Origin of the sequence: Halarcobacter mediterraneus, assembly GCF_004116625.1 — a bacterium.
In the GTDB taxonomy this organism is placed as follows: domain Bacteria; phylum Campylobacterota; class Campylobacteria; order Campylobacterales; family Arcobacteraceae; genus Halarcobacter; species Halarcobacter mediterraneus.
Map to the genome: position 1 here is coordinate 692,058 of NZ_NXIE01000001.1, position 57,671 is coordinate 749,728.

At 27.3% G+C, this 57,671-nt stretch carries 52 protein-coding genes, 1 tRNA gene and 2 pseudogenes (2 of these 55 cut by a window edge); 18 read left to right on the top strand and 37 right to left on the bottom strand.

The genetic code is table 11. From position 1 onward, the window contains the following. From CP965_RS03525 to CP965_RS03535, 3 genes are all read left to right on the top strand, one after another. Positions 1-1,440, top strand: the end of a protein-coding gene (locus CP965_RS03525) for a DUF748 domain-containing protein (protein WP_129060673.1). It extends 1,455 nt beyond the left edge of the window; only the last 1,440 of its 2,895 coding nucleotides appear in the window; the start codon falls outside the window, past its left edge; the stop codon is at positions 1,438-1,440. An 86-nt stretch (positions 1,441-1,526) separates the two neighbouring features. After that, on the top strand, positions 1,527-2,069 hold the full coding sequence (locus CP965_RS03530) for a hypothetical protein (protein WP_129060674.1): 543 nt from the start codon (positions 1,527-1,529) through the stop codon (positions 2,067-2,069). An 11-nt stretch (positions 2,070-2,080) separates the two neighbouring features. Continuing rightward, positions 2,081-2,467: a DUF6858 family protein gene (locus CP965_RS03535; protein ID WP_129060675.1), complete on the top strand. Its 387-nt coding sequence runs from the start codon at positions 2,081-2,083 to the stop codon at positions 2,465-2,467. 26 nt (positions 2,468-2,493) lie between these two features. On the opposite strand, the gene CP965_RS03540 is transcribed toward CP965_RS03535, so the two are convergent. Further along, entirely contained in the window at positions 2,494-4,698 is a 2,205-nt protein-coding gene (locus CP965_RS03540; RefSeq protein WP_129060676.1) for an endonuclease MutS2, read from the bottom strand. Between the two features lie 150 nt (positions 4,699-4,848). Here CP965_RS03540 and CP965_RS03545 point away from each other — a divergent pair, with 150 nt between their 5' ends. The 3 genes from CP965_RS03545 to CP965_RS03555 all read left to right on the top strand — a co-directional run bounded on the left by CP965_RS03545 (position 4,849) and on the right by CP965_RS03555 (position 7,590). Then, positions 4,849-5,232: a PAS domain-containing protein gene (locus tag CP965_RS03545; protein ID WP_129060677.1), complete on the top strand. Its 384-nt coding sequence runs from the start codon at positions 4,849-4,851 to the stop codon at positions 5,230-5,232. A 9-nt stretch (positions 5,233-5,241) separates the two neighbouring features. Continuing rightward, the gene (locus tag CP965_RS03550; RefSeq protein WP_129060678.1) at positions 5,242-6,540 is read left to right on the top strand and encodes a methyl-accepting chemotaxis protein; all 1,299 of its coding nucleotides are present in this window, start codon (positions 5,242-5,244) and stop codon (positions 6,538-6,540) included. Between the two features lie 75 nt (positions 6,541-6,615). Then, the gene (locus CP965_RS03555) at positions 6,616-7,590 is read left to right on the top strand and encodes an aldolase catalytic domain-containing protein (protein ID WP_129060679.1); all 975 of its coding nucleotides are present in this window, start codon (positions 6,616-6,618) and stop codon (positions 7,588-7,590) included. A gap of 33 nt (positions 7,591-7,623) precedes the next feature. Here the strand turns inward: CP965_RS03555 and CP965_RS14090 are convergent, their stop codons facing one another. Further along, the gene (locus CP965_RS14090) at positions 7,624-7,764 is read right to left on the bottom strand and encodes a hypothetical protein (RefSeq protein WP_164970987.1); all 141 of its coding nucleotides are present in this window, start codon (positions 7,762-7,764) and stop codon (positions 7,624-7,626) included. A gap of 230 nt (positions 7,765-7,994) precedes the next feature. Here CP965_RS14090 and CP965_RS03560 point away from each other — a divergent pair, with 230 nt between their 5' ends. Both CP965_RS03560 and CP965_RS03565 read left to right on the top strand, forming a co-directional pair. Beyond that, positions 7,995-8,489, top strand: coding sequence for a type II toxin-antitoxin system antitoxin SocA domain-containing protein (locus CP965_RS03560; RefSeq protein WP_129060680.1), 495 nt, complete (start codon positions 7,995-7,997; stop codon positions 8,487-8,489). Positions 8,490-8,734: 245 nt separating this feature from the next. Continuing rightward, entirely contained in the window at positions 8,735-11,194 is a 2,460-nt protein-coding gene (locus tag CP965_RS03565) for a methyl-accepting chemotaxis protein (protein ID WP_228712663.1), read from the top strand. A 28-nt stretch (positions 11,195-11,222) separates the two neighbouring features. Here the strand turns inward: CP965_RS03565 and CP965_RS03570 are convergent, their stop codons facing one another. The 14 genes from CP965_RS03570 to CP965_RS03635 form a co-directional block, all read right to left on the bottom strand. Next, positions 11,223-12,557 (bottom strand): SLC13 family permease, encoded by a 1,335-nt coding sequence (locus CP965_RS03570; protein WP_129060681.1) that lies wholly within the window; start codon positions 12,555-12,557, stop codon positions 11,223-11,225. Between the two features lie 4 nt (positions 12,558-12,561). Beyond that, a complete protein-coding gene (mog, locus tag CP965_RS03575) occupies positions 12,562-13,104 on the bottom strand; it encodes a molybdopterin adenylyltransferase (RefSeq protein ID WP_129060682.1) in 543 nt (180 codons plus the stop codon). Further along, complete coding sequence (bioV, locus tag CP965_RS03580) at positions 13,101-13,616, bottom strand: pimelyl-ACP methyl ester esterase BioV (protein ID WP_129060683.1); 516 nt, start codon at positions 13,614-13,616, stop codon at positions 13,101-13,103. Before bioV ends, mog begins: the two co-directional genes overlap by 4 nt. Continuing rightward, positions 13,606-15,114, bottom strand: coding sequence for an AAA family ATPase (locus CP965_RS03585; protein ID WP_228712672.1), 1,509 nt, complete (start codon positions 15,112-15,114; stop codon positions 13,606-13,608). Before CP965_RS03585 ends, bioV begins: the two co-directional genes overlap by 11 nt. After that, on the bottom strand, positions 15,077-16,342 hold the full coding sequence (gene mtaB / locus CP965_RS03590; RefSeq protein ID WP_129060818.1) for a tRNA (N(6)-L-threonylcarbamoyladenosine(37)-C(2))-methylthiotransferase MtaB: 1,266 nt from the start codon (positions 16,340-16,342) through the stop codon (positions 15,077-15,079). Before mtaB ends, CP965_RS03585 begins: the two co-directional genes overlap by 38 nt. 4 nt (positions 16,343-16,346) lie before the next feature. Continuing rightward, complete coding sequence (locus tag CP965_RS03595) at positions 16,347-18,035, bottom strand: mechanosensitive ion channel family protein (protein ID WP_129060684.1); 1,689 nt, start codon at positions 18,033-18,035, stop codon at positions 16,347-16,349. Next, positions 18,032-19,072 carry a 3-dehydroquinate synthase gene (gene aroB / locus CP965_RS03600; protein ID WP_129060685.1) on the bottom strand — a complete coding sequence of 347 codons (1,041 nt, stop codon included), beginning with the start codon at positions 19,070-19,072 and terminating at the stop codon, positions 18,032-18,034. The genes CP965_RS03595 and aroB overlap by 4 nt, the downstream gene beginning before the upstream one ends. A gap of 102 nt (positions 19,073-19,174) precedes the next feature. After that, positions 19,175-19,810 (bottom strand): DsbA family protein, encoded by a 636-nt coding sequence (locus tag CP965_RS03605; RefSeq protein WP_129060686.1) that lies wholly within the window; start codon positions 19,808-19,810, stop codon positions 19,175-19,177. Between the two features lie 72 nt (positions 19,811-19,882). Beyond that, positions 19,883-20,593: an SIMPL domain-containing protein gene (locus tag CP965_RS03610; protein ID WP_129060687.1), complete on the bottom strand. Its 711-nt coding sequence runs from the start codon at positions 20,591-20,593 to the stop codon at positions 19,883-19,885. A gap of 13 nt (positions 20,594-20,606) precedes the next feature. Continuing rightward, on the bottom strand, positions 20,607-22,046 hold the full coding sequence (gene dgt, locus CP965_RS03615; protein WP_129060688.1) for a dGTPase: 1,440 nt from the start codon (positions 22,044-22,046) through the stop codon (positions 20,607-20,609). Between the two features lie 61 nt (positions 22,047-22,107). Then, the gene (locus tag CP965_RS03620; RefSeq protein WP_129060689.1) at positions 22,108-22,878 is read right to left on the bottom strand and encodes a class I SAM-dependent methyltransferase; all 771 of its coding nucleotides are present in this window, start codon (positions 22,876-22,878) and stop codon (positions 22,108-22,110) included. Positions 22,879-22,906: 28 nt separating this feature from the next. Then, on the bottom strand, positions 22,907-23,434 hold the full coding sequence (locus CP965_RS03625) for a 3'-5' exonuclease (protein WP_129060690.1): 528 nt from the start codon (positions 23,432-23,434) through the stop codon (positions 22,907-22,909). Beyond that, complete coding sequence (locus tag CP965_RS03630) at positions 23,431-23,793, bottom strand: hypothetical protein (RefSeq protein ID WP_129060691.1); 363 nt, start codon at positions 23,791-23,793, stop codon at positions 23,431-23,433. The genes CP965_RS03625 and CP965_RS03630 overlap by 4 nt, the downstream gene beginning before the upstream one ends. Before the next feature lie 77 nt (positions 23,794-23,870). After that, entirely contained in the window at positions 23,871-24,869 is a 999-nt protein-coding gene (locus CP965_RS03635; RefSeq protein WP_129060692.1) for an LLM class flavin-dependent oxidoreductase, read from the bottom strand. A gap of 132 nt (positions 24,870-25,001) precedes the next feature. On the opposite strand from CP965_RS03635, the gene CP965_RS03640 reads away from it, so the two are divergent. Further along, positions 25,002-25,319 (top strand): putative quinol monooxygenase, encoded by a 318-nt coding sequence (locus CP965_RS03640; RefSeq protein ID WP_129060693.1) that lies wholly within the window; start codon positions 25,002-25,004, stop codon positions 25,317-25,319. Positions 25,320-25,404: 85 nt separating this feature from the next. Here the strand turns inward: CP965_RS03640 and CP965_RS03645 are convergent. The 9 genes and pseudogenes from CP965_RS03645 to CP965_RS03685 all read right to left on the bottom strand — a co-directional run bounded on the left by CP965_RS03645 (position 25,405) and on the right by CP965_RS03685 (position 38,117). Further along, positions 25,405-26,319, bottom strand: a pseudogene (locus tag CP965_RS03645) (ORF6N domain-containing protein). 169 nt (positions 26,320-26,488) lie between these two features. Then, positions 26,489-27,967 carry a DUF2779 domain-containing protein gene (locus CP965_RS03650; RefSeq protein WP_129060694.1) on the bottom strand — a complete coding sequence of 493 codons (1,479 nt, stop codon included), beginning with the start codon at positions 27,965-27,967 and terminating at the stop codon, positions 26,489-26,491. Positions 27,968-28,061: 94 nt separating this feature from the next. Beyond that, the gene (locus tag CP965_RS03655) at positions 28,062-28,460 is read right to left on the bottom strand and encodes a type II toxin-antitoxin system PemK/MazF family toxin (RefSeq protein ID WP_129060695.1); all 399 of its coding nucleotides are present in this window, start codon (positions 28,458-28,460) and stop codon (positions 28,062-28,064) included. A gap of 219 nt (positions 28,461-28,679) precedes the next feature. Further along, positions 28,680-31,013, bottom strand: a complete 2,334-nt coding sequence (locus CP965_RS03660) for a DEAD/DEAH box helicase (RefSeq protein ID WP_129060696.1) — start codon at positions 31,011-31,013, stop codon at positions 28,680-28,682. Beyond that, the gene (locus CP965_RS03665) at positions 31,006-31,710 is read right to left on the bottom strand and encodes a hypothetical protein (protein WP_206732238.1); all 705 of its coding nucleotides are present in this window, start codon (positions 31,708-31,710) and stop codon (positions 31,006-31,008) included. Before CP965_RS03665 ends, CP965_RS03660 begins: the two co-directional genes overlap by 8 nt. Positions 31,711-31,714: 4 nt before the next feature. Continuing rightward, complete coding sequence (locus CP965_RS03670; protein ID WP_129060697.1) at positions 31,715-34,870, bottom strand: AAA family ATPase; 3,156 nt, start codon at positions 34,868-34,870, stop codon at positions 31,715-31,717. Beyond that, positions 34,870-36,069, bottom strand: a complete 1,200-nt coding sequence (locus CP965_RS03675) for an exonuclease SbcCD subunit D C-terminal domain-containing protein (protein ID WP_228712664.1) — start codon at positions 36,067-36,069, stop codon at positions 34,870-34,872. Before CP965_RS03675 ends, CP965_RS03670 begins: the two co-directional genes overlap by 1 nt. 78 nt (positions 36,070-36,147) lie before the next feature. Next, a complete protein-coding gene (locus tag CP965_RS03680; RefSeq protein ID WP_129060698.1) occupies positions 36,148-36,828 on the bottom strand; it encodes a hypothetical protein in 681 nt (226 codons plus the stop codon). A 275-nt stretch (positions 36,829-37,103) separates the two neighbouring features. Next, positions 37,104-38,117, bottom strand: coding sequence for a hypothetical protein (locus CP965_RS03685; protein ID WP_129060699.1), 1,014 nt, complete (start codon positions 38,115-38,117; stop codon positions 37,104-37,106). A gap of 533 nt (positions 38,118-38,650) precedes the next feature. Between CP965_RS03685 and CP965_RS03690 the strand changes: the two genes are divergently transcribed. The 8 genes and pseudogenes from CP965_RS03690 to CP965_RS03730 all read left to right on the top strand — a co-directional run bounded on the left by CP965_RS03690 (position 38,651) and on the right by CP965_RS03730 (position 45,926). Then, the gene (locus tag CP965_RS03690; protein ID WP_129060700.1) at positions 38,651-38,842 is read left to right on the top strand and encodes a hypothetical protein; all 192 of its coding nucleotides are present in this window, start codon (positions 38,651-38,653) and stop codon (positions 38,840-38,842) included. Between the two features lie 299 nt (positions 38,843-39,141). Next, positions 39,142-40,185: an IS21 family transposase gene (gene istA, locus CP965_RS03695; protein ID WP_129060701.1), complete on the top strand. Its 1,044-nt coding sequence runs from the start codon at positions 39,142-39,144 to the stop codon at positions 40,183-40,185. 8 nt (positions 40,186-40,193) lie between these two features. Further along, positions 40,194-40,934, top strand: coding sequence for an IS21-like element helper ATPase IstB (istB, locus tag CP965_RS03700; RefSeq protein ID WP_129060702.1), 741 nt, complete (start codon positions 40,194-40,196; stop codon positions 40,932-40,934). 28 nt (positions 40,935-40,962) lie between these two features. After that, the gene (locus CP965_RS03705; protein WP_164970988.1) at positions 40,963-41,226 is read left to right on the top strand and encodes a phage integrase SAM-like domain-containing protein; all 264 of its coding nucleotides are present in this window, start codon (positions 40,963-40,965) and stop codon (positions 41,224-41,226) included. Between the two features lie 154 nt (positions 41,227-41,380). Then, positions 41,381-41,644 (top strand): annotated as a pseudogene (locus CP965_RS14475) (tyrosine-type recombinase/integrase); the annotation flags it as partial. Positions 41,645-41,720: 76 nt separating this feature from the next. Next, on the top strand, positions 41,721-42,242 hold the full coding sequence (locus tag CP965_RS03720) for a hypothetical protein (RefSeq protein WP_129060706.1): 522 nt from the start codon (positions 41,721-41,723) through the stop codon (positions 42,240-42,242). Positions 42,243-42,333: 91 nt separating this feature from the next. After that, on the top strand, positions 42,334-43,605 hold the full coding sequence (locus tag CP965_RS03725; RefSeq protein WP_129060707.1) for a putative phage abortive infection protein: 1,272 nt from the start codon (positions 42,334-42,336) through the stop codon (positions 43,603-43,605). Then, positions 43,605-45,926: a DUF262 domain-containing protein gene (locus CP965_RS03730; RefSeq protein WP_129060708.1), complete on the top strand. Its 2,322-nt coding sequence runs from the start codon at positions 43,605-43,607 to the stop codon at positions 45,924-45,926. The genes CP965_RS03725 and CP965_RS03730 overlap by 1 nt, the downstream gene beginning before the upstream one ends. Positions 45,927-46,416: 490 nt before the next feature. Here the strand turns inward: CP965_RS03730 and CP965_RS03735 are convergent, their stop codons facing one another. The 10 genes from CP965_RS03735 to CP965_RS03780 form a co-directional block, all read right to left on the bottom strand. Further along, positions 46,417-46,872 (bottom strand): hypothetical protein, encoded by a 456-nt coding sequence (locus CP965_RS03735; RefSeq protein WP_129060709.1) that lies wholly within the window; start codon positions 46,870-46,872, stop codon positions 46,417-46,419. After that, positions 46,869-47,375, bottom strand: coding sequence for a hypothetical protein (locus tag CP965_RS03740; RefSeq protein ID WP_129060710.1), 507 nt, complete (start codon positions 47,373-47,375; stop codon positions 46,869-46,871). Before CP965_RS03740 ends, CP965_RS03735 begins: the two co-directional genes overlap by 4 nt. Further along, on the bottom strand, positions 47,368-47,721 hold the full coding sequence (locus CP965_RS03745; RefSeq protein ID WP_129060711.1) for a hypothetical protein: 354 nt from the start codon (positions 47,719-47,721) through the stop codon (positions 47,368-47,370). Before CP965_RS03745 ends, CP965_RS03740 begins: the two co-directional genes overlap by 8 nt. 87 nt (positions 47,722-47,808) lie before the next feature. Then, a complete protein-coding gene (locus CP965_RS03750) occupies positions 47,809-48,141 on the bottom strand; it encodes a hypothetical protein (protein ID WP_129060712.1) in 333 nt (110 codons plus the stop codon). Positions 48,142-48,154: 13 nt separating this feature from the next. After that, complete coding sequence (locus CP965_RS03755) at positions 48,155-48,412, bottom strand: helix-turn-helix transcriptional regulator (RefSeq protein WP_206732239.1); 258 nt, start codon at positions 48,410-48,412, stop codon at positions 48,155-48,157. Between the two features lie 368 nt (positions 48,413-48,780). Further along, a tRNA-Glu gene (locus CP965_RS03760) sits at positions 48,781-48,856 on the bottom strand. Between the two features lie 62 nt (positions 48,857-48,918). Continuing rightward, the gene (locus CP965_RS03765; RefSeq protein WP_129060713.1) at positions 48,919-49,362 is read right to left on the bottom strand and encodes a Sua5 YciO YrdC YwlC family protein; all 444 of its coding nucleotides are present in this window, start codon (positions 49,360-49,362) and stop codon (positions 48,919-48,921) included. Then, on the bottom strand, positions 49,362-52,601 hold the full coding sequence (gene carB / locus CP965_RS03770) for a carbamoyl-phosphate synthase large subunit (RefSeq protein WP_129060714.1): 3,240 nt from the start codon (positions 52,599-52,601) through the stop codon (positions 49,362-49,364). The genes CP965_RS03765 and carB overlap by 1 nt, the downstream gene beginning before the upstream one ends. Before the next feature lie 100 nt (positions 52,602-52,701). Then, positions 52,702-53,382: a HesA/MoeB/ThiF family protein gene (locus CP965_RS03775; RefSeq protein WP_206732240.1), complete on the bottom strand. Its 681-nt coding sequence runs from the start codon at positions 53,380-53,382 to the stop codon at positions 52,702-52,704. A 120-nt stretch (positions 53,383-53,502) separates the two neighbouring features. Beyond that, complete coding sequence (locus CP965_RS03780) at positions 53,503-56,397, bottom strand: type I restriction endonuclease subunit R (protein WP_129060715.1); 2,895 nt, start codon at positions 56,395-56,397, stop codon at positions 53,503-53,505. A gap of 97 nt (positions 56,398-56,494) precedes the next feature. On the opposite strand from CP965_RS03780, the gene CP965_RS14095 reads away from it, so the two are divergent. Then, positions 56,495-56,650, top strand: a complete 156-nt coding sequence (locus tag CP965_RS14095; RefSeq protein ID WP_164969344.1) for a hypothetical protein — start codon at positions 56,495-56,497, stop codon at positions 56,648-56,650. Here CP965_RS14095 and CP965_RS03785 read toward each other — a convergent pair. Beyond that, the gene (locus CP965_RS03785) at positions 56,637-57,431 is read right to left on the bottom strand and encodes a Fic/DOC family protein (protein ID WP_129060716.1); all 795 of its coding nucleotides are present in this window, start codon (positions 57,429-57,431) and stop codon (positions 56,637-56,639) included. The genes CP965_RS14095 and CP965_RS03785 overlap by 14 nt on opposite strands. A gap of 11 nt (positions 57,432-57,442) precedes the next feature. Further along, positions 57,443-57,671, bottom strand: partial view of an AAA domain-containing protein gene (locus CP965_RS03790; RefSeq protein ID WP_164970989.1) — the end only. It continues 3,062 nt past the right edge of the window; only the last 229 of its 3,291 coding nucleotides appear in the window; its start codon lies beyond the right edge, outside the window; its stop codon occupies positions 57,443-57,445.

Sequence of the window (57,671 nt, forward strand, 5' to 3'; positions counted from 1 at the left end):
GTTTCTTCTATAAACTTAATTCAACCAGAAATAAACTATAAAGATGATATTTCAAAAGTAGCTGTTTTATCAAAAAATATAAATTTACTTGTAAATAAAGTTTCATATATAAATAATCATATGAAGATAAAGTCTTCTTCTTTAAATGAACCTTTTATTGGTGTTACACTAAAAAAACAAGAAAAAACGAAAGACACAAAAATAGAAGAAAAAATAGTAAAAAGTAAAAAAACAAATACAAATAATTTTGCTTTTGATATAGGTCCATTTAATATCAAAAATGCAACAATGAGTTTTGAAGATAAAAACTTACCTATTCCTTTTAAAACAGATATCACAAATCTTAGTGGAAACTTTTCAAAACTTGATTCTTCTTCATCAAAACCTACAAGACTAAAACTTGAAGGAGAAGTTGATAAATATGGTTATACAAAAATAACTGGTATTGTAAATGTAACTGATATAAAACTTCTAACAGATACAAATTTACTTTTTAAAAATATTGCCATTAAAAATTTTACTCCTTATTCTGGGAAGTTTGTAGGTAGAGAAATTGAAAGTGGAAAATTAAATCTTGATTTAAAATACAATATTACAAAATCTGATTTAAAAGCAAGTAACTCAATTATCATTAGTGATATAAAATTAGGAAAAACTGTAAAAAGTGATGAGGCTACAAACTTACCACTAGAATTAGCAATAGCATTATTAGAAGATACTAATGGAGTTATTGATTTAGAAATACCCGTTACAGGAAATGTAGATGACCCTAAATTTTCTATTGGAGCAATTGTTTGGAAAGCTTTTACAAATTTAATTACAAAAGCTATTTCTTCACCCTTTCAATTATTAGGCTCTATTTTTGGTTTTGACCCTGAAAAAATTAAGACTTTGGATTTTGAGTATGGAAGTGCACAAATACTTGCATCAGAAAAAGAGTCTTTAGATAATATTGCAAAAATTTTAGAAAAAAGAAAAAAATTAGCAATAAGTATTAAAATAGCTTATCATGAAAAATATGATTTTGAAGCCCTTCAAAATAAAAAATTTCAAATAGTATTAAGAGAAAAAATAAAAAATATTTCAGGAAAAGACAAGTATAAAAAAGCACTAGAAGAGATTTTTGAAGAAAAAATAGAGACTCAGGATTTAGATGAAGTAGTAGAAAGATTTACTAAAGAAACAAAAGACAAAGAAAAGATTTTTGATACAAAATCTTATGTAAGATTTTTAAGAGAAGAATTAGCTTCTTTAGAAAAAGTATCAAAAGAAGAACTAAAAAACTTGGCAAAACAAAGAGGTATAGAAGTAGTAAATTACTTAACAAAAGAAAAATCTATTGATAAAAATGCCATTATAGTAGAAGAAGGAATCAATATTATAAATGATAAAAATACAAAATGGACTATTTTTAATCTGAATGTTTCAAAAAGAAAATAATTATAACTTATAATTATAATAGTTTAATTTAATTTACTTATAATACTTTTCATAGTAATATTCTAAAAAAAGTTAAGGATATTGCTATGAATAAATTCTTAATAGTACTAGTCACAACTATTGCTTTATTTTTTGCCTATGGTATTTATGAACAAATGAATCAAAAAAGTTTAAAAAGTAAAAGAGTAGCTTGTCAAGAAAAAACTACAACCTTTGAAAGAATTTTCAAAAAAGACAAAATTCAAGAAGCAAAAAAATTATTGAAAACTCAAAATATAGAAATTGTATCAAGAATAGACTACTCAAAGTATATGAAATCTCAATTAATCAATTTATATAATAAAGAAAAAGCTCTTTTAGACTTAAACTCTGTTTTAGATAAATATATGAGTGAAAAACAGAACTTAGACAAAAAGCTAGTTATTGATTTATATATTTATGAAAATGACAAAGAAGATAAGGGTAAAAAAAGTGATAAAGCTAAACTGTATGCAGGTTATTTAGTTTTTGAATTTAAACTAGAAAAAGAATTGCTATATAAAATACAAATTGATTATATGAAAATAAATGCACAAGATATAAAAGAAAGAATGGATTGTGCAATTAAATCATTTATTTCAATAAACTAAAAAGGATAAAAATGAAACAAAAAATATTTAAAGACAAATATCATATTTATGAAATTATTTATAGAAAAGAAGAACTAATTTTTAATAATGTTGATGAAATTATTGAAGCACTAAAAGAAAAAATAGATAAGCATCCTGTTATTTCTTATATTGCTACTTTTGATCAATACGCACATACAAGTTCTTTAGAAGGTTCTGAAATAAACCCAAGAATAAAAGCTGCAAAAAATATAGTCTTTTGTTTTGGGAAAGAATTACCTACACCTGAGGTTTTAGCTGTAAGACCTAGAAGTATTGGAGTTTGTGAAATGGAAGATAATTTTGTAATAAATTTCCTTGAAGCTCCAAATGATACAGCAAATGAGACAATGGAAACTTTTGTAAAATCTTTAAAATAAACTATTTATACTTTTGTATAAATAGTTTATAGCTTTATAACTTTTGCGCCAAAACCACCTGAACTTGGATGAGCATCTTCATATGATTTTATCTTAGGATGCTTATCAAGATACTTTTTAGTAGCTGCTGCTAATTTTCCTGTACCAATTCCATGATATACTAAAACTTCATCAAAACCTGCTATTAAAGCATCTGAAATAAACTTATCAAGGTTCTCTAAAGCTTCTTCAACTCTTTGTCCATGTAAGTCAAGTTTCACATGTCCAGAATCTGGTTTTGCAACAGAAACAGTTGCTTTTGGCTTAGCTTTAATTTTAGGAGGATTACCACTTCTTGAAAGTTCAAGTAATGGAACTTGAAGTCTCATTCCCATTTCATTTTCAATATAGGCTTTTTTACCTTTAATTGAAACAATTACACCCTTAGAGTTTCTATATTTAACTCTATCTCCTTCTTTTAAATTCTCTTCAATTTCTTTTACTTTTTCTGTTTTTATTTGAGAAGCTTTTTGATGAGCTGTATTTAAATGTCTATGCCCTTCCTTTGAAATTTTAGCTTTTATAGCTTTTTTAGCTTCATTTCTTGCATCTTTGTATTCTCTATGAAGTTTTGATTTTTCCATAAAAATATGAGTATCTAAACTCTCTTTTGTCTCTTTTAGATTTCTATTTAATCTTTCATGCTCATTTATTTCTTCGTCAAGTTTTGCAATTTTTTGTTTTAATTCTATTTCCAAAGCAGAACTTCTTTCAATAAGTTCATTTAACCTATCTTTATCTTCCCCATAAACTTGCTTTGCTCTTTTAATTACATTGCCAGGGATTCCATATCTACTTGCAGTTTCAAAGGCATATGATTTTCCAATTGTCCCTTGCAAAAATTCATAAGTTGGCTTTTGGCTTTCTTCATCATAAAGAGCTGCTATTAACTCCACATCTTCATTTGAAGCCATAAGTGCTGCAAGTCTTTTATGGTGAGTTGTAATAATAATCTTCATATCTTTTTGAATTAAATCTTCTATTATTACTTTAAACAAACTTGCTGCTTCATCAGAATCTGTTCCAAGCTCAATTTCATCAACACCAACTATAGCACCTTTACTAGAAAATAACTTAGAAAACTCTACCATTCTTCCTGCAAAAGTTGAGATATCATTTTTCACACTTTGTGGATCATCAAGTACTGCTTGAATTGATTTAAAATTTGCTATTTGAGTCTCTTTATTAGCCTTATAAGGAAGTAAATACTTTGATAAAAATACTGCACTTAAAATTGATTTTAGCATCATTGTTTTACCACCTGCATTTACCCCAGTAATCATAATAACAGACTTTGAAAAATCTATTGTTATTGGTTTTGGTTCATGTAGTGCTGGATGTTTAAAATCCACAAGTTTATTTATACCTTTTTTATTTGGTAAAATAAAATTTTTATCCCCAATTTTAGCAAAATATAATCTTGCTTGATAATGGTCAAACCTATCAAACTCTTTATTTATAAACTTTAAAAATAATAAGTTTTTTTCAAAAATAGAAGTAACCTGTTTACATAATTTTAACAAAATCTCTTCTTGCTTATTTTGTAAATCATTTTGTTTTTGTTTTAAACTGCTAACACTATGAGGTAAAACATAAAAGAACCCAGAATTTGATCTATCTAAAACTTGTGCTTTTAAGACATGATTAAATCCACCCCTTACAAGTAAACATTCTTCACCATTTATATAATGAACTTGAGAATCGACCATATAAGTTCTAACTTTACTTGAATTTATAGTTTTATAAAGGTTTTGTTTTATCTCTTGTTTATTTTGTTTTATTGCTTCAACAACTCTATCATAGTCTTCATCTACTCCATGTTTTAACTTTGCTTTTTCATCAAAATAATCACAAATATTGATTATTTCTTGAGGCACAATAATTTTTTCAATCCATTCTTGAAGTTTTCCCTCAAAAGAAAATCTTTTGAGGTATAAAAAATAATTAATAACTTTTACAAATTCATAAATTTCATAAGATTTTAAAATACCTTGTTTTTGAATATGAATTATTTGAGTATCTAAATTTTCAACTACTTGAGGTTGTTTAATATCATATTTTGAAAGTTCATTTATCAATCTAAAATGAAGATTAATATCCCCTTCTAATATAATAGACTTTTGCCTTGCAAAAAGTTTTGAAAAAGAATCTATATATTCTACTAAATCTAATTTTTTTATTATTTCATTCATGGGCGAATTATATCTTAAAAGGTTTAATTATTTTATAAATAGCTACAAATTGTAATATTTGAGATAATAATTATTAGAAAAATTAATAATGATATATAAATTTAATTACAGTAAAACTATTATATAATCGCGAAATTAGTAGGGAATATTATGGGACGTGAAACAATTTTAAATAAAGATACAATGATAGTATCGGAGACAAACGCAAAAGGAATCATAGTTTATGCCAATGAAGATTTTTGCACAATTGCAGGATATACAAAAGATGAGCTAATAGGACAAGGTCATAATTTTGTAAGACATGAAGATATGCCAAAGGCAGCTTTCAAAGATATGTGGGATACTATGCAAGCAGGCAAAGTATGGAATGGTATAGTCAAGAATAAAACAAAAGATGGTGGCTTTTATTGGGTAAATGCAACGGCGTTTCCTTCAAAAACAATAAATGGAGAAACAAGGTATCTTTCAGTTAGGGTTAAACCTACAAAAGAAGAAATCTTCCAAGCTGAAGCTTTATATAAAACATTAAAATAGAGGTTATCCATGTTTTTTAAATCAAATAATAATAATGAAATAATTGAAGCTTTAGATAAAATAGAAGCTTTTATAAAAGGCGATATAAATAAAATTAATTTAGAAAATCATAATTCTAATAATGAAATTATGAAAAAAGTAGTTAATTTATCAAATCTAATAGAACAAAAACAACAAGAAGATATTACTATTTATGGTGAAATAATGATTTGTGCTGAAAAGCTTTCAGATGGTTTCACTGATGATAGAATAACTAAAACAACTTCCAATGAAAAGTTAAACTATATTGCTAAGACCTTTAATAAAATGTCAGAGAAACTTGAAACTTCACTTACAAAAATTGATAAAGTATTAGATGAGTATTCTCATCAAAACTTTTTAAGTAGTATTGATGAAAATATTTTTCGTGGAGGAGAATTAAAAAATCTTGCTAAAGGTGTAAACTATTTAAAAGATGAAATTACAAAGAATCTTGCTTCAACCTATAGAACAAGTTTAGTAATGCAAAAAGAATCAAAAGTATTATTAGATAATTCTACAAAACTATCTGAAGCAACTTCTTCTCAAGCAGCCTCTCTTGAAGAAGCCTCTACAGCTATTGAAGAAATTACAAATAGAATTTCAACAACTTCTCAAACAGCAAAAGATATGGCAGAGTATGGGGAGAATGTAAAAAAAGAGATTAACGAAGGTATGAGTTTAAGTTCAAGAACAGTAAGTGCAATGAATGAAATAAATAATTCAACAAATGCTGTACATGAAGCAATTGAAATGATTGACCAAATAGCTTTTCAAACAAATATATTATCACTAAATGCAGCTGTAGAAGCAGCAACAGCAGGTGAAGCTGGAAAAGGTTTTGCTGTTGTTGCAGGTGAAGTTAGAAATCTTGCAAATAGAAGTGCAGAAGCAGCAAAACAAATAAAAGATTTAGTAGAAAATGCAACATCAAAAGCAAATGAAGGAAAAGATATTGCTGATAAAATGATTGAAGGTTATCAAATTTTAAATGAAAATATAAATGAAACTACAAAACTAATAGGAAATGTAGTAAATGCTTCAATCGAACAAGAAAGAGGAATTTCTCAAATTAATTCAACTGTTTCACAAATTGATATTTTAACCCAAGAAAATGCAAATATTGCAGAAAATGTAAAATCTATATCATTTAGTTTAAATAAAATTGCCGATAAAAACGTTGAAGAAACTATGAATATGCAATTTGAAGGAAAAGAAAATCTTAAAGTTAGAGATAGAAATAGAAATGAAAACTTTCAAGGTAAAGATAGAAGAAATTATAATAGATAATATTTAATAATCCTTTTTATAACTTTAAGGTATTATTTTAGCTTTAAATTAATTACACGAAAATAGGAATAAATTATGTTAGAAAGAAAAGGTTCTATACTTTCAGTTAGAGAAGATATCAAAGTTTTTGACTGCACTATAAGAGATGGTGGATTAGTAAATAATTATCACTTTTCAGATGAATTTGTAAAAGCTAACTATGAAGCATGTGTTGCAGCTGGAATTGATTATATGGAAATTGGTAAAAATGTTTCACCAACTGTTATGAGTGAAGATGAGTATGGACCTTGGAATTTCTGTAAAGAAGAAGATATTAGAAGAATTGTTGGAGAAAACAATACTAATATGAAATTAGCTGTTATGGCTGATGTTGGAAGAACAATAAAAGAAGAAATTCCTTTAAAAAGTGAAAGTGTTGTTGATATGATTAGAGTTGCTACTTATATTCATCAATTGCCAGAAGCTATTGAATTAATAGAAGATTTTCATGCAAAAGGTTATGAAACAACTTGTAATATAATGGCTATTTCAAAATCTTTTGATGATGAATTAGATCAAGTCTTAGAACAAGTGAGTAAATCAAATGTTGATGTAATTTATATTGCAGATAGTTTTGGTTCTTTTTACCCTGAGCAAATTAATAAACTTACTGAAAAGTATTTAACAGTTGCAAAAAGTGTTGGTAAAAAAGTAGGTATTCATGCACACAATAATTTACAACTAGCATATGCAAATACACTTGAAGCTATGGTTTATGGAACAAGTTTCCTTGATGTAACAGTATCAGGACTAGGAAGAGGAGCAGGAAATTGCCCAATGGAATTATTAGTTGGTTTTCTAAAAAATCCAAAATATAAGCTAACTCCTGTTTTAAAATTTATTGAAGAATATATTGTACCTTTAGAAAAAGAGTTAGATTGGGGTTATTCTGTTCCTTATATGTTAACAGGAAAATTAAATGAACACCCAAGACCTGCAATGAAAGCAAGGGATGAAGGTAACACTCAATACGTAAAATTTTATAATAAATTGACAGAAGAGTATAGTTAAAAGAGAAAAATATTTTCTCTTTGACTGTAGAGTTTATCTATTAGCAATAACTTGAATTGATTTATCCATACTTAATCCAGCTTTAGAGCTAGCTACCATTAAAGTTTCATTATTTTTTAATAGTCTTAATAAAACTTCGATTTTTTTATTTGTTTTAATATGTGTAATTGACATATTTATCCTTTGTTATTTTTTTGAAAAGATATAATGAGTTAGATTTTTAAATAAGTAATATCAATGAAGCAGTAATTAATAAAAAACATATATAAGAATTGATGAACTCGATTCATCTTAAGTACGTACACTATAGCTGAATAATTTTTTAAAAGCAAGTCTTCTACAGTTTTCAAGAAAATTTCGTTAGAATTGCCCTAAAATTAATAGGCTTAATAAAAAGGACAAAATTGAAAATAGATATTACAAAAGTTGCAAATGCAATTTTATATATGATAGAGCAAGAGGTAGCACACCTAAATGATAGAAAAGTTTCTATCTTACTTTTTTTGTGTGACTTTCACAATCAAGAAAAATATTCAAAAAAAATCTTTAATGAAGAGTATATAAAAGACAAAAGAAATCCTCATCCTGTAGTTTTAGGTGAAATATTTGATATTATTGCAAATAGTGAAGACTTAGATGAAGAAGATGAAAGATTGTATATTATTCAAGAATTACTTGATTATTTAGATATTGAAGTTATTACAAAAGAAAACTTCATAGAATTAAAATTTTTAAAAATGGAAGAAGAGTTCGATAAATCACTATTCTCAAAAGAAGAATTAAAAACAATAAATGATGTAATTCAAAAATATAAAGAGGAAACTCCAAGAAAAGTAGCAAACTCAACTTTTAAAATACAAAAAGTAAGAGATACTAATTTAGATGAAGTTATTATTTAAAACTTCATCTTTTATTGCTATACATATTTATAATTAAGACTAGAAATATACTGATTAAAAAATATACAACCATCTAATTAGATTATTTTATAATTCATAAATATAAAAAAGACTCATAGATATTGATTTATCAACTAATTAGCTTATATATTATTTCTTTCTTTTTTATAACTCTTTCACATTTTATTTACATTAAATATTAACTTCATTATAATGGTTAATAAATAAACACACTGGAGAAGCTCATGTTTAAAAAAATGACAATCAAAGCAAAAGTCATAACTCTTGTTGTTTTTGCACTTACTCTTTTAGCAGTAATTGTTACAACTTTTTCTGTTTCAGAAGCCAAAAAAAGTCTTTTAGAACAAAATTATGCAATGCTAACTGCTGCAAGAGATTCTAAAGCAAATCAAATTACAGGTTTCTTTAAAGAAAGAATTGGAGATATTAACGTCCTATCTAAAAGTCATAATATGAAAGAACTTATAGAAGAACTTGAAAATACATACAATATTTTAGAAATTGATTCAAAAGCAAAATTTCCAGTAAATAATCCTTATGTAAAAGAAGTTACTCAAAAACATGAAGAGTACTTACAATTTTATCTAAAAGAGTATGGATATTATGATATTTTTATAATTGATTCAAAAACTGGTCATGTAATTTATACTGCTGCTAAAGAATCAGATTATGGAACCAACTTAAAATATGGTTCTTTAAAAAATAGTGGTCTAGGAGAAGTTTACAAACAAACATTAGAAAATGATAGAGCAACTTTCATTGATATGAAACCTTATGAACCTAGTAACAATGAACCAGCAATGTTTTTGGGTAGTCCAATTAAAGAAAACAATCAAACTATTGCAATTTTAGTATTTCAAATTAGTGATAGAGCTATTAATTCAATTATGCAGTTTAGAGAAGGTTATGGAAAATCGCAAGAAGATTATCTAGTTGGTGAAGATAAACTTATGAGAAGTGATAGCTACTTAAATCCTACAAGCTACTCTTTGAAAGAGTCTTTTGCAAATAAAAATAAAATAGATACAAAAGCCAGTAAAAATGCACTTGAAGGAAAAGAAAATACAGAGATTATTATTGATTATAATGGAAATCCTGTATTATCTGCTTACTCACAAATAAAAGTTGGAGAAGATTTTCATTGGGCTATTCTTTCAGAAATTGATGAGGCAGAAGTTCTAATTACTCCAAATGCAATTAGAAATCTTATTATTGCCATTGCTATTGGTGTTTTAATAATTGTTATTGCTGGAACAATTATTATTATAAATAATGTGATTGTAAAAAGATTAAAAAACTTTCAAGATGGTCTTCTTGGTTTCTTTAACTATGTAAATAGAGAAGCTGACAATGTAAAAGAACTACAAACTGACAGTTTAGATGAAATAGGTTTAATGTCACAAGTTGTAAATGAGAATATTCTTAAAGCAAAAGAAGGTTTAGAAGAAGATAGAGCAATAATTGATGAATCAATTAAAGTTTTAGGAGAGTTCGAACAAGGTGATTTAAGTCAAAGAATCACTACTGAAGTAAAAAATCCTGCTTTAAATAAACTAAGAGACGTTCTTAATGAAATGGGGACAAGATTAGAAACAAATATTGAAAATATTCTTGAAGTATTAGATAAGTATTCAAACTACAATTATACGAGTAGAGTTAATACATCTGGAATAAAAGAGCATTTAGAAAAACTTGCTTTGGGAGTAAACTCTCTTGGAGATTCAATTACTCAAATGTTAATAGATAATAAAAAAAATGGACTTATCTTAGATAATTCATCTAATATTCTTTTAGAAAATGTTGACACTTTAAATCAAGCATCAAATGAAGCTGCTGCAAGTTTAGAAGAAACTGCTGCTGCTTTAGAAGAGATTACTGGAAATGTGAAATCAACAAGTGTTAAAGTAGCTGAGATGTCAAACTTTGCAAAAGAAGTTACAAACTCAGCTAGTCAAGGACAAAACTTAGCAAATGAAACAACAACTGCAATGGATGCAATAAATGAACAAGTAACTTCTATAAATGAAGCTATTACAGTAATTGACCAAATTGCTTTCCAAACAAATATTCTTTCACTAAATGCTGCTGTTGAAGCAGCTACTGCTGGTGAAGCTGGAAAAGGTTTTGCAGTTGTTGCACAAGAAGTTAGAAATCTTGCAAATAGATCTGCTGAAGCAGCTAAAGAAATAAAAGACTTAGTTGAAAATGCAAATATAAAAGCAAATGAAGGTAAAACAATTGCCGATAAAATGATTGATGGGTATACAAGTCTAAATACAAATATTGATAAAACTATTGAATTGATTTCTGATGTAACAAATGCAAGTAGTGAACAAGAGACAGGTATTATTCAAATAAATGATGCTATTAATTCACTAGATCAACAAACACAAAAGAATGCAGCCGTAGCAACAGAAACAAAAGATATTGCTTTAAATACAGCAAATTTAGCAAAAAATATAGTTTCAGAAGTTGATAAAAAAGAGTTTGAAGGAAAAAATAGTATTGATATTTCAAAAGAAGTAAACACTTCTAATCATCAAACAAAGACAGATTTTACACCTGTGAAAGCTAAAACTTCAAAACCTAAACAAGAAACTAAAAAACAAATTTCTTCTAAAGTAGAAAGTAAAAACCAAACATTTAAAGATACTTCATCAGATGATGAATGGGAAAGTTTTTAAAAAGTAGACTTTTAAAGTCTACTTTTATCTAAATTACAAACTGCCAATAAACTAAAGCTACTAAAGTAACAAATAAAATACCTAAAAGATTAAAAACAAATCCATATTTAGCCATATCTTTTACTTTTACAGCCCCACTACTCATTGCAATTGCATTTGGAGGGGTAGCAATAGGAAGCATAAAAGCATATGAAGCACAAATTGTAGCTACGAGTAAAATAAGTTGAATATCAATTTTTGCAGCTTCTCCAAGTGAAAAAATGATTGGTAAAGCAATTGAAATTAAAGCTGTATTTGAAGTAACCTCTGTTGTAAAAGTTACTAAAGCCGCAACAAGTATAATCAAAAGAATTAAAGGTAAAGATGTTAAAGCTAATAAATTACTTGCTATTTCCTCAGCTAATCCTGAAACCGTAAATGCCATTGCAATAGAAAAACCTGCACCAAATAAGAAAATTATTTCATAAGGAATTTTTTTCGTATCTTCCCACTGCAAAAAACCTATTTTTGGAACAAACATTAAAAGACCAAAACCTAATAAAATACCCTTTTCATTTAAACCAAGTCCTGAGTAAAAAGGTTCTATTCTTGAATTCACAAATAATAGAATAATAAGTCCTAATAAAAGAAAAGATAATCTTTTTTGCTCTTTTGTTAAAGTAAGTTTTTCAGCTAAATCCTCTCTAAGAGTTATATTATTTGCTCCTATTGATAAAATAAATGGCATTACTATTAACATTATAATAGCTAAAGGTGCAGTTAAAAATATCCAGTTTACAAAAGGTATAGTAGCTATTTCATGCTGTTCTAAGAATCCAAGCAAAATTAGGTTTGGTGGTGTTCCAATAGGAGTTACAATCCCCCCAATACTTGCACCATATGCAATTGCTAAAACAAATCTTAACTTTAAAGAAATTTCTTCAGTTAAAAACATTACTATTGGAATAAGTAATAATGCTGTTGTTGTATTTGAAATCAAAGAACTTAAAAAAGCTGATGTAACAGCTAAAGAAAAGATTATTCCCCTTGTTGTGCTAGGAAAAATATTCAAAAGCTTATTAGCAATATATTTATGAAGTTCAGTTTTTTGAGTAGCTATTGCTATCATAAAACCACCTAAAAATAAAAATATAATAGAATTTGAATAATTTGATACAGTTTGATTTGTAGTTAAAATACCAAAAGAAGGAAAAAGAATAATAGGAAGTAAAGAAACAACACCTATTGGTAAACCTTCGTTTGTCCATAAAGTTACAAGTAAAACTAATAAAGCAACTAAAATAGCATGGGGAACACTAAAGAAGAGACTTGCAATAAAAAAACCAATTACTGAAAAAAGTAAAGCTAAAAATATCTGTTTCATAGATTTACTTCTTTTTAGGTCTGAAGGCTTTAATCACTTCTTCATTACATTCTAAGTAAGGTCCTTCCATTAAATCAATACAATATGGAATTGCTGGAAAAACTGCATCTAAACACTCTCTTATAGATTTTGGTTTTCCTGGAAGGTTTACAATCAAAGAACTTCCTCTAAGACCTGCTGTTTGTCTTGATAAAATTGCTGTTGGAACAAATTTTAAAGATTCTGCTCTCATTAGTTCACCAAATCCTGGCATCATTCTATCACATACAGCTTCTGTAGCTTCTGGAGTTACATCTCTTTTTGCTGGTCCTGTTCCTCCTGTTGTTACAACTAAACAACATTTTTCTTTATCTACTAACTCTTTAAGTGTTTCTTCTATAGTTTCTTGATTATCTTCTATACATCTATAAACAGCTTCCCAAGGTGATACTAAATAATCATTCATAGTTTCTTCAATTGCACGTCCTGAAATATCTTCATATATTCCTTTACTTGCCCTATCACTTGCAGTAATTATACCAATTTTTGCAATTTGTTTTTCACTCATTTTAAAATATGTCCTTTCTGTTTAATATAATACACCGTGGCAAAATTTGCAAAAAAATCTGTTGCAGTAGTTGTATCAATTATCTTATCTTTTTGCCCAAGATAAACTTCTATTTTAGTTCCTTTATCAAGAAGTTTTTGTAAATTTTTTTCTTCCCAAACATAAGATAAAAGTTCTTCTAACTCTTCATATTTTCCTAATTTAAAATATTGTGTCATCTGAATTTTTGAAGGAAAAGCTACATTTTGTAAAAAAATTTTAGAATAGGCTTCTTCATCTTTTTTAAAATGAAGAAGTTGCGTTCTTTTGAATTTTTTATCTTTTGTTTGAAAAAAAGCTGGAGAAAAAAGCTGTAATAAATCAACTCTTTTTTCAGTAGTTAAAGCATACTCAAAAGCTTTAATAGCACCATAAGAAAAACCGCTTACTGTAAAATCTGTTTTTTGTAAATACTCATCAAAAAGTTCTTCTTCATTTTCTAAAGAAAAACCTGAAAAAAACTTAAATGTCATCTCTTGAAATAACCTCATTTTTTAGCATAATATCTTTTAATCTAACTATTTCATCTACATTTTGAGAAAGCTCTGAACGTAGTGTATTAGAAACTTTTTCAATGATATTTTGAGTATTTGTTGACATTTTATATTCATCTACCATTTTTTGGGCTAAATCATAAGCTTTTATTATATCTTGAGAATTTATTGCATATTTTTCATTTTTTATTACTTCTACTGCTATTGAGCCACTAAGATATCTTTTTATATTTTCTAAAAGTTGAGTATATGAAGGATATACAGAATCAATTTTTGTAATGCCTTCATCAAATAAAGCTACTTTTGATTTACTAATATATGCTTTACTTGCTTGATAAATTGCCAAAATTTCTTTTTGCTCCTCATCTAAAAGTAAAGCTTGTTTTTTACCAAACTCTATTTTAGTTTTTGCCACATCAATATCACTTTGTTCTACAATCTTTGAACTTCTTTTAATCATATTTAATAAAGCTTCATTTACCAAAGTAGAAAGTGCAGCTGATGAGAAACCTGAAGTTTCTTGAGCTAATCTATCAATATCAAATTCATAATGTTTTTTATTTAAATAAAGTTCTAAAATTCTTTTTCTATCTTCAATATTAGGAAGATTTACAAAAACTCTTCTATCAAATCTTCCAGGTCTTAATAAAGCTTCATCTAAAACTTTTATTTTATTTGTAGCTGCAATAACAATTACACCAGAATCTCCTTCAAATCCATCCATTTGAGTTAAAAGTTCGTTTAAAGTTGATTCTCTTTCATCATTTGATTTACCATCTCTTTTTTTACCAATTGCATCAATTTCATCAATAAATACAATAGAAGGGGCACTTTGCTTTGCTTTCATAAAAAGTTCTCTTACTTTTTTTGCTCCCATTCCTACATATATTTGAACAAAACTTGCTCCACTTTGATAAAAAAATGGAACATCAGCTTCCCCTGCAACTGCCCTTGCTATAAGTGTTTTACCAACTCCTGGAGGTCCTACAAGTAAAACACCTTTTGGAAGTTTTACTCCAAAGTCTAAATATTTACTAGGAGTATTTAAGAAATCAACTATTTCTTCTAGTTCTCCTTTTACATCATCAATTCCAGCAACATCTTTAAAAGTTATATTCGAAGACACTGCTTTTATTGAAGAATCTGTTTTTTCTTCACTTGTATTTTGTTTTGCTTCTTGTAGTTCATTTGAAAAACTATTATTATTTTTAATATTTTTGTTTAAAAATTTTTGAATTTTATCTTGTTTAAGTCTTGCAAAAATTGCAAAAGATAATAAACCAAGTAAAAAAATAATTCCAAAATAATAAGAACCTGATTCTACATGAGCACTACTTTTATAAAGAGTATAAATAAATAAAACCAATAAAACAATAGCAGAAATAGCCATTAGTTTTATACTTTTATCTAAGTTCTTTTTATTATCGTTTTTGTTGTTATTAAAATTTTGCCACATTTTTATCTTCTTTTGCTTCATAGTTTTCAATTGTAATCCAATCACCAACTAAATCAGCACTACTTTCAACTTCTATTTGATTAAAGTGTTGATCAAGTCCATGATATTTTCCATTTTTATATGATTCAATTAAAACATCTAAAGGCTTAGTATTGTTTTGTCTAAAAGCTAAATTTTTATCTTTTATAATTTGTACAAGTTCATTGTATCTTAGTTTTGAAATATCTCCACGAACTTCATCTTTCATTGTAGCACTTGGTGTTCCATCTCTTTTTGAGTAAGTAAAAGCATGAACATGAGTTAAAGGAAATCTATGAAGATTTTCAACTGCTTCTTTCCATAACTCATCACTTTCTCCAGGATGTCCTACAATAAAATCTGTTCCTAAAGCATAACCATTTTCTTTTAAAAACTCAAAAAGTTCTAAATCAGATAATACTTTATTTCTTCTATTCATAATTTTTAGCATAGTTTTAGAAGTATGTTGAAGTGCTATATGTAAATGCTTTGCCATAAAAGGTTCATTTATAAGTTCTTTAAACTCATCATCAATTTGTATAGGTTCAATACTTCCCATTCTTATTCTTCTTACACCTTTTATTAAAGACATTTTTTTAAGAAGTTTTGCTAAAGAAGTATGTTGTTTTTTACCATACGAACCAACATTTGTTCCAGTTAAAATAAACTCTCCAAAACCATTTGAAGCCAAAGTTGTAACTTGCTCTAAGATTTTATCTTCTTTATAACTTCTGGCATCTCCTCTTACATAAGGAATAATACAGTACGAACATCTAAAATCACAACCTTCTTGTATTTTTATAAAGGCCCTACTTTTACCAATAAACTCTTCTACAATAGTATCATCAATATGTTCTAAATCACCAGCATCAAAAAATCTTTCTTCTTTTTTTAGAAGTTCATTAATATTTTCTTTTTCACTGTGTCCAAAAAGTGAATCAATTTTATTATCTTTAAAAAGATTTTCACCCTTTGTCCAAACACCGCAACCTGTAAAAATAACCCTTGGAGGCTTGGGTAATTTATTTAAAGAGTTGATATATCCTCTTGCTGTACTATCTGCACTATTCGTAACTGTACATGAGTTTATAACTACAATATCAGCTTTCTTCTCATCAGTAGTTACTTCAAAATCTTCTAATCTACTCATCATAACTTGAGTATCAAAAACATTTGTTCTGCAACCAAAGGTTTTAAAATATACTTTTTGTTTATTTGTACTAAATTGTATCATTTTACACGTCCGTTAAATCAATTGGTGGTGTTCTTGTTCCAGTTTTAGAATTAACTGTTTGAGTAGGATAAGCAATATGAATATCATCTTCTTTCATAAAAGCTTCAAGAATCTCAGGAGACATTGTACTTCTTAAAACAAGTGCTGCATATGAGTTTGTTAAATACCAAGAAGAAATCACTATACCGTAAGACTCAACAAAGGTATAAACTCTTGGTTCAACGCCTGTAGCTCTTAGTTGATATTTACTTCTCATTTTTGATAACTGTTTTCTTGTAATATCTGTATAACCTTTTGAGTAGTGTTTTAAAATCTCTTTTGCAATATGTTGTGCTTTTTTATAGTTTGAATCAAAAGTAATTGTAATATCAATACCATCCCAAACTGTTCTAAGACCTGAATGAGTATAGTTTGCTATCATCTCAGAAAAAACATAATTGTTTGGAATAAAAAATATTCTTCCTGTTCTTCTATTTACAGTATAAGAAGTTAAAGTAATGTCTTCTCTAATTGTGATTTTAAATAAAGAAATATCTAAAACATCTCCCACAACTTCTAAACCATTTCTTGTAACTTTTATTCTATCTCCAACATGGATTGAACCTGAAGTTACTATTACCATCCAACCAAAGATTGACATAAACCAGTCTTTTAAAGCAATAGCAATACCAGCAGAAGCAAAACCTAAGATTGTAACTACATAAGATACATTATCAATATATGAAAACAATAATACTATTATTACAAAAAATACAACTACAAAGTTTATAACTTTGTTTGTCATATAATAATTTTCATTTTGAGAAAAATACTTTTTAAGAGCAAGTTTTATCAATGAAGTAATAATAAAAAGTGAGAAAATGATTACTAAAATATTAAAAATCTTCTCAACTTGATTTGAGATTTGAGATTTTGTTTCTAAAATAACTTGTTCAATTTTTCTTGTATAAACTTCTTCCGTAGTAGATACAATTTCATGTACCATATGAAAATCTTTTTTTTCTTTATCTAAAAAACTAATCTCATCTTTATACTCTATTCTTGGATCAATATTATAAAGTTCCATATATGCATCAAGTTTTTCATCTAACAAATTTGTAAGTTCTGAAATTCTTTCTTCAATAGATAAAAATTTGATTTTATTGTTTTCTAGCTTTTTAATATAAGAAAGAGCATTAATTATCCCAAAAGGGTTTGTGATAGGTTCATAGTTTTCTATTTCAGGAGGATTAATCAAAGAACCTATAGGAGAACCTTTATATTCACCTATTAGTTCTAACTCATTTTGTTTAATTCTGATTTTATTATTAATCTGAAATATTTTATCTTCATTTTTAGGGTTTACTTTTTTTACACTATCTTTTAATCTTTCAAGTTCTTCTGAAATTCTTCTATAAGCATCATAACTACTATATCTTTTTAGTAAAATATTATTCTTAAGTTCTGAGTCTATTGCATCAATTTTATTTTTTATTAGAGTTATTTTAGCTCTTTTTTCTTCTTCTTTTTTTTGTTTTTCTAATCTAAGTTCTTCTTCTAAAGCTAACTCTTTTAATCTTTTTTCTTCAATAGCTTCAATGTCTTTTATTTTATTTGAAACAGATTTTTTTGTATTTTCAGTTTTATTTTCTTGTGCAAAAGAAAAAGTTAGTAAAGATACAAACAATAGAACTTTTAGAAATTTACTCAATTTGAAAACCTTTTTAATACTTCTATTACATCTTCTTTTGAAATTTTATCAGTAATTTCACAATTTCCTATTCCCTTTGGAACAATGAACTTTATTCTGTTATCTAAAGATTTTTTATCCAAAAAGAAATGCTCATAAAAATCTTCCACATCAGCTATTTTATAAGTTGTTGGAATATCATATTTTTCTAAAAGTTTTTTTACTCTTAAAGCTTCCTCATCACTCATATAAGCAATCTTTTTTGCAAGTTCATTTGCCATAACCATACCTATTCCTACGGCTTCTCCGTGTAAGTACGTATTATAGTTTGTCTCATTTTCAATAACATGTCCAAAAGTATGACCATAATTTAGTGCAGCTCTTAAGCCTTTTTCTTTTTCATCTTGAGATACAACCCAAGCTTTTGTTTCTACAGATTTTGCAATAGCTGTTTTAATATTTTCTTCATCATTTAAATCATTTTCTTCAAGCCATTGAAAAAAATCTTTATTAAAAGTTACTGCCATTTTTACTATCTCGGCAATCCCTGCCCCAAGCTCTCTTTTGGGTAAAGTTGTTAAAAAGTATGGGTCAATATTTACAGCTATTGGTTGATGGAAAGCTCCTATAAGATTTTTTCCATATTTATTATTTACTCCTGTTTTTCCACCAACACTTGCATCAACTTGAGATAAAAGAGTTGTAGGAACTTGAATAAAATCAATACCTCTTTGATAAAGTGAAGCAGCAAAACCTGTCATATCTCCAATAACTCCACCACCAAAAGCTATAAGTAAAGAGTTTCTATTTAACTTATTTTCAAAACAGTGTTCTAAAATAGTCTCTATAGTTTGCATATTTTTATACTTTTCCCCATCAGGAATAGTTACAACAGATAACTCTTTTGCACTTAATTTATCTTTTAAATAATCTAAGTGTAAAGCACTGATTGTAGGGTTAGTTACAACAACAACTTTTCTATCAAAATACTCTTTTTTTAATCTATCTATAGTAATATCATATGTAGTACCATCAGGTAAGGAAATATTTACAATCATTAAAAGTCCAAATAATATAATTTTTAGTTTATAAGATACCTAATTTTTACTAAAAAATGCCTTGAGAAATACTCTTTAAGGCATTTTTTAAAGTGTTAGTTTTTAAAGTTCAGAATTAATAAGTTTTTTTAGATTGTCTAATCCAAATGTTTGAAGAGGTTTATTATTTACAAAGTATGTAGGTGTTTTATCAATTTTTAAAGTCTGTACATCTTCTAAATCTTGTTTGATTATTTCATCTACTTTATTGTTGTTCATAAAAGAGGCTAATTTTTCCATATCAAGTCCTTTTACATTTGTTAAAAGGTTCCATAATTGTTTTGGATTTACTGTATGATTTTGAACCCAATATTTTTGAGTTTGAAACATAAACTCTAAAGTATCTAAAAATAATCCTTGTTCTCTAGCTCCTTCTAACATCTTTACAGCATAATCTGCATTTTTATGAAAAGGTGCATATCTTAAAACTAATTGGATATTTCCTTCATTTTCTTTCATTATTTCTTTTACATGATAATGATAAAGGGCACAAGTACCACAAGCAGGGTCAAAAAACTCAACTAACTGAACTTTTGCATCTTCTTTTCCAATAACCACAGAATGAGGTCTTTTAAGAAGTTCTTGGGTTGATATATTTTCATATTTATTTGACTGATTATTTTTATAAACATATCCAGCACCAAAAAATACTGCCAATAAAACTACTATTGAAATTATTACTATTTTCTTATTTTGCATTAATTCTCCGATTAAAATTTTTTTGGGATTTTAGCTTCTTTTTGTGTAGAGTTTATGGAGGATTAGAAAACTCTAATCAACCAAATAATACTCTACTGTAGAAACTACACGAACCTTTTTTATATGCTCTGTATTGTTATCTCTTGATCTAATTGAAAACTGACCTTGTGAAGCTTTTCTAATTTTTCCTAGATTACTATTTGAATCTTGAGCAAACTTTTGTGCTGTATTTCTTGCACTTTGAGTAGCTTGTTCTACCATTTTTGGTTTTATTTCATTTAATTTTGTAAATAAATATCTTGCTTTTGTTTCATAATTATTTTGAATAAAAGTGATTCCTTTTTTACCTAAAATACTTAACTCTTTCATAGCTTTTCTTGCTAAATCAATATTATTTGAGTAAACAACTACTTGATTAGAACCTGTAAATCTAAATTTTATTCTATCTGTACCACCATAGCTTTGAGCAAATTTATCTGTTACAGAAGGTGCTAAAACTGTTAATTCTTTATCAGAAAAACCAAGTTCTTTTAGAAAAGATAAAACTTTATTTGTATCAGCTTCTAAACCTTCATATAATTCAGTATTATCATTTGAAGCTTTTACAAATTTTATAGGCCAAATAACTAAATCAGCTTTTACCTCTTGTTCTGCTAAACCTTTTACAACTACTGTTCTATCTAACTCTTTGTAAGCAATTATTCCTTTGCTTAAAATAAAAGCCATTATGGCAACACCAATTATAAAACCTATTCCTAATACGAAACTATTTTTTGTATTCATTTTTTCTCCTAATTTATTTTAAAGCATTTAAGACTTTATACTCTTCAAGAGCATAATCATCTGTCATACCACTTATATAATCAATAATCAATCGAACCCTATAATACCATTCTAGAAGCTCGTATTTTTCATCTTTTATATCTATTTTCTCAATATCATGTCTATAAGCTACAATTTGTTTTGAAGACAATCTTTTTACTAAACGCATTGAAATAAAACAATCTATTTTTTCTTTTTTGATTAGTTTTCTAAAGTCCTTAGAAGATAGTTCTAATAAAGGTTTATATTTATCAAAAAGTGCATTTATAATAGTATAACCTTGAAGTTCTAATTGTTGTACATAATCATCTTGATAGATATGTTTTACCGAGATATTTTGTAAAACCTTTATAGCTTTGTAGTATTGACTGTTTTTATCATATTCTAGTAAAGCACTATTAAAACTTCCATCAAAAACTGCTTGATGATTATCTACAAAGATATCTGATACATGGAAAACTAAAGCCTTTACTAGTTCAGCTCTTGTAAGGGTAAAAAACATATTAAACTGATAAGGTTCATCATCTTGTTTTGATTTTTCATAATATTTATTTATAATATTTAATAAAAAAGTTTCATCATTTTTTTCACATTCATTTTTTATTAAATTATAAACTTCATCAAAACCTAAAATACCCTTTTGAACAGAGTCTTCTAAATCAGCTGTTAAATATGAAATATCATCAGCAGCTTCCATAATATAAGTTAAAGGGAAACGATGAGCTGGTTCTACATCTAACTCTTTTTGAATCTTTTCTATATAATCCTTTTCACTATAATAAAAACCTGGCTTCTTTTTCAAATAAGATAATTTATCCTCTTTTTTATACTCTTCATAAGCTCCTCTTGTATACTTTAATACTGCAAGAACTTGACTATATGATAAGTTTAAACGTTGAAGTTTACCTATGATTCTTATTGCTTGTGCATTTCCATCATAATCACAAATATCTCTTTTAAGAGAATTTTTTAACTCTTCTAACTCTTTTGTGGAAGTATCAAAGCTATCTAGAATAGGAAGTAAATTCTTTTTTATCCAATCATTTATAGTCTGTTCAGCAAAATGCCCAAAAGGAGGATTCCCAATATCGTGTAATAAACTTGTCATTTCAGATAAGGAAACAAAAGCATTTTCTAAGTTTTCTAAACCAAAACTATCTAAACCTTTTTGTCTTAATTTATTTAAAATAATATTAGCTATAAATCTTGCATTTTGACCTACTTCTAAAGAGTGTGTAAGTCTTGTCCTAATAGAAGCATTTAATTCTAATGCAAAAACTTGTGTTCTTTTTTGAAGTCTTCTTAAAGCTGAAGAAGAAAGGATTCTTCCCCTATCACTTTCAAAAGAAACATCTAAATCATCAATAGGATAAAACTCTCTTGAAGAAGTAAGTTTTTTTCTATAATCTATCATTTATATTTACCTTTTATAAAGATAGATAATTATATTTAAATCATCTTAGTTTTGAGTAAAGTTATTTCTTTATTGCTTTTATTGAATATACTAAAGGAACTTGCTGATTTTTATATAACATTTGATATCCTTTGTTCTCTACAAACTCTAAATTTTCAAAACAATTATATGGACTAAAAGGATATTCGCAAAAAGATTCAATACTTAATCCTGCACAAATCAAAGAATTGATAACTTCACTTATAGAATGTGCCCATGTAACAACTGTAGATTTTGAACCATCACAATTTTCTGTATAAGTACCTTCTTCTTCAATATCAGGTTTATTATTTGAAAAATAAGAATAACCTGATAACAAATCAGTAAAAGTATGAAATTCTATTAAATGAAACTCTCCACCTACTTTCAACGACTTAGCAATTGTTTCCGCCCACTCTTTTAGATTTGGTAACCAACACAATACACCATATGAAGTAAATACGATATCAAATTTTTTAGTATTTTCCCGACCAAATTGAAAAATATCACTTTCAATAAAATTTGCTTTTAAACCTAAAGAAGATTTTAAAGAATTTGCTTTCTTGATTGCTTCAGAAGATAAATCTACACCAGTAACATCAGCACCTAAACGAGCCCAAGATAAACTATCTTGACCAAAATGACACTGCAAGTGTAATAAAGACTTTCCTTCTACATTTCCTACTTGTTCTAATTCAATTTTATTTAAAGAGCATTTGCCCTTTTTAAATGATTCTATATCATAAAACTTGGAATCAATATGTATCTTTGTTCTTTTATTCCATGTTTCTTTATTTATACTCAAATAATCCATTTTTTATCCATAATATTTATTTTAAAAATTATATAAAAGTTTTTTTCATACATTTTAGTATCTCATAGGTTTTACTTACATCATAAGTAGCACTATGATATGAAAGAGGGTCAAAATCTATCCCATAAAAAACACAAGTCTCATCTAACTTTGGGTTTTTTATATTTCCATTTTTATTTAAAGCTTTTACTATATGTTTATTTTCTTTCATTGTACAGAAGTGATTTTCAAAATTTACAAGTTTATCAAGGTGTCTAAGTTCAAAGTTTATATTATGAGCAATCAAAGTCTTAGCAGTAGAGCAAAACTCTATAAACTCTTCATCTTCATTAAAATATGAACTATAACCTGCACCATTTCTATGGGCAATAATCTTTTCAGGTGTAAGTCTATGAACCTCATAGGAGTAAGGATTAACAGGATATCGTGAAAGATAATATCTATGGAACTTATCAATAACTTTAAAGTCTCCATCCATAAACTCTAACTTAACAGCAGCAGCCTCAATAACATCTTGAGGATTCATTGTATTTGTTTCAAAATCTAATATAATCATGATTTGATAAATCTATTTTCTAATTCTTCATCTGTTAATTCAATATTGTCTTCATTTAAGAAACCAAACCAATAAGTATCTTCATCATCTTGAACTTCAATAACTAAGATATTCTCTTCTTTATGATTTTCTACAAATTTTTCAATTGCTTCAAGAGCAGAGTTTTTCCAATAACTTTCGATTTCTTCATTGTTTCCGGCATCAAAGAAAAGGCAATCTTCACATATTGAAAAAAGATAATTTCCTGCACCTTCATAAATTTCAAATGAACTATCATCGTTATATAGTTTTTCATTTGTAAATGGGCAATATAAGCTAAACTTTTTTTGCACTTTTAGTTTTAGAACTACTTTATTCATAATCATCCTATGTAATTAATTTTTAGGATTATATTAAAGTTTTTCTAAAATCCTAGTGATTAATATTTGCCAAAACTTCAATTAGATGAAAACCAAACTTTTGAGATGAGTTCGTAAGATTTTATTCTTTTGTCTGGGTCATGTATCATTGAATTTACCATGATTTCATTTGCTCCAGTTCTTTCAATAAGAGTTTCAATTCTTTCTTTTACATACTCTGGTGTTCCCCAAATAGATTCTCTTGTTTTGTGTCTTATACTATTTTCTTCCCATTGTTCCCATAAGCTATTCATATCTTCTGTTGGTTTTGGTAATTGTTTATTATCTCCCCTTTGAAGATAAAGAAACTTTTGAAGTTCTGTTGTAGCTAAATACTGAGTTTCTTCATTTGTGTTGGCACATACAATATTGATACAAACCATTACATAAGGCTCTTTTAGTTGAGCAGATGGTTTAAAGTTTTGTTTATATATTCTTACAGCATCATCCATTAAATCAGGTGCAAAGTGTGAAGCAAAAACAAAAGGCAAACCTTTTTGGGCAGCTAATTGTGCACTAAAAGTACTTGAACCAAGCAACCAAATAGGAATATCTAATCCGTATCCAGGTATTGCTTTTATTCTACTTTTCCCTGCTTCATCAGATAAGTAGTATTGTAAATATTGAAGCATCGAAGGAAAGTCGTCATTGTTGATATCTCGTCTTAATGCCATCATTGTCTGTCTATCAGTACCAGGAGCTCTACCTAGCCCTAAATCTATTCTATTTGGATATAAAGACTCCAATGTACCAAATTGCTCTGCTATAACTAAAGGAGAATGATTAGGCAACATAATACCACCTGAACCTATTCTTATATTTTTAGTTTGTGCTCCAATATAACTCAATACTACAGAAGTCGCAGCACTAGCTATTCCTGGGAAATTGTGATGTTCAGCAACCCAATAACGAGTAAAGCCAAACTCTTCAACACTTTGGGCTAGTTTTGTACTATTTTCAATAGCTTGTGGTATGGTAAAGCCCTCACCTACTGGAATTAAATCTAATACAGATAATGGTATTTTTTTATTATTCATATTTTCTCCATATAAATCATAATGTAATATTTGCACTATAGTAAAAGAAGATTATAATAACATTATCTAAAAATCTAAGTTTAAAATTTCAAATGTATAATGCTAAAGTTATTTTAATTTTAAAGGTTATTTATGAGCAGTATAGTATTTACAGTAAAAATAAAAGTTAAAGAAGAGTTTACACAAATAGTTTATCCATTTATGCAAGCAATGCATAAACTTACCCATGAATTTGATGAAGGTTTTATTCAGTATGACCTTTACAAAGATAAAGAGGATGAAAATAAATTTTATTTTATAGAAGAGTGGGATAGTGAAGAGTCTCTTGAAAAACATAAACAAAAAGAGCACTACAAAAGTTTTATAGAGTTTATGGATGGTAAATTAGAATCTATAGATAAGGTTTTAGAAAAGATTGATACTAGCTCTTTAGAAAAAGTTGAAAGCTAGAATATATAAACGTGAAGATATAGATTTTAGTTCTTTAATCTATATCTTTTTTAACTTCTCTAATTTCTTCACCATAGCTAAAGTATCAAGTTTCTAACCTTTCTAAAACATCAAAACTTTTTATATCCATCTTTGAAAAAGCAAACCATTTTTTACCTAAATCTTTCAAACTAGCTCCTATATGGTAAAGCTCTTTATCATCAATTATCAAAAATCTATCGTGGGAGTTTTCAAACTTTTTCATCTCTATTTTCTTATATTGTGAATTGTATTTTTCTAAGTCTAGCTTTAATTGTTTTGTGATAGTTTTGGTGTATATGATTACATCGACATCTTGATTTTTTGAAAATAATGTTAAGACACTATCATCAACATAATTATCTATAAGTATTATTTTACTTTTTGCACTTCTTATTAAATCAGATACAAAATTATAGGCATCAAACATTTGTCCATCGTAAAATATCCCTTGTTTCGGTTTTAGAGATTTATCTTCTAATGCATCAAAAAGTTTTTCAAATTTTTTATCTGTTTTTATTTCATAAGTTATTTGCCTTTTTTCAACTAATTCTAGGCGTTTAAATACATCACCACTGTGTGACAAAAATTGTCTCATCTTAACAAAACTATTTATAATATGGATACTTGTCTGAATAGCTTTATCACTTTTAAGCACTGCTGAAAGCATTGAAACACCCTGCTCTGTAAATACATATGGTAAATATCGTCTTCCTCCATGATTTAAGGTCACATTTTGTGACCTTAAAGAATCATTTGAACTTGAGGTCGCAAATTGCGACCTCAAGTTTTGATATTCTTCTTCAGTAAGTTAAAAACGAAACTGTTGGGGAAATCGTGCAATATTTCTTTTTACTTGTTCATTAAGTCTTTTAGATTCCACATCATAAAGTTTTGCTAAGTCACTATCAAGCATCACCTGTACATTTCTAACTGTATATATCTTGCTTTTTATATCTTCATCAATTACTAATTCATTCATATTACAGTCCTCATTTGACTTATTCTAATGATTTTTATATAATTTTGTCACGACGCCCAGTAAGACTTAAACCTTTGAGTTTAAGCTTGGGTTTTTTTATGCCTAAAAAATCATCAAAAATAATAACATTAAAAAATATATTTATTTAAATATATTGCAGATTGTAATACTATGAAATATTTCTCAAAACTTCCAATATCTTCACCATTGCCAAAGTATCAAGTTTACAATACTCTAAAAGTGAAGTTCTCATTTTCTCTTTACTTACCTCATCTAGTTTACTAAGATTTGTAAAGGCATTCATAGCTTGGCTTCCGTTTTGTACACCTTCTAACTCTTTGTAAGATTTTTCAAACTCTGGTACAAGTGCAGGTAATACGTACTTTATAGAATAACTTCCATTCATACTAGGAGTTACATACCACTTCTTTTGGAAAGGTAGCATTAGGTCTTTCATATTTTCATTTATAGCTAGTAGGTGTGTGCTAATGTCTGGGAAAAGGTTTGCAAGTCTTTTTATCACACCTTTTTCAAAACTCATATTGTAAGCCAATACTGTAACATCACTTGGGATATTTTCACATAGTTTTTGTGCTAACTCATATCTACTATCTACGCTATCTTTACTCAAATACTCTTTATGCTCCAAAGTACCATCAACGTATTCTATATGAAGTGAGTATTGAAAAGGAATTTGCTCGAAGGGTTTTATACCTTTGTATTGTGGTATGGCTTGTTGGTAGGTTTCAAAGTCTAAGTGATAGATTGGGTATGTGAGGTTTTCTAAAAAGACTTTGATATTTTCTTTGTCTATGTGGTTTGCTTTTGATTTGTAGTTTTCTACTGCTTGAGCTTGGTTTGCCGTCATATCAAAATCTGCTGGGATATCTTCTATATCTATGATACCTTGATTGTATAACTCTATTTGCTTTTTACTTCCTAGATTGAAAATATTAAAAATAGAGTACTCAGGTATAGCTCTTTGTACTTTCCAACAATAGTTTTTAGCATCACACTCATAAGGTTTGTTACAATGTTTTCCTATATCTATATCTGGCTCATTTACTTTATCTTCTAAATAGGTTTCAAACTCTTCTAATATGCTTGAGATATTTGACTGTAAACCTTGCACTTCACTCGTGACATCAACTATCTTAAAAAGCTTGTCTAACTCTAAAGACTCACCTCTTACATACTCATTGTTTATGTGTACTACACTTGCACTTTTTATACGAAAGCCTAAGTTTTTTAATACATAATACTGAATAGATACATCATGAAGATATATATCTTTTACTTCAGTAGAACTTTTGACCTCATAGATAGATATACTATCACTTTCTACTTTTAAAATATCTACCATGATAAGTATGCCTTCATAGCTAAAAGTAGCTTCATAGATATTTGATACACCCTCTTCCATCCACTCTTTCGTAGTAGCTATCATTTCACTATAGTTTGTAGTGTATGGTACTTCTTTTCCATCAGGGAAAAGCTGGCAAGCTAAATCTCCTACTTTATTTCCTGTCTCAAATACTGCAAGGGCAGCCTCATCTGGTGGTGTTAAAACACTTGGCTTGTATTTTTTAAGCCAAAGTGCTTTGGGGCATTGGATGCCTTTTGTGTAGAGGGATTTGGACAGGTTCATTCTCTTTTACCTTTATTTGTTATTGCATTTATTTATAATTTGTGTTATAATCATATTCTAAATTCCTACGGGACGACCCATCTTTTTGATGGGGTTAATCTATCAATTCTTTAAATTTTATTTTCATATTTTCAAAATCCTCAATATTCATCATCCCAATTTTATTTAAAAGTCTTTTTGTACTGAAAAGTCTCATTTGAGATAACAACGCAATATTTTCTACTTCTTTATCTTTTTTATAAAATGAAAATCTATAATAAAACTTACCCTCTTTTATTTTTGTAGATAAAGGAATACCAAAAAACATATTTTTATTAAACCCTTTTACAACGACTATAGGACGAACAAAGTTTTCACCTTTGCCATCTTGTTCAAAACCAATATTCTTACCCATGTTCATATAAAAAATATCTCTATTCTTAAATCCTACAGATATATTTTCTTTTGCAATCTCTTTTTTAATATTGTTCCAATTATTATAATCTTCTTCCAAAATAAAACCTTTTATTGGATTTTATAACCATTTTCCCGACGTCGGCAAAATGGTTTATAAATACTTTTGAAATATAATAATATTAAAAAATATCTTTACTTATAAATATTGCACTTTGCAATACTGTAATCTATCTAATTTAAAAAAGTCATCGTTATCTATTGACCACAATATTCCTTAGTAAAAGTGGAGATTCATCCTCAGGGGTGTTAGTTTTGTCTAAATAAATCTTGATATTAAATTTAACTTTTCAGTATCTAGCTCTTCTATATTATCGTTGAAAACTATCTCATTCTCACTAATGAAATTTACTATTTCGACTAGCCATTCAATATCTTCAAAACTAAAGCCATATCTAAGCAACCATATTTCTTTTTCACTATTTGTACCAAATCTAACATAGTTCTTCATAATCAAAGCTCGATTATCTGATGTTTTATCATAATAAAGTTGTAATGCCCCGCAAATTGGATCTGCTAAAGATAAAGATATTACTTTATCTAAATAATCATAGGTATCATAAACTAGTAAATCATAATCAATATTAGTTACTGATGTACCTCTTGCAAATCTTGGAGCATGATTTAACTTACTATTTGGAATGGGTTCTGGTATAGGAGTAAAACTAACTTTAATTGCTTCGATTTGCTCTTTAGCTTCTACCAAATTTAGTTCACCTGAACTAACTCTCGCCATTATTGCATTACGTTCATCTTTATGTGTCAAATATGAATGCCGTAAAGATATGATTTCACTAAATGATTTTCCTTGTATATGCCATAGCATAATAATAATTGCTATACTTAGTACCCCACTTTCTCCTGTAGTTAGAGTATCACGTCTTAAGTGCTGTATAAAAATATTTTTGAAAGCTGTTTTAATTTTCCCCTTAAAATGGTCACTTAAAGAATTATATTCATGTCCTGTAATCGGCTTATTATTAGAGTCTAATAAATTATCAAGTATATATACAATATCATCCATAATATCATTAGATTTAAGTCGTTCAACCTGACTATCAGTAAGTTTTAATTCATCATCAAATGTATCAGTTTGAATAGCCTCCGCAATATCTTTTAAATCATCATCCAAGTTAGAAATGTCTTCATTAAGCAATGATGTATTTTTAATTTCGTAGTTTTCTGCTATTCTCTCTGAAAATGTAGAAATATTTCTTTTATTAATAACAACTATCCCATATTCAAATTCTTTTTTATCTGATGTAGTTCTTCCTGCTCTTCCTATTAGATTTTTTAGATTAAGTGGTGTCATATTTAGAAAGTTATCAATCCAAACAACATCAAAAGGCATGTTTATACCTTGTAGTAGTGTAGCAGTAGAAAAACAGATTTTTGCATAACCTAATCTTACAAAATCTTCCATTATTAATCTTGCAGTTAAAGGCATAGAACCATGATGGATTGCAATTCCTTTTTTCATCATATCTATAAACCATGAATGCTTTTCTTCTGAAGCTTCTGATGCACCAATAAACTTTCTTAGTTTTTCTATTAAACTTAATGCAGTTTCATCTGTTAAGTCTTCACAAAGTTCAATATATTCTGCAAAATCTAACAAATATTGAGTGTCATAAATTTTCTTTTTAGATGTGTATATTAATAAAGTTCCATTATTCTGTAAAAGAATCTTTATTATATCACTAGATGCATCTTGTAATATCTTATCTCTATTACTTAAAAATGGCGAAAAATATTGAAAGTTTTGACTTGTATTAATTGATAAATAGATTTTCCCTACAGAATGTTGATTATAAGTTTTGAATGCAGAGTTTTGGTTAAAACCATGTTTTAAAAGCTGAGCATTAGGGTTTGATACGAAAGGATGTGCAAATACTTTTTTTGCATCAGGTAAAAATCTATCAATTCTTCTAACAAAGGAATCAAACTTCATACCTCTTATTTCATCTTCTGAAATTTGAGCTTCATCTAGTAAAAATAGTTTAATATTAAATTCATTGATTTTTTTAAATAAATCAACTCCTCGTTCTGGTGTTATTACAAATATTCTTCGCGTAGTTTTTGATATGTTGATATTCTCTATAAAAGGTAAGATTAAGACACTTGTATCATCTTCTAATAATTTATGCAAAGTATTAATATATTCAGTAATTAATGCTCTTGAAGGAACTACAATAACAATGTCATAATCTACATCCTGGATAAGTTCTCTAAATAAATAAGATTTACCCGCACTTGTAGGAGCTGAAAATGAGAAATATTTCTTGTTTTGAATATTAATATAGGCATGAGCTTGAACAGGTGTAAATTTTCGTCCTGTTTTTTCTTCTATAATATCTTCAAAAATTGAATATACTTCTTCTAATACAGTTTTAAACTCATCTTTCTTATAGAATAATCCCATTACAGATAAAAGTTTCTGTTCATGTTCATCAAATATTTCGGGGTAGAATGATTTAATATAAGCTAAAACTTCAAAGTCCTCTGATACAACAGGACCTTCCTTATGTACCCTATCAATAATTGCAACTAAGTAATCTTCTACATTTTTATTTTCTAATATATCTTTAAGCATCTACTTCAATTCCTATAATATACAATTCTTCATAATCTAATAAATCTTCAATATGTTCAGAAGAAAGAGCATTTTCAATTATATCAGATGGATTTTCACTATTAATGGAAAAGGCAGCAACAAAAGCTTTTTTATCTTCTAGTGCACTACTTATAGATTCTTCTGATGTAAAATATTTTAAGTCTGTCAATTCCATTTTATCTTTAGATTCATCTAAAAAACCCTTTATCTGTTTCAGTGCTTTAGTATAAGGGTTAATACTTCCACTATATTTAGCTTCACCATAAGCCAATAACTGTGTTGATGTTTCTGTATGAAAATCAAATCCAGGGTTACCACTTTTCTTTTCTTTGAAAAGCTCTGCTAAAGGTACTTTAGTATGGTTATATTGTAGTTCTAATGAATCTTGAGCTGTTACAGATATAAGAAACTCCCCAAAGTCATCACTCAATGTTGTTGTAACTTTAGATAATATTTCATGTACTAATTTATCTATTGTAGGCTGAGCTCTTGCATCAAAACTTGCTCGTTCAATAATATCAAGTTCAGTTATCCAGCTTGTATCTTGTATCATTATTATCATTTGCTTTGCTTTAGTGGATATATCATCAACTTTCACATGGATAGAATATACTTCACAGTCTGTAGTTTTATCATAATCTTCCATATTTTCATGTTTATAATTTATTATTATCACATTTTCACCTTATTTCACTCGTCCCATCACCCTTAGGCTCAACCTTTATCTGTAATGGAATTCTTTCTTTCAACGCTTCCACATGGGAAATCACACCTACCATCTTTCCTGAACTTTGTAACTGATTTAGTGCATTTAGTGCTAGCTCTAGGCTATCGCTATCTAGTGTTCCAAACCCTTCATCTAAGAAAAGTGAGTCTATACTTATCTTTTGGCTTGCTAGACTTGAAAGTCCTAGGGCTAAAGATAGACTTACTATGAAGCTTTCTCCCCCTGAGAGTGTGTTTACACCTCTTACCACGTCTCCTTGGAAGCCATCGATTATCTCTATATCTAAGAGTTTGTTTGATTCTGTGTTTCTTTGAAGTTCATATCTTGGGCTTAAGACTTCAAGGTGTTTATTTGCTAGATAGATTAGTTGGTCTAGAGTTATACCTTGGGCAAATTTAGCGAACTTATCCCCTTGGCTTGAGCCTATCATATCATTTAGTTTTACCCATACTTGGAAGGCTTGTTTTTTCTTTTCAAGTTGTTTGATTTTGTCTTCTGATTTTTTTATATTTTGAGTATTTATCTCTAACTCTTTTGAGATACTTCCTATGGTTTCTTGTAGTTGGTCTATTGTACTTTGTAGGTTTTGTAACTCTTTGTTTATATCATCTTTGTTTTGATTTGTAGGGTTTATCTCTTTTTCTAAGAGTTTGTGTTCTTTTAGTTTTTTGTTTGTGTCTGTTTTTAGAGTATGTATTTGTGTGTATTTCTCTTCTATGGTTTTGCATAGGTTTGTTAGGGTTTCAAACTCTTCTTTTGGTAAGTTTGCTTTTTCAAACTCCTCTTGTGAGTTGAAGCCATACTCTACTAAAGCTTTTTTAAACTCCTCTTTTATGAGTTCTAGGTTTTGTTTGTCATCTTCTTGTTTTTTGTTTAGTTGGATTATCTGTTTTGAGAGGGATTCGTCTTTTGATTTTAGGCTTGAAAGATGGTTTTGCAAACTGTTATATTGTTTTGAAACAGTGTCCAAACTCTCTTGGATATTTTTCTCAAAAAGGTCTAAATCTTCTATATCTAAGATATTTTTGCTTTGGGTTTGAAGCTTTGTTATCTCTTCTTTTAGTTTTGATTGTTCCTCTTTTAGCTCTTTTATTGTGTTTATACTTGTGTTTATTTGCTGTTGTTTTTGCAGTTCTTTATTTAAAGATGCTTGTAGAGACTCTTTTTTTGTTTGTAAAGACTCTTTTTGCTCTCTTAAAGTTACATACTCTTTAAGCTCATTTTCGCAAAATTGCATTTGCTCTTGTAGTGTGGCTTTTGAGTCTTCTTGCAGTTTGAAATCATTTGTTTTGAAGTACTCTTCTATTTGCTCTTTTGAGGTTTGTTGTTTTTGTATTTCTAGGTTTGAGCTTTCAAGTTTTGAGCTAAGTTTTGCTAAGTTTATTTGAGCGTTGTTTAGTTCACTGTTTTGCTCATGTAGATAGATTTCTTGCTCTTTTATTTTAGCTAGTGTTTGACTTATCTCTGTATCTATATTTAAAGAGTGGTTTATATATGGATGCTCTTTTGAGCCACATAAAAAGCACTCTTGCCCATCTTTTAGTTTGGCTCTATCTTGCTCGTAGTTTTTGATAAGAAGCTCTTTTTCTCTTGTTTGTTTTAGTGAGTTTAGAGTTTCGTTTATTTGCTTAATTAGTTTTGATTTTTCTTGGTTTAGTTTTGTTTGTGATTCAATCCCAGCGTTGTATTCTCTTATCTTGTTTTGCTCTTGTGTGATTTGCTCTTGTAGTGTTTCATAATCACTTAGGGCTTTTCGAAGTGTTTCTATCTCTTTTAGTTTGGCTCTTATGTTTTGCTCTTTTTGGTTTATATCTTTTGTTTTGGTTTCTAGTGCTTTGTATTGTTCTATTAGAGTTTCTAACTGCTCTTTTTTTGTGTCTAGATTTGATGAGAAGTTTTTGTATAGATTGTCTATTTGTGTTTCGTCATTTAATAGTGTTTCAAAAGCTATCTCAAAATGATTTGCTAACTCTTGTAGGTGTTGTGAGATTTTTTTACTTTTTTCTATATAAAGTTGGTTTTTACCATCACTTTGTGTTTTTAGAGTTCTTAGTTCTTTTAGTTTTTTATAGTTTTCATTGTATATTGTTTGCTCTTTTTCAAGGCTTTGTTTAGCGAGTTTAAACTCTTGCTCTTTTGTTTGGATTTGTTCTTTTAACTCTTTGTCTTCTTTTTGCAAAGACTCTAAGCTTTGTTTATCATTTGAGATTGTGTTTGTTAGTTGGTTTTTCTCTTGGTTTAGGGCTTGTATTCTTATAGCTTTGTTTGCTAGTTCTAGTTTTGTAAACTGCTCTTTGTTGTCCTCTTTTTCTTTGCTTATTTGCTCGAACTCTTGGTTATATTTTTGGCTATCTACTTCTAGTTTATCAAGAGTTTCTAGGTAGTTTGATAGTTTTTTTAGTTCTGCTTCTTTTTTATCTAGTTCTTGTTTTTCTTTTTTGTTTGTTTCTAGTTGTTTTGTTTTTTCTTCCGCTATTTCTGGCTCTAGTAGTTCTATACTTCCTAGTGCTATCTCATCAGCTTCTATCTCTTTTTTCTTGTGTGAGTATGATTCATATATACTTTGTGAGATCTGTTTATAGATATATGTTCCGGTGATCTTTTCAAGTAGGTTTGAACGTTCGTTTTCTTTGGCTTTTAAAAAGGCATCAAAACTTCCTTGGGCTAACATCATAGATTGAACAAACCTATCAAAATCAAGCCCTGATATCTCTTCTACAACCTTTGGAACTTTTGAAAGGTATGATTCTAGTATTTTATTTGTGTCTAGTTCTACTATCTCCATCTTTGCAGATTGGAAGTTTCCATTTGGATTTTTTCTTGCTCTTTTTTGAGCCCAAGAACTTCTATATACTTTGCCTTTGATTTCAAACTCTACCTCACATAAACACTCACCTGTGTGTCTACTCATAAGCTCATTTGGGTTTGTTAATCTGGCTGTTCTTCCATATAAAGCACAAGTGATTACATCAAGGATTGTACTTTTCCCTGCTCCTGTTGGTCCTGTTATTGCAAAAAGAGATTCATCTTTTAAAAACTCTTGAAAATCTATTTCAAACTCACCTTTTAGGGAGTTTATATTTTGTAGTCTTACTTTTAGTATCTTCATTAGATTTGTTCCTCTTGATGAAGATTTGAGACTACTTTATTAAAAGTTTGTGATAACTGCTCTTTGAACTCTTTATTTTCTATCTCTTCTAAGTCTAGTCTTTTTTCAAAAACCTCTTGAACACTTAGTTCATCTAGGCTTATAGCTTTTAACTCTTTTGCTCTTAATTGCTTTTCGCTTTTTTCTATTTTCACGGCTAGGATTGTTAGTTCTAGTTTTGTGGCTAGTTCTCTTATTTCAGTGTTTGCAAACATTGGGTTATCATCTTTTATATGAACTTCTATCCATGTTGTCTTATCTTCGATAGCTTTCAGCTCTTTTTTTATAGTTTCCAAATCACCTTTGATAACTTGAAGCTTTCTTTTTAAAGGGATTTCTAACTCTTCTACTTTTACATCTTTTTCTATAGTTACTACATTTACTTTTTGAGTGTTTTTAGATTCAGAAAAACTAAGAGGTATTGGAGAGCCTGAGTATCTTACATGTTCATTTCCTACTCTTTGATTTATATGTAAGTGTCCTAAAGCTACATAGTCAAACATACTAGCTAAATAATCCCCACCAATATCAAGTGTTCCACCTATATAGATATCTCTTTCACTATCACTACTTCTACTTCCTACAGTTGTTAAATGTCCCATAGCTATAATAGGAGAATTTTCATCTAACTCTTTTGCTTTATTGTAGGCTTTTTCATAATAAGCTTTGATACCATCATTTGCTAGTTTTTCTTTGTCGCTTACAGTTTCACCACCAAGTGATTGTCTTATAACATTATCTCGCAAGAATGGTACCGCACAAACTATTGCTTTAGTTACATCACCTTCTTTTATAGGGATGATTATATTTTCATCTTCATCGCCATTTACTACTACATGTACATTTAGTGCTTCAAGTAATTGCTTTGGTGCCTTTAGTGTTGAGACAGAGTCATGATTTCCAGCAGTGATGATTGTAGTGTTTAAACTATTTACTTGTGATAATTGTTTTAAAAAGTTGTAGTAAAGTTCTAATGCATAGTTTGGTGGTGTTCCTGTATCAAAGATATCTCCTGATACAAGTAATACGTCTATATTATTTTCTTTTATTGTATTTAAAAGCCAAGATAGAAAAGCCTCATGCTCTTCAATTCTGCTTTTTCCCATAAAGTTTTGACCTAAGTGCCAGTCCGATGTGTGAAGTAGTCTAATATTTTCCATTGCCAACATTATAGTATATTTCTGTCACATCTACGTCACATTTATGATATGCACTATTACAATTATTTCTAAAAAATCTTATTCTAAAATAAATTTTACTTTTGGAGGATACTCATCAGAGCCTTCTAATAAAAGATAATAAGTCCCTGCTTCTAAATCTGTTGAAGCATATATCCTTTGAAAGTTGGAATTAAAAAAAGCTATAAAATAACTATCATAAGACTCTGCATCACCTGAGTATTCTAGTTTTACAGATTTTTTTCTATCTAAAGTAAAAGTAAATAATTCATATTTTGTTTTTATAGTAAAAGATTCCTCATCTTTAAAAACATTTAGCTCATAATCATCTAAAGGCTTAATACAAGGAGAATATAATCCAAATTTTGAGTTTTTTTCTGAATCATTTGATAAAATATAAGAACCATTTCCCATTGTAGTTACTAAATAGTAATCATCATCTTGATTTGAAGTAGTATTAAAAGTAGTTTCATTGCTTTTAAGATAATATCTTCCCTCATTTGATAAAACATCATATAAAATCATAGAACAATCATCATTTCCATCTTTAACATCAAAAGTAAAGTAAGTTTCATCATAATCTTTATTTATTTCAAAAATACCTGAACCTATTACATAAGGTCTCTCTTTTGTTCCATTACCACCATTATTTAAACTAGACTCCTTTTCAAGATAATCATCTGAATACTCACCACATCCCACAAAGAAAAAAGATAATAATAAAACAAAAATATATTTCATAAAATAGCCTTAGTATAATTTAAATAATTATAACAAAAATATTTGATAAGAATATACAAGATAGAAAAATTAAGATTAGTACTACGATTGGTTATAACAAAATACTCCTTTATGTTTACACTTCCATCTCTTTTTCAAGCATGAGAGTAATCACTCCCATAGTAGTAAACTTTTGCTTTAATTGAGAACTTATTATATTAAATTTTAAATTCTTTATCAAATATACATTCAATAAGAGTATAAAATCAATTTTATAAAGCTTTTTACATAGAAAATTAATGAAAATTAGAAATACAATCTTTTTTTATTATATTTTTAACTTTAAATACATCTATATCAATAGAGGATTCTATTCCATACTTTTTATACCAATCAGTAGAATATCTTTCAATTTGCATACTTTCATCATTTATAAGTGAATATAAATATTTATCATTAGGGTACTCTTTTATTAATGTATCTAAAGTTTTAAATACAAAATAAAAATGTTCTTTTACACTATTTGGTACTGGATTATAAGAACTAAGATCATATAGATTTTTACCTTTTTTTATATCTTTTTTTCTTTTCTTTTCTGAAACAAAATCTAACAAGGTATATGTTCTATCATCTCCATATCTTACTTTCTTGCTTTCAATATATTCCAAATACTCATTATAGTTAAAAACTGGTCTAGGTATATGATTTAGATTAATATGTATTTTAAATTTACTTAATTCATTAAAGCATCTTAAAATATAAAATATTGTGAACAAATTAATTAAAAAACATGTTAAATTTATAAACCAAATTATTGGTTTTTCAATTTTTTCATTGTTTTCGTTTTCAGTTGAAATCATATATTTAATAGGAACTGGGCTAAAAATTTCTAATAAAGACTCATAAGATTTTTTGTAATCTTTATATTCTTGAGAAATAATAAACCATTTTGAATCATATATCGTTTTATTAACTTTAAAAGAATATTCTATTTCATTTTTTTTGAAGTCAAGTTCTTTATCTACTAAATAAGCTGTTAGAGCAAAAAACAATGTACTTAATAAGAATATTATTTTATAATAAGATTTTAATATTTCTAAAATTATTTCCTTATCATCATCAGTTGAATATAAAGTATAATATTGAACTAAAAACAAACTAAATATTATTATTACTATTATTGTTATTACAACTAATAAAGATGAATGGTAAAACATTGATATACCTAAGTTAATAACCATACCTATAATAAAAAAAAGTAAAATTTTTACTTCTTTTTTTTGTAATTTCTCTAGAAAAGATTTTATCATACTCTTCTTCCTTTTTGATATCATTATACATTAGTAATAATAAATATAAAAATTAACATATTTATTCTATTGTATTATTAATAGCATATTTTTTATATCAATTATTGAAATATCATTCAATTTGTATACTCTCATTATTAATAAATAATATAAGTTAATTTATATTTAGATGTAGAGTTATATTGACTTAATCAATTCATATGAGTATTTTATTACCTTTATCTTTTTTATTCTCAATATTTTAAATTATTTTTTCAAGTTATGCTTTATTTTTTATTATAAAGAAGAAGTGAGAAATTATAAGATTATTCAAAACTTAAAAAACTATATGAAGCCTATTAATTAGTTGGCGACCCAAGCAAGATTCAAACTTGCGTCTACAGGAGGAAATCTTTATTTATATTTTTTTGCAATATTCATTAAATTATATTATAGTTACTAGAATAACTGTATAATGGTACTTATAGAATTTTGACTTTTTATTATATTCACTATATAATCTGATAATATATAAATTTTGGTGTGAAATAGGTGTGAAAAAAAAAGGGGGGGGGAAAAACCATACAACTAAAACTACTGGTGTTCGGTATAGAGATATAATTACTAATGGAAAAGTAGATAAAACATATTATATCAGATTCAAAGATACTAATAATAAAACAAGAGAAATTAAAGTTGATAAATACTCAGAAGGGATTCTTGAAAATTATTGTAATCAAAAATGAAATAAAATTATAACAAAACAAAGACTTGGAGAAGAGCTACCTTCAATTTCAAATAAAAAAAGAAATCAATACTAAGTATAGAAAAAATTGCAGAGTCTTATTTTGAACAAAGAAATGATACTAGAAGTACTTTAACTGATAAATCAAACTACAACAAATATATTAAAGTCTTTTTCAATGATATGGATATTGATAGTTTAAGTAAAACAAATGTTGATGTCAAGTGCAAAGTAAAAGTGCACCACTTTATTAATAGAAAATAAATACAATAAACTCTAAATAAAAGATTTGGAGTGAGTATGATTGATAAAGAGGAATTTACCGTGATACATACTTTACATAAAAGAGGATATAGTATAAGAGCTATATCAAAAATAGTTGGATTAAACAGAAGAACAGTTTCAAAAAGACTAAAAGAAAAAGAATTAAAATCTTACAAAAAAGTTGAATATAAATCAAAATTAGATCCATATAAAAAATATATACTTCAAAGAGTACAACAAGCAAATCCTGATAAGATACCATCAAGTGTAATATATGAAGAGATAAAAAAGTATGGATATGATGGAAAGATTAGAATATTACAAACATTTTTAAGCTCATTAAAAACAAGTTCAACACCAGAAGAAGTAATAAGATTTGAAACTAAACCATCATATCAAGCACAAGTAGATTGGACAATAATAAGAAGTGGTAAGAATCCAATATATGGCTTTGTAATGGTATTAGGCTTTAGTAGAATGGCTTTTGTATATTTTACAGATAATATGAGACAAAGTACTTGGCAAGATTATCATGTTAAAGCATTTGAATACTTTGGAGGAGTTCCACAAACACTACTTTATGATAATCTAAAATCAGTAGTTATTCAAAGAGATAAATATGGTAAAAATCAACATGGATTTAATAATGACTTTTTAGAATTTGCAAAAGATAATTTCATTCCAAAACTGTGTAAAGTATATAGAGCAAAAACGAAAGGTAAAGTTAAGAGATTTAATTTATATCTAAAAAGGAATTTTTATATACCGTTAAAAACTTCATTAAAAAGAAGTGAAATCACTATAGATAAAGATTTATTAAACTCAAAAATATTTACTTGGTTAGAAATAGTAAACTCAAGAATACATGATACAACAAAGAAAAAGCCAGTTGATATGTTTAAAGAAAAGAAAGATTTCTTACAGCCTTTTTATTCAAGTGTAAAAGAGATAAAAAATAAAAAAGAAGATAAAACTATAAATAGTTCTATAGACCTATCAAAACTAAATATAGATATAAAATACCATACAACAATTTCAGATTATGAAAAAGTGTTAGGAGCATCATATGCTACTGTATGAATCTATAAATGAATAATTGTGCAAAGTTTAAACTTCCTGCTATCTTAGAACACTATCAACATTTAGCAGATAGAGCTTCAAAAGAAAATCTTTCCTATAGTGAGTATTTATATAAGCTCTTAGAGTTTGAGAATATTGGAAGAGAGCAAAGAAGTAAAGAGATGTTGTTAAAAATAGCAGGCTTCCCAAAATTAAAAACAATAGATAGCTTTGATTATAAATCTTCATCAGTTGATAAAAGTTTAATAAATGAACTTTTAACTTTAAGATTTATTGATGAGTATAAAAATATTCTTTTATTTGGACCAAGTGGAGTTGGTAAAACACATCTTGCAATAGCAATTGCATATGCTACAACACAACAAAGGATAAAAACAAAGTTTATATCTGCAAATGATTTGATAATACAACTTGAAAGTGCGTCAGCTCAGAATAAACTTGATAACTATTTTAAAAGAGTGATAGGAATTCCTAAACTACTTGTAATAGATGAGTTTGGATATATAAAATTTAATGAAAATCAAGCCAATCTATTTTTTCAAGTTATCAATAAAAAATATGAGTTAGGTTCAATAATCATAACTTCAAATTTATCATTTACAAAATGGAAGGAGGTTCTAAATAATGATGAAGCATTAACAGCTGCAATATTAGATAGATTAATTCATCATTCACATCTAATCAATGTTACTGGTGAAAGTTACAGATTAAAGCAAAAAAGGGGAAGCAAGATTGTTAGATATTTCTAACAAATAGGTGTTACTAAGTGGTGCACTTTTGCACTGTATATTGGTGCATTTTTGGTTTGCACTTGACATTGATAACTTTCCAAAATATATTCAAGATATAACCTACTCAAAAGATAATAAAAAACTTACAGAAAATACAATTAATAATATTCTAAACCTATTTAAAACAATTATCAAATATGGAGTAAAAAATGATTTTATTAAAAATGATGTATCAAAATATGTGAAACTTTTTTCAATAGATAATGCAAGAGAAAGATTTTTATCAAAAAGAAATAAATACTTTATTTGAAAGTTCAAAGAATGATGATGTTTTATACCTAATATATAAAATTGCATTGAATACTGGAGCAAGGTTATCATCAATATTAAACATACAAAAGAATGATATTGATTTCACCCATGAACTATTAACAATTAAAGACTTTTAAAATAAAAGTACTTATAAAGCTTTTTTAACAGAGGAATTGAGTCAATTACTAGAGAGCTACATCATAAGCCATGATATTCAGAATAAACTCTTTATTTCAAACCCTGAGCGAAGATTAAGAGCATTACTTAATGATTTATTTAATAAAGATATAGAAGAGAATGATAGAAAAAATAAAATAGTATTTCATACACTTAGACATACATTTGCAAGTCACTTAGCAATAAATGGAACACCTATTTTTACAATTCAAAAACTTATGAATCATAAAAGATATTAAGATGACATTAAGGTATGCAAAACTATCTCCTGATAGTGGAAGAGAAGCAATTAAAAATTTATACTAAAGGTAAATTATGAACTATAATGAAAATTCAAGCACTATAAATGACACTATTTACATGAACTGGGTTTGTCCACATTGTAATATTAAAGCTACCGTATTAAAAAATAACTTTGATTTTACATGTTCTGAATGTAGATTTAAAGAAATCAATGATTATATTGATCATAGTATTTACTTAAAAGAAGAATTTAGAAATTATGATACTTTAATCAAGTTAGATAGAGACTTCAAGCTTATAAAAGAATCATCAGAACTAAACCCTGATGAACATGACTTAACCTATCTATTTGAAGAAATGGATCCAATAAAAAAATTGATTGTTAATATTAATGACTTCAATAAAAAGGATTTAAATACAAAATCTAAAAATATAATAATTGTACTTAGTATTCAAAAAAACAAATCATTATTAGAGATACATAACTACTTGGAAAAACTAACGAAAAATACTTTTCATAATTACGATTCTATGATACTTGGAATTATTAATAATGAAACAAAAGATGATAAACTAATATTGTATTATCAATAAACTAAAATTAATTACATAATGGTTAATATTAAATTTATAATTAAATATATTTAAAGTAAAAAATAATATAATTTCCTAAAAGAACATATATATGTATAAAAAAAGTACTCATTTACTAGCTAATAAAATTATTAAAATATCTTTACTACTAATTTTAATACTCATTCCTTTGACAATAGCTTACCTCTGGCAAGAAGAGTTTTCGATATCGACTAAAATAAATCATGAAAAACTTGGTACATTTGGTGATTTTTTTGGAGGTATAATTGGTTCAATATGGGCATTGACAGGTATTATCTTGTTTTACATTGCACTTAAAGAACAAAGAAAGGACTTTAGCAATAATAAAAAAGCACTAACTAAACAGATTGAAGCACTTAATCTTCAAAATGATGAATTTAAACAGCAAAAAGAAGAACTACGAGAAACAAGAGAAGTTTTTAAAGAACAATCTAAAACGTTAAAACAACAAAGGTTTGAAACAACATTTTTCTCTTTAATTGATTTATTTAATACACTTGTTAATAATTTAGATTTGAAAAATGACAATAAAAACTATTTTAAAAAATTAAGAGATGAATTATTTACAAAGGAAACAGAATCCACTAATATAATAGAATTAAATAATGAAATCATTAATTTATACAAAGAAATACTTTATGGAAATAAAGAAAGTTTAACTCATTACTTCAGAACATTATATAGAATCATTCATTTTATTGATTCTTCTGAATTAGCAGAAAGTGAAAAGATTGTGTATTTAAAAATTTTCAGGTCTCAGTTATCTGAATATGAATTACTTCTAATTTATTATAATGCTGAAACTAGATATGCAAAAAAGCTTTATCCTTTAATTTTAAAATATAATTTAATTAAACATCTGCCATCTTTATCTAAATTCGAATTTTATAAGTATACAAAGAATATAGTTGAAGATTATAAAAAACTAAATAAACTTAATCAATTTAATGAATTTATATTTGATAATCTTTTACTGTTTATAGATAATTTAAATCAAAATGTTAATAAAGAAGATTTTATTGAAGAAGAATTATCTAAAAAAACAGAAATCAATGACAAAATATTAATAAAAATAACTTCATCTGAAATAAATAAATTAAAATTTGCATTTATTCTACTAGAAGAAAATATTTCTGATATTTTATTCTTTAAAATTGAAATTTTTAAAGAATATTTTAGTGATTTACTATATGATTATGTACTATTTTCTAGATTTAGTAAAAGTAGTGATTTTAATATATGTAATAAAACTTCTACAATAGAGGGTAGACTTAATCTAATTTTTGAAATAGATTCAAATATAAAAATTCAATTAAATAAAGATAATAAAAGAGGAAATTAATGTCAAATTTATACTTAAACGGTGATGAAATAGAAAATATTTTTAAAAAACATATCAAAACTACTGTTTATTCATTTTCAATCAAAACATTATTTAGTGAAAGAATGAGTAGAAAAATAAATTACCACCCTTACTATCAACGTAATTATGTATGGGATACAGCAAAAGCAACTTTTTTTATAGAAAGTATTTTACTAGGAACAGATATTCCCCCTCTTATTTTTTTTAATAATGGAAAAGATATAGAAGTAGTTGATGGTAGACAAAGATATGAAACTATTAAAAGATTTAAAGAAGGTGACATAAAACTATCATCAAAAGGCTTAACAAAACTAATGCAATTGAAAAATTTCTCTTTTAGTAAACTTGATAGAAATATACAAGATATTTTTGATGATGCAAAAATTAGAATTTTTGAGTTTGAAATAATAAATGAACCTAAACTTGACCCCATTTTAGAAGATAAAGTAAAAAAAGAAATCTTTAGAAGATATAACTCAGGAATAACTCCTTTAAATAAAGCAGAGCTTGATAATGCAAATTATGATGATGATGAAATTACAAATATATTAAAAAATAAAATAAAAGACAAGCAACTATTACAGCAAATTGGTGAAAGCTTTTTATCAAAAGATACCATTAGCTTAGAAAATGATAGCGCTAAAATTTTACAATTTTTGCGAAAATATTTAATTTTATCTCAATTTCCCATCAATACATATGCATCAGGAAGTAATAGGACCGAAACAATCGAAATACTATATACTTTTATAAATGATAATACAGAAGATAAAGAAAAATTATGTGATTTTTTAATTGACACTTTAAATGATACATTTAGACTAATTAAGTATTTTTCATCTAGCTTATTACAAAATAATAGATATATTAATGAATGTATCTTATGGGCAATTTTTATTCTAAAAGAAGAAGAAATCAACTATGATAATTTATATTCTGATAAAAATATAAAAATAATTGAATCTATATTAGCAGAAGATATATCAGTTTTCCAAGCAGAAGGAAGTCACTATTACAAAGCAGTAATTGGTAGATATCAAAAAGTTGTTGATGCAATCAATAAAATTATAAAATTTGACTTTTCACTATATTTTAAAAATGATAATTTTAACTCAAAAATAAAAAAAATTGTTCAAAGTGAAGATGATTTAAATCTAAAATTGGATGAATTATCGTCGTTAAGAGTACAAAAGCCTGATGCATCATTAATTCCAGTTGATGAATTAATTAATGATTTAGAAAGTAATAGGTACTTAATAAGACCTAGCTACCAACGACAAGAGAAAATTAATATTTTTAAAGCATCTGCTATTATAGAAAGTATTATTTTAGGTATTAATCTTCCTCCTATATTTATTTTTAAAAATGAAAAAGGGATTAAAGAAGTAGTTGATGGTCAACAAAGAATATTATCAATTCTAGGCTTTATTGGGAAAAAATATTTAAATGAATCAGGAGAGCTTGTTTATGCAAAAAATAACTCATTTAAATTAAAAAGATTAAAATTATTAAAAGACGACTACAATAATAAAAGCTATAATGATTTAGAATTCACTATAAAAGATAAAATTTTAGATTTTAAATTAAGTGTAATAGAAATTGATTCAAAACTTAATACAAACTTTGATCCTGTTGATTTATTTATTAGACTTAATAATAAACCATATCCAATTAAAGATAATTCATTTGAAATGTGGAATTCTTACATCGATAAAGAAGTTATTGAAAAGATAAAATGTTTAACAAATACTTATATAGATTGGTTTTTTATAAAACAAAAAAATAAACAATCTGATAGAATGTTAAACGAAGAACTAATTACAATTCTTGCATATTTGCGTTATAACTACACAAAGAAAAATAAAAATTCTTTAGGTTTTTATAAAAGAGCTGAAAATGTCAACTGTAGAATAAGTGATAAAAAAGCCATTACTTCATTATTAGAAAAATTAACTATTAGCGAAATTGAAAAAATTGATTTTATTGAATGTATTGACTACATTTCAAATATTATTGAAATATTAAAAACAAAGCTAGACAATAATAATCTAAAAAAATCATTAGACTTACTTTTAAATAATGACTCAACTAACTATAAGCGATATTTAGTAAACTTCTATCTACTTTTTGAAATATTACAGAGGTTAGCAACAAATGATAACCTAAATCAAATAAACTATGAAGAATTACAATCAAAAATGAATAGCATAAGAAAAAAACTAAATAACCCTTTTGAATCAACTGCAATAGATAATGTACAAGAATATTTCATATCTTATTTAGATAATTTGGCAAAATAAATTTATTCTAAATTATAACTACATGAAAATAAAACTTACTAACCTCTCACTTAAAGTAATAGGTTAGCAAGCAAAGGGGTACGTCGCCCCCTTTTGAAACCTCATCAATGATACCTAATTGAATTTTGTTTTCTTATATTTGTACTCTTTTTATTCATTAATTTAAGAACACTATTTTCTATATCTTCACACTCTAAAATATCAGATATTTTAGTTAAAAACAAATCCATCTTTTCGTAACCAATCTTATAGTCTTCATAATCACTATACTTATCCTCTAATTCTTGTATTCTTAACTTTAACTCTTGAACTTAATTATTTAATTTTGTATTCATTCCATAATATGAATTCTTTTTTGATTCAGATACACTAAGTTGTTCTTTTAGATTATTTACTTCATCCAATGCTTTTTGATTAACAAGAGGTATATTCTTAACTTCTAAAAGTTTTTCATTATAAGGTTTTAATATTTTAGTTAATTTATCTTTATCTAATAATGTAAAAGTTTGTTTTTCTGATTTAAATCAACCTCTTTTAATTGTGATACATGATCTAAAATAGCTTGAATACTATAAACAATATAATCATCATCTATAGGCTCTAAATCTTTTATCTTTTCTTCTAAAAAAGCTTTTTGTTCTGTAAGCTTATCTACATCAGTTTCTTTATCTTTTAAGCTTATACGAGCAGTTTTGATAGCTTTATCAATAGAATCTAACTCTACTTTTAGTTTTGTTATATTTGTTAATGATTTTTTCTTAGACTGAAGTTCTTTAATTTGTTTTTTTATTTGATTTTCTAAATCACTTAATTCTGTTTTATGCATTTCAACTACTTTCATATGTCTTGTAGTTGATTTACGTTTACCTCGCTTAAAATTAATTTCTTTAAATACTTCACCTACGATATCTTGAAACTTACTTCTACCATGCTCTTTTAGCTTCATAGGAACACTTTGTCCTTGACTTGTATGATTTGCAAATCAAAATGCATATGAGGTGTTTTTTCATCATAATGTATCACAGAATAAAAAAGCTCAATATCTTCTCCTACAGCTTTTTTAATTTCTAATTGAATGTTTTTTATTGCCTGTCTAAAATATTTTTCTAGTTGAGTTTTAGTAAGTACTTTATTTTCTAGTTTATCATTAATAGAAGGGCTTAATGTAATAATTCCACTAAGAAAATCAGATTGTTTTCCTTTTGTTAGATTTCTATAATTACCATGCTTCTTTTTATGATTCTCTCTAAATATCTTATTATATTCATTATAAGATTTTTTTACTTTTTGTTTTACAATATTTGAATCATATTTCATGTATGAATTTTTATATTTATTATGAAACATATTATCTCTTAAATAGCTAACTTTTGACAAACGAAAGTCATGGTTAATTTGTCTTAAAGAAGAAGAACATGTCTCAAAACGAACTTGAACATAATCAGCCATTTTCATCTCTTATATATTTATCAATTAATTCATCAATATCCTTCTTTAATACTTTGATTATATCCTGTTTAGTTAAGATAATATAATGATTTTGTTTTATCTCAATATTAATGATAATTGAGTCTATTTGTTTATATATAATTCTTTTATCTATCAAGTCATTTATTTTCTTGTATTCAATAAAGTCTTTAAAGTTTTCTAATGTCAATTTTTCATCATTAATCAAATTTGAGAAAATAGCTTTTTTATGAAGCCTTTCACTTTTATAAGGCTTTAAACCATCTTCTTTTAACCATGCATAAAAGCTATCAAATAGCTCTATTTTATTTTCATAAAGAATCTTCATCTTCTTCCTTATTAATATATAGTTATATCTGTCCACTTTTTGGACTACCATTTCTATTATTTAAACAATAGTCCAAATAATGGACTACTATTTATTTCTTACTAATTTGATAAATTCAAACTCATCCCACCAAAGTTTTGTGGTTTTAAGAAAGTTTGTTTCTTCATTTTTTTCTACTACCCCTGAACTTATTAATTTATTTACACAGTTATATGAAGTACTTCTTCCTAAGTTAAATTTCTTTCCCAATGTTTCAATTTTTCCATAGTACCAACCATCAAACTTAGAGTCTGGATTATGACTTAGTGTATAAATTGCACTTGCTATGCAATAATCATTATTAGATAGGTTAAATTTAACCCGAGGTAAGTGTTTAATAACTGTAAAATCTGCAATATTATTTAGCTTTTCTTTTTCCATGTTGCTATTACCTTTACAATGTCTCTATTGTTTCTGATAGCCACAAAGCTATATCTGTTTTTAAATATAATACTCGCCCTCTTCTACCACTATCAATTTTTTTGAAATTAGGACCAATACCTTCACGCCTCCAGTTCTCTAATGTACTATCACTGACTCCAATTATTTTTGCAGTTGTTCGTTGATTAAATGTAACCATATATTTATACTGTTCGTTACTATTTATTGAATGAAGAATACTTTCATATTTTGTATTATTTAAACTATACATAATAATTAACCTTTATTTGATTTTTTAGTTCTTATTCGAAAAGTTTATATTTATTTAATGAGAATGTCCATTAGTTTAAAAACATTATTATTTACCTAGAAATAGGCTTTATAGAGTTTATTTTTTATTTTGAATTTATTATAAGGTTATATAGAATTTAAAATAAAACATTTTTTTATTAAAATATAAAATAATTTTTCTAAGATTTTTTAAGCTTATTAAACTTAAGTTTTATAAGTAGTTCTATTTATTCAAATAATTTTCATATTTAGCTTTTGAATATTTAATTCATTTTATAAAGTTTGAAATAGGTTGGAAAGATCAAGTCCCAGTAAAACTTAAATTAGCTAAAAAACCCATAAAATAGTTGGCGACCCCAGCAAGATTCGAACTTGCGTCTACAGGAGGAAATCCTGGCGTCCTTGGCCACTAGACGACGGGGTCATTTAGAATTTGAGATTATATAAAAAAGGTCTTTAAAAAAAGCTTTTAAGCTAAAAATTAACTTACCTTATCTTTCTTAATTTTTTTCTATTAAGCTTATATATTGAAGAAGAGTTTTTTTCATGGAAGCCTTCTTTTGTGTATACTATTACATCACTATTTGCTAAAGCAAAATCCTCTTCAAAACTTTTTTTCGTATGATTTGCAGAGGTAGAATATAAGTTTTTAAACTTATGAATAAAAGGATAAAACTCATTGTCTTTTGGGATTATTCTGAAAGATTTTTGATTTGGATAGATAAAAGTTGTTTTTTTTGAGTTTCGAACTTTTTTTCTGTGTATTTTAGGGATTCTTGTATTTTCTTTTAATGTTTTAAAAGAATCTACAGTTTGAAGTATTTTTTGAAGTTTGGGTCTTCTTTTTACAGTTGAAAGTTTTTCATCATTTGCTGATGAAAAACCAACTGTAGTATCAGTTTGAACTAAATATATTAATTTTGAGTCCATTAGTCATTTAAAAATTCTTGAATAGATTTTACACCTATTCCATCTTTATTTCTAAGGGCTTTCATTGCTTCAACACAAGCTAAAGCTCCTGCTGCTGTAGTAACATATGGTACATTTTCTTTTAATACTGTTCTTCTAATATTTTTTCCATCTTCTTTTGAAGACTCTTTTCCATCTGAAGTATTAATTGCTAATGCAATTTCTCCATTTGTAATTGAATCTGTAATATTAGGTCTTCCTTCACTTATTTTTAGAACTTTCTCACACTCAATTCCAGCTTCATTAATAGTTTCATATGTTCCACCTGTTGCAACGACAGAGAAACCTTGTTCTACTAAACCTTTTGCAATTTGAGCTCCAAACTCTTTATCTAAATCACAAAGAGAAATAAATACTTTTCCTTCAAGTGGTAAATCATTTTTAGCTGCACTTTGTGCTTTTGCATATGAAGTTCCAAAATTATGAGAAATACCCATTACTTCACCTGTTGATTTCATTTCAGGTGTTAAAATCATATCTGAACCACTTAATTTAGTAAATGGGAAAACTGCTTCTTTAATAGCTACATGATTTTTAAGTATTGGTTTTAATACTCCATTATCTTCCCAAACTAAATCAGAATTATAAGTGTCAAGGGCATTTCTTAAACTTTCTCCCCACATAACTCTTGTTGCAACTTTTGCAAGTGGCATTCCTGTTGCTTTTGATACAAAAGGAACTGTTCTTGAAGCTCTTGGATTCACTTCGATTAAATATATTTGTCCTTTATGAATTGCATATTGTGTATTCATAAGTCCAACTACACCTAATCCTAGTGCCATATTTTTTGTTTTTTCTTCAAGTTCTTTAATAAGTTCCGGTTCAATTGATACAGGAGGTAAAGAACAAGCTGAATCCCCAGAGTGAATCCCTGCTTCTTCAATATGTTGCATAATTCCACCAATATATACTTCTTTTCCATCACAAATACAATCAACATCAAGTTCTATTGCTCTATCAAGGAACTTATCAATTAAAACTGGTGCATCATTTGATACTGAAACTGCTTCATCCATATATTGTTTTAATTCATCTGTTGAATAAACAATTCTCATACCTCTTCCACCAAGTACAAATGATGGTCTTACTAATACTGGGTATCCTATTCTTTCAGCGATTTCAATAGCTTCATTTACTTCAACAGCTGTTCCATTGTCAGGTTGTAAAAGTCCTGCTTTTTCAACAAAAGTAGAGAACTTCTCTCTATCTTCTGCTAAATCAATAACTTCTGCTGTAGTTCCTATGATTTTACCACCAAACTCTGTAATTGCATTAGCAAGTTTTAAAGGAGTTTGTCCTCCAAAATGCACAATAATTCCATCAGGGTTTTCTGTTTCAATTACTGATCTTACATGTTCAAAATCAATTGGTTCAAAATATAAAATATCTGAAGTATCATAATCCGTTGATACTGTTTCTGGGTTACAGTTATACATAATTGTTTTTACACCCATTTCATTTAATGCAAAACTTGCATGTACACAACAATAATCAAACTCAATACCTTGACCAATTCTGTTTGGTCCACCACCAATAATTAATACTTTTTTCTCTGTATCATTTTTTACAGTTTTTGGTAGCTTTGTAATATTTGTTGTTGAATATAAATATGGAGTAAGTGCTTTAAATTCTGCGGCACAAGTATCAACTTCATTGTATTCAAAATCAATATCCATAGCTTTTCTTGCTTTATAAATATCTTCTTCTGATTTTCTTAAAATAATAGCAATCATTTTATCTGAAAAACCGTTTGTTTTTAGAGCTCTCATTTTTGATTCATCAGTTAAAACTGTTTCATCAATTGTTTTTTCTAAATTATAGATTTCTCTGAATTTAGTTAAGAACCATGGATCAACTTTACACATTTCAAATATTTCTTCATTTGATAAGCCGTGTCTCATTCCATCCATAAGATATCTTAGTCTATCTGCATTTGGTCTTCTAATTTCAGCTTTGATTTTTTCTAAATCATCACAAATTGGGTCAAAACCATGAATCCCAGTTTCCATAGAACAAAGTGCTTTTTGAATTGATTCATTAAATGTTCTACCAATAGCCATAACTTCACCAACAGATTTCATTCCAGTTGTTAAAGTTGAATCTGCTTTAGGGAATTTTTCAAAAGTAAATCTAGGAATTTTTGTAACAATATAATCAATAACTGGCTCAAAAGATGCCGCTGTTCCAGTAATATCATTTGTAATTTCATCAAGTGTAAATCCAACAGCAAGAAGTGTTGCAACTTTTGCAATAGGATATCCAGTAGCTTTTGAAGCAAGAGCGGAAGATCTTGAAACTCTTGGGTTCATTTCAATTACAATCATTCTTCCTGTTTTTGGACAAATTGAGAATTGAACATTTGAACCACCTGTATCAACTCCAATTTCTCTTAAAATAGCAAATGAAGCATTTCTCATGTCTTGGTACTCTTTGTCAGTAAGAGTAAGAGCTGGTGCAATAGTTGTAGAGTCTCCTGTATGAACACCCATTGGGTCTAAGTTTTCAATAGAACATACAATAATACAGTTATCTTTTCTATCTCTGATAACTTCCATTTCGTATTCTTTCCAACCTAGCATTGATTCCATAATTTCAATTTCATTAATTGGAGATGCTTCAATTCCAGCTACGGCTAAAGCTTTGAATTCTTCCATATTATAAGCAACACCAGAACCTCCACCTGCAAGTGTAAAAGAAGCTCTACTTATTACGGGAAAACCAATTTCTTTTGCAACTTCGATAGCTTCTTCAAGAGTATATGCATTTTTACTTTTAGGTAAATCCATACCAATTTTAATCATTGCTTCATTAAAAAGGTGTCTATCTTCACCTTTTTTAATAGCTTCTGGATTTGCACCTAAGAATTTTACACCTTCTAACATACCTTTATCATACATTGATGTTGCAACATTCAATGCTGTTTGTCCACCCATAGTAGGTAAAATAGCATCGATATTTTCTTTTTCAATTATCTTTGCAACAACTTCTTCTGTGATAGGTTCTATATAAGTTTTATCAGCAAACTCTGGGTCTGTCATAATAGTAGCTGGGTTTGAATTGATAAGAACAACTCTATATCCTAACTCTTTAAGTGTTTTAGTAGCTTGAGTTCCTGAGTAGTCAAATTCACACGCTTGTCCAATAACAATAGGTCCTGAACCTATAAGTAAAATAGATTTTATATCTTCTCTTTTTGGCATATTTAAAAGTTCCCTATAATGTAGTTAAAAATTTGGATAGTGTATCGAAGAAGTCCTTAAAAAAACGTTAGTTAATCTAGTATCTAAATTGGATACTAGATTAGTTTTTTGGAAGATTAAATTTTTGATTTTGTAAAACACCTTCTTCATCAAAAGAAAGATAATACAAAACATCTTTTTTTACTGGAAGTCCAGTAAGATATCTAAGAGCTAAATTTGCTTGAAAAGAACCAATGTGCATAACAATAGGACAAGCTATACCATTTGGTTTTCTATCATTTATTTTAAAAATTGCTTCATAAGAGGCTTCTTGGAAAAAACACACTTGCCCATGAAACTCTTCTACACTACCATAAATCCAAGCTTGTTTTTTTTCAAGGCAGTAGCTATTTATAGCTGCACGAGTAGGTAAATTATCAGTAGCATCAATGATTAAATCAAACTCTAAATCTCTTTTTGTAAACTCATCAAAACTTTCTACATATGCTGTTGCTTTTGTATATGGACATCTTGATTCTATAAGTTCTTTTAAAACCTCAGCTTTGTATTTTCCATCATCACCAACTTTAAAACCTATTTGTCTATGAATATTATGAACTCCAACCTCATCAAAATCTACAAGAGCAAACTCTCCAATACCTGAAGCACCAAGGGCAATACCTAAAGAGCAACCAAGTCCACCACTACCTATGATAGCTACTTTTTTATTTTGTAAACTATCTTGAGTTTCTTCTCCCCAAAGTTTTATTTGTCTATTAAAAAATTCATGAATCTCACTCATATCTAATCCTTACTATATAAGTATAGTTTATTTTTATTGTTTGATATAATCATAGCAGATTTTTATTAAAGTTCAATGACTTTAGTTAAGATATAATCTTGAGTAGATTAATATACATAATTAGTTATACTCTGGTTTTGGTTGGGCGACTTTTAGCTCTTCAACACTATTTGAATAGTCACTATTGTTTGTCGTAGTTTGTGTTCCTATATCATCATAGAATTTCTCTACAAAGTTTACAATCTTATCTAAAACTCTTGGTATGACTTTTTTTCGCTCTAGAAGTTTGGGTTTTACTTTTAGTGTACTTGCTATTTCATCTTTTAAAGGTAGCCTTTGTTCATAGATATACTTATCCACAACTCTTCTCACTTTTTTACAATCAAGGTTTTCATCACTACATAATTCTTTGTAGGCTTTATCTTTTTCCTCTTCCCAAAACTTATCAAACTCTTCTTCTATGTCATCTTCATTTATGGCATATAGGTTTTCATTGATAAACTTCTCTATAAGTTCTTTTTTACTTCTTAGTTGTGGATTGTTTGTTAATATATTTGAGATATTTTCTTTTTGTTTTTTCTGCTCTTCTTCATCTGAGTCTTTGTATTTAGCTAAGAGTTTTAAAATATATGCTACATTTATCTCATCTCTATGGATTAATTCTAATTCAAAATCTACATCTTCTAAGATAGATACCTTTTCACTTTGTTCACCTCTTTTTGGTTTCATATCTAAATATTTCGATAAATAGTCATTAAACATCTGCTCACTCATAGATAAATCAGACCATTTAAAATCACTAAAGCCTTCTAAGATATTTTTTATTCTCATTATCTCTCTAAAAGCTTTGATAAATTCTAGTTTATCATCTTCACTTATCAAAGTATCTACACTAGCTACTGTAGGAGTTATTTTTATTAGTCTTTCATACGCTTCATTAAATTTTTTAACATACTCTTCGTAAGGTTCCATAAGAATAATATCTTTTGCATCACTTCTTGAAAAAAGTGCTATCGCATCATCGCAAGCTTTTTTAATGTTTCTAAAGCAGACAATATTTCCTTGGGATTTTACCTCATCAAGTATTCTGTTTGTTCTACTAAAAGCTTGTATAAGTCCGTGGTATTTTAGATTTTTATCCACATATAAGGTGTTTAATCTTTTGCTATCAAATCCAGTCAAAAACATATTTACTACAAGAAGAATATCAACTTCACCTTTTTTTACTCTTTTTGAGAGTTCATTATAGTAGTTATAAAAAGTTTTACTATCTTTGGTGCTGTATTTTGTACCAAACATTTTATTATAATCTTTGATATACTCATCTAACTTTTCACGGCTGTGTTTGTTTATATGATTTTCATCTATATGCGCCCCATCTGATTCATATAAACCATCTGCACTTTTATCCTCTTCATTATCTGCATAAGAGAATATTGTAGCTATTTTTAGATTGTGTTGTTTTCTTTTAAAGGTTTCATAATATTTTGAAAGCATATCTACAGAACTAACTGTCATCATAGCAGTAAAATCTTTGTTGTGGGTTTTTCTACCATGATTTGCAATAATATAGTCAACTATCTTTTCAACTCTATCATCACTTTCAAGAAGCTCTTGTCTATCTATATCTTCAACTTCTATATCTATATTTGTGGCACTGTTTTCTTTCTCTTTATATCTTCCTATATATTCAACAGAAAATTTTAAAACATTGTCATCATTGATAGCATCTGTTATTACATATCTATGAAGTCTATCATCAAATAAATCTGCTGTTGTTCTTTTACCTAACTTATTTCCCATAGCATTTTCAGGGAATATTGGTGTTCCTGTGAAACCTATCATTTGATTGTTTGTAAAAAACTTGTTTATATTTAGGTGTGTTTCTCCAAACTGGCTTCTATGGCACTCATCAAAGATAAAGACTATATGTTTATCTTTTTGTTTTGACATCTTTTCTATATATTTTCTTTTTTTGATTGCTGTGTTTAGTTTCTGAATTGTTGTAACTATTAACTTTGTATCATCACTAAATTGTCTAACTAAAGTAGCTGTATTATCCGTACCATCTACACTTCCATCACTAAAAGAGTTAAACTCTTTTGTAGTTTGAAAGTCTAAGTCTTTTCTATCTACTACAAATACTGTCTTTTGTACTTTTGGAAGTTTCATAAGAATTTGTGCTGTTTTAAAAGAGGTCAAAGTTTTACCACTTCCAGTTGTATGCCAAATATATCCATTTCTTGTAGAGGTAGTAACTTGTTCAATAATAGCTTCAACCGCATAAAACTGATAAGGTCGCAGAACCATAAGTATCTTATCAACTTCAGCTAAAACTATATACTTACATATCATCTTAGAGATGTGGCATCGCTCTAAAAAAGAACTTGTAAACTCTTCAATATTTGTGATATTTTTATTATCTTTATCTGCCCAAAAGAAGGTTTGCTTGAAGGTTTGTTTTTTGTTGTTTGCGTAGTACTTTGTATTTACTCCATTACTTATAACAAATATTTGAATATACTGAAACAAAGCACTGTTTGCACCATAAGAGTGTTTTTGATAACGATTGATTTGATTAAAGGCTTCTTTTAACTCTAAACCTCTTCTTTTTAGTTCAATTTGTACAAGAGGAAAACCATTTATCAAAATAGTTACATCGTATCTGTTTTTATATGTACCATTTATACTGATTTGATTTGTTACTTGAAATAGATTTTGGCACCAATGTTCAGAGTCTAGAAACTCCATATAAAAGTTTGTACCATCATCTTTGTTTAAAACATACTTATCTCTTAATTTTTTTGCTTTTTCAAAGACACTTCCACTTTGTAGGTGGCTTAGTATCTTTTTAAATTCATTGTTGGAAAAAGTTGTTTTATTGTGTTTTTCTAACTGTCTTTTTAGATTTTGTTCTAGCTGTTCATCATCATTTATAAATACTCTTTCGTATTTTAAAGATTCAAGTTGTTTGATAAGGTTTTCTTCTAGTATTGCTTCACTTTGGGTACTCAATTTTCTATTCCTATTTTTATTTATAATCAAGGGAAGACCCTTGATTATTTATCATCTTTTTAGTATAATACAAGATACTTAAAAGGATTATATTTTAATGAAAAAAACTATTGCAAATAGCAACAAACACTTCTCTTCTGTTACTAAAAAAAGAAAAATGATTGTAAACTCTGTTCATAGTTCTGCTAAAGTTGAAGGTTCTAAAATCACAAAAAAAGAGCTTAACGAACACTATAAACTTATTCATTCATAAGTTCCTCTTCAATCTTTTGTTTCAGTAACTCTTTCATAGGTTCATAGTCACATTCATATCCACTATGCACTCTTTGTATATAATTATCACTTTTTTTCAAGTTTAATCCAATCATTGGAAAACCATTTTTTGCCAAAATAATATCACATATAAGTCTGCTTAATCTTCCATTTCCTTCTCTAAATGGATGTATAAATAAAAACTCACATATTAATTTTGATAAATCTTGGGAAATAGTCTCAATATCTTCATACTCTTTTTTTGTAACTTCTTTTAAAAACTTATCAAAATTAGGCAAAGCATTTAAAAACTCTAAACGCCATTCCCAAGCATCAACACCACTTCCTTTACTCATATTTACTGTACGAAGTTTACTAGCAAAAGGGTAGATAGATTCAAATATCATCTTATGCCATTTTTTAATCACTTCAAACCCAAAAGACTTAGAAATATCAAAATTCTCAACTAAGAAACTATAAACTTCTAATAGTTTCAAATCTTCTTGTTTTGTAATGTACTCATCATCTGTAGATTTTAAATAATTTATACAAACACCATCTTTTGTGATAATTTTTTGTATATCGTTTGTATTCCACTCTTGCCAAGGATTTAAGATAATATCTTCTTTATTTACCTCTTTTTTTGAAGCTGTTATTTTATCAAGTATATTTTTAGGTGGTTTTGTTTGAGTAAAGTATTTATTATCAGTTTTGTACCAATAAAAGTATTTACTATTTTTATACTGTTTAAATTCATATAATAAATACTTTGTTTTTGTCATATTATTATCCTTTAGTCAAAACTTGAATTTAACTTTCCGTTACCATCAGAATAAACATTGATTTCATATAAGTTACCTGTTTTAGATACTCTTTGTACTTTTACAGTCTCTCCATTTAATATTTTTTCGGCTTCTTCTAAAGTTAAATCTTTATTTCTAAAATTCTTAAAAATATATTTATTACTTGTCCTAAATGTCTTTGCTGTTTCTCTAATATTACTTACTATCTGATTACTTTTA

Bases quoted from the DNA above. Each gene is read 5' to 3' on its own strand.
- CP965_RS03530 (WP_129060674.1), top strand. From the start codon at position 1,527: ATGAATAAATTCTTAATAGTACTAGTCACAACTATTGCTTTATTTTTT.
- CP965_RS03535 (WP_129060675.1), top strand. From the start codon at position 2,081: ATGAAACAAAAAATATTTAAAGACAAATATCATATTTATGAAATTATT.
- CP965_RS03540 (WP_129060676.1), bottom strand. From the start codon at position 4,698: ATGAATGAAATAATAAAAAAATTAGATTTAGTAGAATATATAGATTCT.
- CP965_RS03545 (WP_129060677.1), top strand. From the start codon at position 4,849: ATGGGACGTGAAACAATTTTAAATAAAGATACAATGATAGTATCGGAG.
- CP965_RS03550 (WP_129060678.1), top strand. From the start codon at position 5,242: ATGTTTTTTAAATCAAATAATAATAATGAAATAATTGAAGCTTTAGAT.
- CP965_RS03555 (WP_129060679.1), top strand. From the start codon at position 6,616: ATGTTAGAAAGAAAAGGTTCTATACTTTCAGTTAGAGAAGATATCAAA.
- CP965_RS14090 (WP_164970987.1), bottom strand. From the start codon at position 7,764: ATGTCAATTACACATATTAAAACAAATAAAAAAATCGAAGTTTTATTA.
- CP965_RS03565 (WP_228712663.1), top strand. From the start codon at position 8,735: ATGTTTAAAAAAATGACAATCAAAGCAAAAGTCATAACTCTTGTTGTT.
- CP965_RS03570 (WP_129060681.1), bottom strand. From the start codon at position 12,557: ATGAAACAGATATTTTTAGCTTTACTTTTTTCAGTAATTGGTTTTTTT.
- mog (WP_129060682.1), bottom strand. From the start codon at position 13,104: ATGAGTGAAAAACAAATTGCAAAAATTGGTATAATTACTGCAAGTGAT.
- bioV (WP_129060683.1), bottom strand. From the start codon at position 13,616: ATGACATTTAAGTTTTTTTCAGGTTTTTCTTTAGAAAATGAAGAAGAA.
- CP965_RS03585 (WP_228712672.1), bottom strand. From the start codon at position 15,114: ATGAAGCAAAAGAAGATAAAAATGTGGCAAAATTTTAATAACAACAAA.
- aroB (WP_129060685.1), bottom strand. From the start codon at position 19,072: ATGATTGTAAATATTTCCTTACCTGATGGTACTACATATGATATTACT.
- CP965_RS03605 (WP_129060686.1), bottom strand. From the start codon at position 19,810: ATGCAAAATAAGAAAATAGTAATAATTTCAATAGTAGTTTTATTGGCA.
- CP965_RS03610 (WP_129060687.1), bottom strand. From the start codon at position 20,593: ATGAATACAAAAAATAGTTTCGTATTAGGAATAGGTTTTATAATTGGT.
- dgt (WP_129060688.1), bottom strand. From the start codon at position 22,046: ATGATAGATTATAGAAAAAAACTTACTTCTTCAAGAGAGTTTTATCCT.
- CP965_RS03620 (WP_129060689.1), bottom strand. From the start codon at position 22,878: ATGGATTATTTGAGTATAAATAAAGAAACATGGAATAAAAGAACAAAG.
- CP965_RS03625 (WP_129060690.1), bottom strand. From the start codon at position 23,434: ATGATTATATTAGATTTTGAAACAAATACAATGAATCCTCAAGATGTT.
- CP965_RS03630 (WP_129060691.1), bottom strand. From the start codon at position 23,793: ATGAATAAAGTAGTTCTAAAACTAAAAGTGCAAAAAAAGTTTAGCTTA.
- CP965_RS03635 (WP_129060692.1), bottom strand. From the start codon at position 24,869: ATGAATAATAAAAAAATACCATTATCTGTATTAGATTTAATTCCAGTA.
- CP965_RS03640 (WP_129060693.1), top strand. From the start codon at position 25,002: ATGAGCAGTATAGTATTTACAGTAAAAATAAAAGTTAAAGAAGAGTTT.
- CP965_RS03650 (WP_129060694.1), bottom strand. From the start codon at position 27,967: ATGAACCTGTCCAAATCCCTCTACACAAAAGGCATCCAATGCCCCAAA.
- CP965_RS03660 (WP_129060696.1), bottom strand. From the start codon at position 31,013: ATGCTTAAAGATATATTAGAAAATAAAAATGTAGAAGATTACTTAGTT.
- CP965_RS03670 (WP_129060697.1), bottom strand. From the start codon at position 34,870: ATGAAGATACTAAAAGTAAGACTACAAAATATAAACTCCCTAAAAGGT.
- CP965_RS03675 (WP_228712664.1), bottom strand. From the start codon at position 36,069: ATGGAAAATATTAGACTACTTCACACATCGGACTGGCACTTAGGTCAA.
- CP965_RS03680 (WP_129060698.1), bottom strand. From the start codon at position 36,828: ATGAAATATATTTTTGTTTTATTATTATCTTTTTTCTTTGTGGGATGT.
- CP965_RS03685 (WP_129060699.1), bottom strand. From the start codon at position 38,117: ATGATAAAATCTTTTCTAGAGAAATTACAAAAAAAAGAAGTAAAAATT.
- istA (WP_129060701.1), top strand. From the start codon at position 39,142: ATGATTGATAAAGAGGAATTTACCGTGATACATACTTTACATAAAAGA.
- istB (WP_129060702.1), top strand. From the start codon at position 40,194: ATGAATAATTGTGCAAAGTTTAAACTTCCTGCTATCTTAGAACACTAT.
- CP965_RS03720 (WP_129060706.1), top strand. From the start codon at position 41,721: ATGAACTATAATGAAAATTCAAGCACTATAAATGACACTATTTACATG.
- CP965_RS03725 (WP_129060707.1), top strand. From the start codon at position 42,334: ATGTATAAAAAAAGTACTCATTTACTAGCTAATAAAATTATTAAAATA.
- CP965_RS03730 (WP_129060708.1), top strand. From the start codon at position 43,605: ATGTCAAATTTATACTTAAACGGTGATGAAATAGAAAATATTTTTAAA.
- CP965_RS03735 (WP_129060709.1), bottom strand. From the start codon at position 46,872: ATGAAGCTAAAAGAGCATGGTAGAAGTAAGTTTCAAGATATCGTAGGT.
- CP965_RS03740 (WP_129060710.1), bottom strand. From the start codon at position 47,375: ATGGCTGATTATGTTCAAGTTCGTTTTGAGACATGTTCTTCTTCTTTA.
- CP965_RS03745 (WP_129060711.1), bottom strand. From the start codon at position 47,721: ATGAAGATTCTTTATGAAAATAAAATAGAGCTATTTGATAGCTTTTAT.
- CP965_RS03750 (WP_129060712.1), bottom strand. From the start codon at position 48,141: ATGGAAAAAGAAAAGCTAAATAATATTGCAGATTTTACAGTTATTAAA.
- CP965_RS03755 (WP_206732239.1), bottom strand. From the start codon at position 48,412: ATGTATAGTTTAAATAATACAAAATATGAAAGTATTCTTCATTCAATA.
- CP965_RS03765 (WP_129060713.1), bottom strand. From the start codon at position 49,362: ATGGACTCAAAATTAATATATTTAGTTCAAACTGATACTACAGTTGGT.
- carB (WP_129060714.1), bottom strand. From the start codon at position 52,601: ATGCCAAAAAGAGAAGATATAAAATCTATTTTACTTATAGGTTCAGGA.
- CP965_RS03775 (WP_206732240.1), bottom strand. From the start codon at position 53,382: ATGAGTGAGATTCATGAATTTTTTAATAGACAAATAAAACTTTGGGGA.
- CP965_RS14095 (WP_164969344.1), top strand. From the start codon at position 56,495: ATGAAAAAAACTATTGCAAATAGCAACAAACACTTCTCTTCTGTTACT.
- CP965_RS03785 (WP_129060716.1), bottom strand. From the start codon at position 57,431: ATGACAAAAACAAAGTATTTATTATATGAATTTAAACAGTATAAAAAT.